Raw genomic sequence first — 57,671 nt, 5'->3', positions numbered from 1 at the left:
CCTACGACAGATTATAACACTGTTTTCTTCTATAGAGTTCATGTACAGCGGATAATCTGGTCTGATAAATTTAGCAAATCCGAAACTTTTGTTTTTCAAATAAAATACCCAATGTTGCTTTTCTCCATTTTTATCCATTAAATTAATAGGGGCATCCGGATTACGTAAATTGTAATCATTTACAAAGTGATAAAATAATCTACCGAAATCCATACGAATAGGAGCTTTAGCCCTAAATTCTGTTCTTACTTCCGAATCGGGTTCTTTATGAAACACAAAGGTAACTACCAGCATATCTCTATATTCACTATCCGGTGGATCAGGATATGCGTGTTCTTCGGGAAACAGCCAAGTTTTGTAAATTTTGGGAGGAATTGCTATGGATGCCTCAAAAGTTAAATAAATCACTGTAGGTATCATAAATACCAAGGAAGAAAACATCATGCTGTAAACATAGGTATTGCCTTTAACAATAGTATATACTAAGAGAAAAGGAATCAAAATATAAATGGTTACAATAAAACTGAAAAACATTTCAATCCATGGAGATTCTTTTTCAAATTTTTCAAAGTAGTTTCTATATACATAGCTATGTATAATACCTAATATAAAAAAGACTATCTGGTAAAAAATGAATATACTGAATATCTGATTATTGAAAACTTCTGAAGAACCAATAAAAATGGTTAGTGCTGTTACAAGTAATACAATTATTATGTATGTAATAAATTTTCCTTTATATTTTTGCTTAAATCCTTCTACTTTAGAGCTAAAAAAAACAGTGAGAATAATTGTAACTGCAAAAATAATTACTATTCCGACAATAATTGATGGATCTATTAAATCTTTAAAAAAGGTCTTGAATCTCATATTCTTGTTGTTATACCTAAAATTGATATTTCTTTTAAACTAAATGCTTCAGCTTCTGCATCCAGTAGTATAGTTGTCTTTACATCTACTTCCATAGGCAGGAAGTATTCATAAAATAGTTCAACAAATTTTTTTAATTTTCCCTGATGTATATATTCAAGAAAAGATGATTTTTTCAGTGGGCCTATCTTGAATTCGAGATATAATGAATAATCCATATACGCACTTCCTGAAATCATATTTAATCCTAATCTACAATCTCCCAGACTTATTTCCTGCTCAGAACTTGATTGCTCTTTATAGGTTTGTTCTGCTATATGAACCTGTTCTTCCAACAGATAACTTAAACAGTGCACTGTTAATTCTAAATTTCCAACTATCTGATGTGTATAGGGCAAAATACGTATTAGTTTGGAAACTAAAATCTCCGGTAAATCTTTATCAATTCCCCAAAATTCATAGAAAAAATCTAGCGGGCGAGATCCATTTAATTCTAAAAGGATATCTTTTTCCAGGTTTTCTCTTTCTATAGTTTTAAGGAAAAATTCATTTTCGAAAGGAAGAAAAAATTTTCGTGCATATTCTTCTTCTTTTTTATGAACTTTATACTCCTTGGTCATTTCGTCGACCGTTTTTTTCAACCGGTCTTCTCTTGGAGCATGAAAAAATCCTTCCGGAAGTGTATCGTAAATTCCGTCTCTTGATAAGTTTATTTTGACAAATTGTGTTGAATCGTAATTAAAATCTACTAATTCTGCATCTAGCACATCTTTTCTAAATGGCCTTTTAAACTGTCCTTTGTGATCAACTAAAAAGGTTTGATCTTCATGGTCAATTTTGTTCATTATTTCTGAAATAATTACCTCGGCCTTTAAATCATAATTTAAAGAGTTAATTCGATTCTTAATCTGCTCTAACTTTGTATTTATTTCAGTAATTTCCATATTCTATAATTACTTAGGTTCGGTCTCTTGATCTATAATAAGCCTACCTGCACTTACATATCTTAATTGATAGTAATTCTCATTAAAATCACCTATCATCAGCCCATTTTTTTTAGTACTATATAATATCCTGTTATTTCGTAGATAGATACCAATATCACCCACCGGCATATCTTTAGCATATCTGAAAAAGAGCAAATCTCCTTCTTTTAAAAATTTTCTACCTGTGAAAAGGCTGATTTCATTAGATTTGAAAATACCTAAGGGTGTTGTAGGCAATTTTCTTTTATATGTATATTGATATAAAGCACTTATAAATGCTGCTATATTCAAACTGTCTGCGGTAAACCCTACTTTTGCATATGGAGTGCCTATCCATTGATCTATAAAATCATAAAATTTATAGTTTTTCAATTCTTTTGGCTTTATTCCTAATACAATGGCATATTTTTCTTTAAGATATATTTCTCTGTCTGTCAACGTGTCTTCATCTACATCCAAAGTATCCAAGATGGGTAATGTACGGGTTTTAATATGAAATTTATTATCAATTTCTTGTTGACTATAGACTAATTTGTAAGGAACTTCCCTATAATATTTACTTTTACACGCTAATACTAGAAAAAGCATTATTATGAGTGCTGCTACGATATTTTTTTTCATTTTACAATTAATCTATAAGGATAAACATTCGATGAAACATGATCCAACTTATGCAATAAATTATCGCATAAATACTGCCATTCAAAATCTGAAACCTGATATTCGGCATTTACATTTTTTTCTAAAATAATGTCTATTGTTCTAACAAATCCTTTGTTAGTTGAAGAGTCTATTTTGGTTCCTTTTCTAATTTCAATTCCAGAAATTGTAAATTTAAAATGATTGAGACAAAAAGTCTTAATATCAGCAAATGTAACTACTCTTCCTCTTGTTAGTAAAGCTTCTCTATATGAAGTAATTTTTTCTCTTGTATTTAATCTAGACTTTCCTCCTACGGAAGTATTTATTAGCATAATTGAATTTTGAGAAAAATCACTGGTATTAACTCCATCTAATCGCGTTCCTACTTTTAAATCATTTGCATCTTCTCCACTGGTTACCCAATAAGATACTGTGAACATATCATTATCACTTTTTGTAGCAGCTGCTTTGGGTCTTATTATAACGTAAGGGAAACTGGATTTTGTAAATTTCCTCTCTTTTATATGCTGTTCTAATGTTGCAATTAGTTGATTAATTTCCCTTATAGTCCCTTTAATAAAATCTCCCCCAATTACCGTAAATGACGCACTTTCGTCTTTAAGCAGTTCAATGAGATATTGTATTAGCTCTGAAGCATTTCTTTCATCAAATCTAACAACCCCTGTGTGTCTCAGGGTAGCATCTCCGATATCAAGGTTTCCTTCTGAGAATTCTTTTATGTGATAATGGTATCCTCTGGAATCAGATATACTACCTAAATCAAGAAATATATCGTCTGTGGTTAAAGGAATATAATTGATAAAAGAATCTATCGACTGAGTCTGACTTAAAATCTGCTTGTTTATAACAGGAATAGAGTTTATATAAAACATGACATTTTCCAGTATATCATTGATAACAACTTCAGGAAATTGTACTTTAATCCACAACACATCAGTTAATTCATTTATTTTAGAATTATCTGAACCAAATGCTTCAAGTAATTCTTCCGGTATGCTAAAACTATTCTCATCAATAAGAATATCTTCTGTAAAATGAAAAAACTTATCAGCATAAAAGTTATTAACATCTGTATACAACTGATTGATTTTGTTATAGTTTTTATTAACTATAGCATCTATATCAATTGAATAATTTTCAACATTATATCCTTCTTTAAATGATATTTCTTTGTCTTTTATAAAAAATTTAGCTTGTTTTAAATAATTATAAAATATGTCTCTCTGTGATACGTTTCTGATATCTGTAAAAAACATTAGTTTATTTATACTCTCAATTTCCTGAGGGCACTTAAGTCCTAACCATAATGTACCTGGTTTTAAAAACTGATTGCTTTTTGATAACTGGTCTTTGTGAATTACTCTTTTTAATGAGTAAAAAGTATTTCCAAAAGCCATGTATTCCAAAGAAACCTCGGTTAGTGTAAAGGGTAAAGTTGTTCCAAAAAATATATCTTTAATGGTTGGCCTAAGTGGATCGTATATATTTTGTATTGTTTTTTTGCAAACAAACTGATGTTCCAGTGATATGGTAAAGTTATTTTCTACGGGTTTGAGATGCATAATTGATCGTGCGGGAATAATTCCTGAATTATTTTCGGGAGACATTATTTCCAAAAGCCTTTCAATTATTCTTGATCTTGAGTTGTTCAGCTCTGATGAAATCTTTTCAAGTTCTGAAGAACAAGCTTCAAGTAATAAAGCTACAATAGGATCGAAAGAAGTTTCCAGTTCACTGTCTGTATACCCCCATGTCTGGGCAGCTCTTCTGAGTATTCTATCTTTTATTCTTTCTTGTGTATCCATAGTATTAAATATAAGATAATGGTCCTACAAAAAAATGTCCATGAAATCTAAACGGACGATTGGTTTTTTTTACAGCTCCCAATATTTTCATTGATATCTTCTTTTTCATTCGTAATGCATTATTATGATTTAAAGATTGGTCTATTCCTACTGAAATTTCAACTTCGGATAACTCCAATCTGCTTTCATGCATTTTAATAGTTTCTTTTATATCTTTTTTAATTCTATCTCGTAATGTATTTGAATCAGATAATAAATCAAAATCCATTTCCCATATTTTACAGCCATACGTTTCATCAAATTTACATTCTCCGAAAGAAGAGGTGACCAGCAGGTTAATGTATCTTGCTATTGAACTTTCAAGATTAGTTTTTTCTATATCTTTTTTTTCAATAATGTCTTTAAAATTAATTGGCGTATTATAATATATCCCGTACATACTTCTATTTTTGGTTATTATAAGTATATGATTTTATTGACTTTACCTTTTTTATCCAACTCGTACTCTTTTATTTTTTCTGATCTTTTAATCAAGTGTATTTCTACTTTTGGTATAGTTTTTATAAATTTTTCTCTATAAGAAATATCTCCTATAAATTTTTGTCCTTCATTGTGATCTACTACATAAAAAAAATGTTCAGTATTGATATTTTCAATAGTTTCTTTAGGCAGATTTCCTGATACCAAAACTGCTGCATCTAAATTTCTTCTTAATGTATATAATAAATAGTTTTCTCTTTTAGTCCTGTATTTGGAAACTTCAAAAATCTCCATTGTTGATTTTAAAGGCTCAAAAGTAACAACAGGAAGGCTATAAACTGTTTTTTTAAACATATTTATTCCAAAAAATGTAAATCCTCCTACTTCTTTACTTTTCAATTCTTTCATTAAAAAGGAGTCTCTTGTTACCTCATAAAATGTTCTTTCTTCTGTTTTGTCATCAGTTACCATCATTTTATACGTAGGCAGTTTAATTTTGTCAAATTGATCATTATGTATATCCAATTCGACTTCATTGACTTTATCATCGGTTATAGTTATAGTAATTGTATGATTTGTCAATGCTGAATCAAATTCAGACATTTTTTCGCGTTCACCATTTCCTGCATACATGGGAGAACCGGCACTGTCTGTAATTGATAAGGATAAACCTAATTGAGGCAAGGGCATCTTAATTGAACTTAAATTTGTTATATTTTAAACATTGTAATTCATCTCTAAAGCGTTCTGAGTCTTCATCATTCATATGAAACTCATAGTCTTTTTCAAATGTGAAAATTTTGATACTTGTTATATTTCCTTGTTCTAATTTTTTTATGATTTTATTTTTAAGTGTACTTATAATAAAACCATCACAATTGGGTGAAAAATCATTTTTCAATCTATATCTAAATCCATTATCCATAATTAGCTCAACCACTTCGTCTTTTTTTATACAGGTATTAAATGTGAAAATTTTTATATACAAAAATGGTGTTGTACCTTTTCTTTTCCCCACCTGAAAAACTGCAAAGTTTTTCTTGCTTTTGTAATCCATTTTATAATATGGTTCTGTATAAACGTAAGGCTTTTTTCTTAAAAAATCTACTTTTCTGTTATTTAGAGTAAATAAAGCGTTACAATCTACTACTTTAGTTATTAAAGTATCCTGAGAAATTTTTTTCACATTTGATTCATTCTCTTTTTTGGAAACAGACTGACCAAAGACATAGCTAAAACTTAGAAATATAAATAATATAAAGAGTATGTTTTTATGCCTCATAACTCAATTTTTGATAAGGAAAGGAGAAAACCCTCCTTTCCTTTATTAAATTTTTAATTACTTTTGTTCGTATTCAGTCTCCCATTCATTTCCATCATCTCCTTTATGCCCATCCATTTTAATAAGGAAGTTTTTAGCCGGGAAGTATGGTTTCATATGAATATCTAAATATATTCTATCTTTTTGAACCGGATCTTGTTCGAATCTTCTAACTTCAAAATTTTCAATTAATTTATCCGGACCTGTAATTCCATCAAGAAAACTTACAATTTGTTTCATGATTTCCTGACGTGTTTTAGCTGTAAAGTTTTCGAAAGCTCTTCTGTTTAAGAAGTCCATCAATACTTTAGTTACATAATCGAATACACGAACTACTGAATAAGTTTGAAGTCCTAAATTATCTCCGTTGAAAAGTGTTTTTCCAGAGAAAGCCATAACTTTGCCATATTCATTAACCATAGGAATTAAACCTAAGTTCTCCAAACTTGCTATTTCACTTTTTAATAAGTCAAATTTAACTCCGTCTACTTCATTAATACCCCCAAATTTTTTACCCGCAGTAACCTGAGACATTAATGTTTTATATATTTTACCTGCTAATGCTGCGGATGGTGGTACATATAAATCATCTGTTTCTTCAATGATATCAAATTTACCTCTACCTACTAACCAGTTACATGTCATTAGTACATTGGAGCGATAAATTTCACCTCCAGTAAGGTATGCTTCATCAAACATCTCCATAACATCGTCCGGCTCATCTAAGTGTGCAAAGTCTGTAACTAACATTACTTTGTTCTCATGAGCTATCTTCGCCCATTTTTCAACTACTTTATTGGTACCTAAATATCCCGGAATTACTAAAAGTCCGTAGTTATTTTTTAAATCTAATCTATCGTAGTTATCTACTAATTCTCCATGAATTGAATCAATAAACCTAGTATTATCCAAATCAGTCAATTGATCTAGCTCAGCATTTACGATTGAAATGTTTTTGACTTTGTCTTGTTCTGTATTTTTATAGAATAAAGCTATAGTTCTGTAAGCTTTTTCTAATTCTTCAGTTTCTTTTACTGCCGTAGCAAGATTTTTCAATAAAGTTTTTTCTGCAACTTTACTTTTATCTTCACTTTGGGCAACCATATCCGTAAGGTTATTGTTGTTTTTCAACACATTTAACCATAATTCTAACGTTTTTTTAAGAGCATCTCTTTCAGATTGTTTGTTAGCGTCGCCTAAAAAAATCTGACGTCTTGCTTTACGATCAGGATTCATATTCTGAACGTTTTCAATAGATGCTTCTAATAAATCAAAACCACCAAATTTTGCTAGTTTATCAAGACCTTTCTGAATACTAACTTTTTTATTGGGTTCAGCTACTGCAACATCTCTGGTCTGGATTTGTGCTTTTACTTCTTCTTTAGCCATAATTATTTTTGATTTAATTCGTTAATTAATCCTTCAATTGTTTCCATTAAAGCGCCTTTAGCATCAGGATCTTCAAGTGCTGCTTTTAAAATTTTATTAGTTTTTAACTGTTTGATTATTTTCTGATACTGTTCTTTTTCAACTTGTAAATCTGTTAAAAATTTACTTTGAGCAGTGATACCTTTTATTCCAAAATCTCCTAAGTTTTTAAATTTTAACTCTTCAAATTTGGTAGCCCCATCAGCATCTTCAAAATTAACTTTAACTTCAGGTTTAAAATGTTCAAACACTTGTTCAATGGTAGATAACCCTTCTACAATTTCAGGTCTTACCGGAGTCTGACCTGTCAACTTCTGGGCTATTAAAGTTCGGTTCTGTGCAATCTCCAAGATTGCCTCATTTGCGTCTAGAGGCACTTCATTTCCTCCAATTCCAAAATTTGATAACATAGAATTTTCTATTTTAAATTAATATATTTTTTAATTGATGATCCATTTTAAATTATTATCATCTAAATCTACTTGTACCGTATCTCCTTCTTTTATTTCATTGGATATAATTTTTTTAGCCATAGGCCTCCTTAATTCGGAACGTATTATTCCCTTTAAAGGTCTGGCTCCGTATGTTGCATTAAAACCATTATCTACTAAGAATGATTTTGCAGATTCGGATATGGTTAAATTTATATTTATCCCTTTAACTAAATCTAATAGTTCTTTTTTCAAATGAATTTCAAAAATTCCCATTGCATTATCTTTACTTATAGGTCCAAAAGGAACTATCTCTGTTAAACGTCCTAAAAATTCTGGTCTGAAGTTATTGGACATAATTTCAAGTAATTGGTTGGAAGTGGGTAAACCATTCCCCTCATTTACTGATTTAACAATAAACTGAGACCCTATATTTGACGTAAATAATACTAAAGCATTGGAGAAATCTCCTTCTTTTCCTAATCTATCGTGCAATTTACCCTCATCCATAATTTGAAGAAAAACATCAAAAACAGAAGAATGGGCTTTCTCTATCTCATCGAATAAAACTATAGAATAGGGTTTCTGCCTGATTTTATTTACAAGCAATCCTCCTTCTTCATATCCTACATAGCCCGGAGGAGCTCCATATAATAATGCTGCGGAATGTTCTTCTTTAAATTCAGACATATCAAATCTGATGATTGCATGTTCATCCTGAAAAAGGAAGTCTGCCAGTGATTTGGCTAATTCTGTTTTCCCAGTTCCTGTTGGACCTAAAAAGAAGAATGATCCTATAGGTTGACCGGCTTTACTTAAACCCGATCTGGATTCTAATACTGCCTCGGTAATTACCTGGATTGCATAATCCTGACCAACCACTCTTTTCTTCAGTATCTCTTCCATATTCTGAAGCTTATCTTTCTCTTCTGAATGTAACTTACCTAAAGGTATTCCTGTTTTTTGAGCAACAACTGCTGCTAGATCAATAGGTTCTATATGTTCTTTTTTTGAAAGAGCTGCTTCGTTCAATTTTTCTAAAGTACTTTTAAGGTACATGAATAAATCTTCTTGTGAAAGATTTTCAATTTCTACCTGACTCTCTTTTTCCTGAATTAATAAGTATTGAGATTTCCTTTTTAAGTCTTCGTAATACCATTTTAAATCTTGTTTATGATCTCCTTCTTTTTCTTTTATGTGGTCCAATTTTGATTCTAAACCTTCTTTTTCTTTAAGAAATGATACTCCAGCAGTTTTAATTACAGACATAGTTCTGTCTAATAAATTTAATGCTGATTCAGGCAAACTTTTTTCTTTTAGATATCTTTTAGCCAGACGTATAGATTCTGTAATTGAGTCATCTGTTACTTTAATTTCGTGATGGGCAAGATAGGATACCAACGCTGATTTTATTATTCTAAATGCTTGTTCTTCATCTGGCTCTTCAACTTTCAGCACTTCAAACATGCCTGAAAGACCTTCGTCTTTTTCAATTTTTTTGGTATATTCGTCAACTGTAGTAGTTACTATAAGCGTTAATCCTCCGTTTCCGGAAAGTTCACTTTTTAGAATACTTGATATTCCTGCATTGTCACTATTTTTATCAAGGAGAACATGTATGCCGTCAATCACCAGAATAGCCTGGGGATATGTTTTTAATTCCTGAAGTATCTTTTTTAACCTATCTTCAATTTCTCCTTTGTAGGAAGCCCCGGCAATCAAAGTTCCTAAATCTAATTCATAAACTCTCGTTTTCTGAATTTTGTCTGGCACTTGTTTTTTGACTATTAAATTTACAAATCCGTCTATTAATACTGATTTTCCTACTCCCGGGTACCCCTGTAAGAGCACATTAGGTTTGGAAAACCGACAAATGATTTCAACAATTTCTTTAATTTCCTGTTCTCTGGCTACTATATTTTTAGGATTTTTACGAGCCTGTACTAATTTATCTTTACAATATTTGTATAAATATTTAACAGATACGGGAGGTTTACCATCTTTATCTGAATCATTTTCAGAAGGTAAAGCTGTTTCAACTTCTGTTAACAGCTCATCTCTAACCACAGGAAAACTTTTCATTTGATCGAAGCTAAATCCTACTCCCGGGGTTGCCAATGCAACAATTACACAGTATAAATCAACTTCTTCCCTGCCTAAAATATCTCTTATTTCATCTGCTTCGGCAGTAACTTTATCAATACTTTCATCTGGTTCGGGTTGAGTAGCTCTTCCAGCCTTTGGAGCATCGTCAATTCTGACTTCTGCCCATTCTTCAATGAAAAAAACATCTTTTTTCATAGCTTCCAATTCTTTCAATAAAGATAAATCTCTATGTAGAATTGCTTTTAACAAATGTGCCGCTCCATATTCAACATTTTTATTTTCGATGGCATATTTTTTTGCTATTTCCAAAGCCAGGTACAACTCCTCATGAAATACAGCTTCTTTCTGCATAATATATTAATATAGATAATTAGTTATTATTTTAATTAGTCATAAATCCAGATAAATCCTTTTTTTACTTTGTATTTAATTGTAAACCCTTCAATACAGTTTTTATTATTTCTGGTAAGTCTTAACGATTCTATTTTGATTTTCTTATTTTGAATGTTCTCACAGAATTCAGAAAAACGCATTATGGTTTTATTGTTTTTAATTACCGGAAATTCATAATTACCACAGGTATATTTAGAAAAATCCTCTTTGGTTTTACTTTGTTTAGCCACATCAAGTAAAAGTAATTGAAACTGATTTTCAGATATATCGGGAGCTTTATTTTCTTCAATCTCTCTAATTTTCTTCTGTACAGGCGTTTCCAGTGGTACCCCTGGTATATATCTCATGAATTCTTCCATAGGATCTTTTTGCGGTGTCCCCTTAGGTAGTGTAAAAAGTTCTGCTGCTTTTTCTACTGTATAAGCAGTGTCTTTAATTTTAGTATTTATGAGTTTTCTTGGTTTTACAAATATATCTTTACTTGATATATGAGTTACATCTCCATTGATAACAAAAGTAACTCTTTTTATTCCAGGAGTGCTATAACTATATACCGGAAATTCTGATGTATTATCCAATTGGCCTGTTTCTCCAAAACTCCATTCCCAAGAAAAAGCTTCCCCTCTGTATTTGTAATAAAACTCAATGTTCTGACCAACTTCAACTACTGTAGGAGCTATAATTTTAGGTATCTTTGTAGAATCTACCAACCTACCTAAATCTCTGATTTCTAAAATTCTTTGAAAAACACAACTCCCGTTAACCTCTAGAGTTATCGTATATACACCTGGCTTTTCATATTTATGCAATGGATCTTTTTCAAATCTTTTCTCAGTTTTATCACCAAAATCCCATTTCCAGCTTCTTGCATTAGGAGTTTGATCTTTAAATCCAATAATTTCACCTACCTGCTTTCTTTCAGCCTCTATTGTGAAGTAAACTTGTCTGCAATCGATATGTCTATAGTATTGAAAGAAAAAGAAAAAGAAAGCCATGAGTATCAATATTATAAAGACTAAAAGAACCCGAATATCAAGCTTGGAAAAAAATTTGCTCAAAGATCTCTTTCTGTTATAATTCATAGTATATATTAATAAGAAAGTTTTATTTTTTTTGCTAATTTACGTTTTTTTTTTACTTAACCAATAAGGGGCATTCTTTTTATAAAAAAAACGCAAACTTTAAAGGTTATTTTTGAATGAAATATCATAAAATAAAGAACATTACGATTCTTTTTAATAAAAAAGATTTTATTTAGATAGATTTCATATATTACACTTCATATCTATGAGTTTTATAAACAATATAATATTTTAATATCAATTTACTTGAAACAAAAGGGTTTTATAGCATATTTTTTCAACAATAAACACTTTCATATATTATTGATTTTATGATAAATACCCCTACATCTGGTATAAAAACATTAATTTACCATAATAAATTTAGTCAGCTGCAACAAAAAAAAGAGCTTTAAACGTAAAGCTCTTTTATATCTCTGAAAGTATGATTATGCAATAATTTTCATTGATTTAATTATTCCTAAATGCAAAGCCTCGTGGGCATTATTATAATCCAATGCGTCTTCAATAGTGAACAATGTCATTCCCATAGCCGTTTCATATTCTGCAAAATGTTCAAACTGATTTTCTCTGTAATCTGATTCTAATTGTTCTACAGTGGATATAAGTTTTCTTTTGACGTATTCAACCTGATCTTCTGTTACCACAAATTTTGGCTGAGTACCTTTTTTGTAATTTTCAAGCCAATCATTGGATATCAGTGGTTCTAAACCTGATAATTTATAATGTAGTGTCTGCTGTACTACCAGAGTATGCGCTACATTCCAAAAAATACTATTATGGAAACCATGCGGTATATTTTGCAACTGCTCCATGCTTAAATTATCTATCACATCAACTGTTGCTTCTCGGTAAATTTTCAGAATTTCAAACGACGTTTTCACATTTAAAAATTTAATCAAAATTACAAAAGTTTATTTTCTTTCGACTAATTGTTTGATAACTTTCGGCGATAATTGAGAAAAGTCATTAATTATAGTATCTGCTAACGACAAATCCTGATTGGTGAATTCTCCAGCTTTATAACCAATACAAAAAATATTTGCGGCATGAGCCGCTTTTACACCATTAATTGAATCTTCAATAATAATACAATTTTCTTTAGGCTGCCCGGAAAGCTCTACAGCTTTTAAAAATATTGCCGGGTTAGGTTTTGATTGTGGAAAATCTTCCCCATTTACAATATGACTGAAATAAGGAAACAGATTAAATCTTTCGAAAATCATTGTTTGAGTAATCCGTGCAGAAGAGGTTGCTAAAATTAGCTGAAAACCCGATGTATGTAAACTTTCAATTAAATTTCTCACCCCTGGTAATAGATCTAATTCATTATTTTCTGAGAACAATGAGGTAAAAATCTCTCTTTTTCGGGAAGTAAGTTCCTGAGGGCTTTTTTGTAATGAATGATTTTCTTTTAATTTTTCATATACATTACGGGTTGATAATCCTCTGTATGTATCATATTCTGTTTTTGTCATTGGAATTCCTAATTCTTCAAAATGCTTAAAAAAAGCCATTTCATGAAGAGGCTCGGTATCAACTATAACACCATCCATGTCAAAAATAACTGTATTTATCATATACTTTTTGTTTCAAGACTTTCAATTAATTGAGTAATAGCTTTTTTATTTCCAACAATCCATACAACATCATCAGCCTGAAATGTGCTCATTGATGTAGGATTAACAATCTTGCTATCATCCCTTTCTATTCCTACTACTAAACCATTTGTTAAACTTCGTAAATACTTTACCGTTTTATCTTGAAGAAAAGATTCTTCCGACACTGTAAATTTGGTAAGAGTCACTTCTTCTTGTTTAAAGGAGTTATCTTGCACTGGTATGGTTTCTTGTAATATTTGTTGCTCAAAGTTCTTCAATTGTTCATCAGTACCAATAATACCCAATTTATCAAAAGGAAAAACCTTATCTTCTTCCTTAGGAATTGAAATCATTACATCTCCTCTCTTAATATAAGCCAGATTAATTCCATATTTTTCCCGCCATGCTAATTCTGATAATTTTAAACCTGCATAGGCAGCATTAGGCATTACTTCGAAATCAGTCAGGTGAGTATCCCATAGGGAGAATTCATTTCTTTGTATAATGCTTTTCTTTTGTTTTTTTTCCTGTTCTCTGATATCTCTTTCATTTAAATTAAACATAAATCTTTTTATGATAAGCGAATAAAAAAGATTAAACTTAGTGGATAACAAATATAAACCTATAATAACTGACAAAGTGACTATTATAGATGTTATTAATCCTGAAAAGAAAAAATTAAGGATAAAACCAACTAAAAGAACCACGACAACAAATCTAGACAACTCTAACACCAACAATGGTCCTCTGGCAAAACGATTTTCGGTCCATATTGAACTAAATATCTCATTTGCAGGCTTCTTAACTAAAATAGCCCAAAGAAAAGGTCCACTCACTACAATTGTTAAAATAAAAGAACCTATATCAATCAAATCAGAGTTCCATCCTCTACTTTGAGCAAAGGGCAATATAAAGTAAACTCTTAAGTAAACAATAAAGAACAAAATGCCTATACTTACAATTCCATTAGTAAGTATCAACGATAAATATGCTTTAGTTAAAGTTTTCCATTTGTTCTCTTTTTGAATATCCTGAGAACCTGTAGAATACCTATCTATTACTTTCAACATTTTCTGCGGCATAAATCTATCAATGAGCTGATAAAAATAATCAGAATATTTAATCATATAAGGGGTAGTGAACGTCGTGATAGCAGAAACACCTACAGCTATAGGAAACAGAAAATCCCCGGTAACTTTGAGACTCATACCCAAAGAAGCCACTATAAAAGCAAACTCACCAATCTGAGCCATACTCATTCCTACCTGAACAGATTGTTTTAATGGTTGTCCAGATAAAATAGCACCTAAAGAAGTAAATATCAGTTTACCGAAAATAGTCAATAGTGTTACAATAAATATTTCCCAACGATATTCATACATTGAAGCTGGCTCAATCATCATTCCGATAGATACAAAAAAGACAGCCCCAAACAAATCTTTAACTGGTTTGAGCGAGTGTTCGATTTTTTCAGCAGAAGTAGTTTCAGCCAGAATCGAACCCATAACAAAAGCACCTAATTCTGCAGAAAAACCAATTTCCGTAGCTAGAACTACCATCCCCAAGCAAAGTCCTATTGATAAAATCAAAAGTGTTTCTTCATCTAAAATCTTCTTTACTCTACGTAATAAAGTAGGTATTAAGAATATACCAAAAATAAACCACAATGCAAGAAAGAAAATAAGTTTTAAAAACTGCATCAACATTTCAATTCCATCAAACTGACGACTTACAGCCATAGTGGAAAGCAGTACCATTAAAAGAATGACTACAATATCTTCAACAATAAGAATTCCAAATACGACACGAGCATAATTTTTCCTTTTTACCCCCAATTCATCAAAAGCTCTGAGAATAATAGTGGTTGAAGAACTTGCTAATAATCCACCTAAAAAGATACTATTCATCATATCCCATCCCATCCATTGACCAACAAAATACCCTAATACCATTATGGCTACTATTTCCACAATTGCAGTAATGGATGCAGCTCCCCCTACATTAATCAATTTTTTAAAACTAAATTCCAAACCAAGGCTGAATAATAAAAATATAACTCCTATGTCTGCCCAAATCTTTACACTTTCTTTATCCGCTACATTAGGTACAAAGGAAAAATGTGGTCCGACAAGAAACCCAGCAATGATATAACCTAATACCAAAGGCTGTTTGATTCTTTTAAAAATTAGTGTGGTTATGGCTCCCGCTCCTAGAATAAGCGCTAAATCGATAATAAGTTTAGGTAAATGATGCTCCATTAAGTATCTTAAAATTCAGTTATTTATTTAATTTGATTCCGGCTTTCTATCTATATAAAAATCAATAGAATTAACAGTTCTTGCAAGATAACATTTTTAACTCACGATTCCAAATTATTGTAATTTACAATCATAATAATTATATAACTTTGAAGAATTAACATAATACAAATGAAAGCATATATTATAGCCATCGGAGATGAACTTTTATCCGGTCGCACGCTCGACACTAATTCTCAATTTTTAACGTACGAACTTGATCTAATAGGTATATCAGTACTTAAAATTAATATTATATCTGATAACAATGAAGTAATAACTGAAGAGTTAACTAAAGCTTTCGAAACTGATGCAGATTTCATTTTTACTACCGGAGGACTTGGACCTACCAAAGATGATAAAACAAAACAAGCCATTTCAGATTTTTTCAACGACACTTTAGTGATGCACCAGCCTTCTTTAGATTTCATAAAAGAAATTTATTGTCGCAACGGACGAATTATGAATGATTTAACAAAAAACCAAGCACTTGTACCTTCTCAGTCGCAAGTAATTGTAAACAGGTATGGTACAGCTCCCGTACTTTGGACAACAAAAAATAATAAAGTTTTAGTTAACTTACCCGGAGTTCCTTATGAAACTCGTGCCATGGTAAAAGAGTTTATTATTCCTAAAATAAAAAATGAATATAAACTGGACTATATACTTCATCGGGCTGTAAATGTGATCAATTTTCCTGAAAGTGAGCTTGCTATTACTTTATCAAAATGGGAAGACAACTTACCTGATTTAATGTCTCTTTCATACTTACCCGGAGAATCTCGGATAGAACTGCGTTTAACATCACAGGGAAAAAATCGAGAAATTATTGAGAAACAACTAACGAATGAAATAAACAAACTACCAGCTATTCTGGGAAATAAACTTTTACTTTCCCAAAAAGAAGACATTCAACAGGTAATTATCTCTTATCTGATTAAAAATAATCTAAACCTATCAGTATCTGAGAGTATAACAGGTGGTATGATATCTGAAACAATTACTTCAGTTCCCGGAAGTTCTAAGTATTTTAAAGGAGGAATCATCAGTTATCAGACAGAAACAAAGGAGAATTTATTAAATATACCTACAAAGATAATTGAACAACATACCGTTGTAAGTGAAGAAGTGGCTAAAGAAATGGCATTACAAACATCACAAATATTCAAAAGCGATGTAGCAATTTCTACTACTGGTGTTGCCGGACCTGATACGGACAAATACAACAACCCCATAGGCTTAGCCTATATTGGATTATATTTTCAGGGCGAAATTATGGTTAACCGATATTCATATCCGAACCTGACACGACACGAAATGATAAAAAGAATAACAGCAAAAGCTTTTGAAATGCTTTATTTTAAAATTATTGCTCAATAAAATATTCTAATAATTCTTTTTTAAAAACAAAACAATGGTACAATTTTGGAGCATGATTATAAAAAGGTTAAAATCAAATTTATTATACCTATGAATTTAAAAAAAAGAAAATTAGGAGGCTCTGATCTTGAAGTTTATCCGTTTGCATTTGGAGGAAATGTTTTTGGATGGACAGCTGACGAAAATACTTCATTCGAATTACTTGAACAGTATACAGAACTAGGTTTCAATTTTATTGATACGGCAGATGTATATTCAGCCTGGGCTCCAGGAAACAAAGGAGGGGAATCTGAAACCATTTTGGGAAAATGGATACATCAAAAAAAGAATAGAGATCAACTGATTATATCTACCAAAGTAGGAGCAGAAATTAATGCTACTCATAAAGGTTTAAAAAAAGAATATATTCTGGCTGAAGTGGAAGAATCTTTAAAAAGGCTTCAAACGGATTACATTGATCTTTATTTCACTCATTTTGACGATACCAGTGTTGAGATAGAAGAAGTACTAGAAACTTATCAAAAACTCATTGAACAGGGAAAAGTACGTTTTATTGGAACTTCCAATATGTCTCCGGAAAGGATTGAAGCATCTATGCAAATTAGCAAACAAAATAATTTACCTTCTTATACAGTGCTTCAACCTGAATTTAATTTATACGACAGAAAAAATTATGAAAAAAATTATGAACCTATAGTTGAGAAATATGGTTTAGGAGTTATGTCATATTTTTCTCTTGCCAGCGGTTTTTTAACCGGAAAGTACAAATCAGAGGCAGATGCTGAAAAAAGTAAAAGAGGCTCTGATTTTATAAAAAAATATATAAATGACAGAGGCTTAAAAATAGTTAAAGCTTTAGAAGAAGTTGCGGCAAAAAATACTGCTACCTCTGCACAGGTTGCTTTAGCCTGGCTTATACAGCATCCAACTATCACAGCTCCTATAGCAAGTGCTTCTCAATTAGGTCAATTAGATATATTAAAATCTGTTGAACTGAATCTCTCAACCGATGATTTGTCCTATTTAAATAAAGCAAGTGAGTATTAATATATATTTCCATCATAGCAGATAAGCATTTTTTTATAAATGCTTATCTTTTTTAGTAAAAAGTGTTCTTTATTTTAGATTAAACAGAAAAATTCGTTTATAAAGATGTTCTGGTATCAGAAAAAACATTTTATTTTACTATTTTTGCAAAAAACAACAAAAATCTCACCTAGATCATATGGAATTATATTATTCATTTTCAATCCTTATTGTTTTAGCATCAATCTTTTCTTATATCAATGTTCGGTTTTTAAAATTCCCTTCAACGATCGGTATCATGGTTATTGCACTAGTAATGTCTATAGTACTGGTTCTTTTAGGACATTTAACCTCTAAACCACTTAACGACTTTGCTTCATTAATTAAAGAATTTGATTTTACAGAAATACTTATGGGAGCCATGCTAAATTTTCTTTTATTTGCAGGGGCTATTCATATAAATATGGCCGATCTTAAAGAACAAAGGGTACCTGTAATGATATATGCTACCCTAGGTGTCATCATTTCAACCATTGTTGTCGGTTTCGGTCTTTACTACATCGTAAATTATTTATTACCTGTTATCAATATACATTTTGAAATTCCTTTAATTTATTGCTTATTATTCGGAGCTTTAATATCTCCTACTGATCCTATTGCTGTTCTAAGTATTTTAAAACAGGCCAATACACCTAAAACACTGGAAACTAAAATTGCTGGAGAATCTCTTCTTAATGATGGTGTTGCAGTAGTATTATTCACTATATTAGCTCGATTGGCCGAAAATCCTGTTGTAGTTGCAACTGGACACATGGATCTTTCTTTCTCGCATATTTTCGAATTATTTATGAGGGAAGCTATTGGTGGATTTGTATTAGGAATTGCTCTGGGCTTTATAGCTGCTTATGCTATAAAAACTGCGCATGATTATAAAGTTTCTGTATTAATTACACTAGCTGTTGTTATGGGCGGCTACCTGGTTGCTCAGTCATTGCATACCTCCGCTCCTTTAGCCATGGTTGCTGCAGGTCTTATTATAGGTGAGTCTAAAAGAAAATTAGGTTCAACCAAAAAAAGCAATGTGGGTACCTTCTGGGAATTGTTGGATGAAATTATGAATGCTGTTTTATTCCTGTTTATGGGATTTGAAATTTTATTAATTGAAGATTTAAAAAATTACTGGGTATTAGGTATCATATGTATTTTAGTGGTCTTGATAGCTCGTTATGTTTCTATTAAAATTCCAACTATAATTATTCCTTTTAAAGAAAAATTTACCAAAGGCACAATAGCTATGTTGGTATGGGGAGGCCTTAGAGGAGGTGTTTCCATTGCATTAGCTCTTTCTGTTCCCGATAGTGATTATAAAGAAATTATTATTGCTGCTACCTATGTTGTGGTTGTGTTCTCAATTCTGGTACAAGGAATGACTGTGGGCAAACTGGCTAAAAAAATTAGTTAAACGAGCATTTGTTGTTTTAAATAATATTCAAAACTTATACTAGATAAATAATATTAAGTATAGCAACTTTTGTATATCATTATTGAGCATTAATGGTCCCCCTCTTACAACCTAAATTTTCTGTTGAAATATAATTGCCAAATAGTATATTTTTTTTATAATGATACATCAAAAACTATAAGCTAATCGTATAAATAGTACATAAAAAAAACTAATCTCAATATAGTATTTTTAATCATTTTATTATTTCTTGTTTTTGAGAAATTAAGTGTAAAAATAATTTTATAAACCATCTTCAGTTGCAGGATCAAAAAAATTAATGATACATAAGGTTTATTAACATTGAAAACTTTGGGTTGATATTTATCTCGCACTCATCAGTTTTATCTTATTTTTAAGTCATGGCATATTTATTGCAATAATTAAAGATAGGTAAAAGCATTTTACTATAATTAATTATTAAAAAACTTAAAAATTTATGGAAGGACTTGGATTTATATGGTCTGTAATTATTGGAGTTATAGCCGGGGCTTTAGCCGGCTGGATCATGAAAGGACGCGGCTTTGGATTCTTAGTAAACTTACTGGTAGGTTTAGTTGGTAGTATGCTGGGAGGATGGATATACAGTTTATTAGGAATACAATCTGATGGAAAATTCGGCATTTTAGTAATGTCTGTTTTAGGAGCTGTAGTTCTTTTATGGATAGTATCTATGCTAAGGCGTAAATAATTGTAATAAAATCAAAGTATACTAAATTTAAAAATAAAAAGTTATGAAAAAATTAATCTTAGGTGCCGCATTAGGAGTTGGAATAGGTTATTTAATAAGAAAAGTTCAGGAAGAAGGATGTTGGGATGATTTGAACAATGATTTTGACAAATATGCTTCAAAAGCGAAAAAAAACTTCAAAAATATTCTTGATTCCGGAAAAAATGAAGCTGATTATGTCAAAGATAGAGTTTCCGATACAGCAGATGAAATTAACCAGCGTTTAAAAGACAGATCATAATAGATAAGTTTAGAATTTATCATTTTAGATATTAATATTTACAGCTATTTAGAAAATAAATAGCTGTTTTTTTTATTTATTTAAAAGAGTATACTGATTTTATTAACTTTGTTTAAAGAAATACCCGGACAATGGATAGTAATTCTAAGGGAACACCCCTCGAACTTGGTACAGAAGATATAGGTAAACTTCTTAAAAAATATGCAATTCCGGCAATTATTGCCATGATAGCCTCTTCTTTATACAATATTACTGATAGCATATTTATTGGTCATGGAGTGGGTGCACTTGCTATATCCGGACTTGCAATTACTTTTCCTTTAATGAATCTTGCAGCAGCATTCGGTTCACTTGTGGGCGTAGGAGCTTCAACGCTTTTATCCGTCAGATTGGGACAAAAGGATTATACAACTGCAAATACCATTCTGGGTAACGTATTTATTATGAATTTGATTATTGGGATTTCATTTTCCTTATTAACACTCCCTTTTCTGGATTCAATACTCTTTTTTTTCGGAGCCAGTGATAAAACACTTCCTTATGCACACGATTTCATGGTAATCATTTTAATGGGAAATGTTATAACACACATGTATTTAGGACTTAACTCCATGCTTCGTTCATCGGGAAAACCTAAGCATTCCATGTATGCTACCATATTTACAGTTCTAATTAACCTTGTACTTAACCCGCTTTTTATATTTGGCTTCCAATGGGGTATCCGTGGAAGTGCTATTGCGACTATCACATCACAAATAATAGTATTAATCTGGCAAATTTATTTATTTAGTGATAAAAGCAATTTTATACATCTGCAGAAAGGAATTTTTAAATTAAAATCGAGAATCGTTAAAGATTCATTAGCAATCGGAATGTCTCCGTTTTTGATGAATGCAGCCTCCTGTATTATTGTAATAATTATTAATCAGGGTCTTTTAAAATATGGCGGTGACTTAGCTGTAGGTGCTTATGGGATAGTTAATCGAATAGCCTTTTTATTTGTAATGGTAGTTTTGGGACTAAATCAGGGAATGCAGCCTATTGCGGGTTATAATTATGGTGCTCGATCCTATTCAAGAGTTACTGCAGTACTCAAAAAAACCATTCTTTGGGCAACGCTTATTATGACTCTGGGATTCATTTTTGTACAGTTGGCTCCACACTGGGTAGCTTCAATATTTACGACAGATCAGGAACTTATAGATATTGCGTCCGTAGGATTGCGTATTGTTTTTCTTTGTTATCCTTTGGTAGGATTCCAGGTTGTAGTATCTACTTTTTTCCAAAGTATTGGGATGGCTAACAAAGCCATTTTCTTATCTTTAACCCGACAAGTCATATTTTTAATCCCTTGCCTGTTAATACTTCCCCGTTTTATGGGAATATCCGGAATATGGTACAGTTTACCTATTGCCGATTTTGTTGCAACCCTGATGGCTGCTGTATTACTTTATTTACAATTTAAACAATTCAAAAAACTCCCCTCATGAAAACAGATAACATGAACGAAAAATATATTATAACCATTGGTCGTCAGTTAGGAAGCGGAGGACGAGAAATAGGAAAAAAAATTGCCGAAGAATTAAGCATATCCTATTATGATAAAGAGCTTATATATCTTGCTTCCAAAGAAAGCGGGTTAAGCAGAGAATTTTTTGAAAAAGCTGATGAAAAAGCAAGTTTAAGCTTTTTTGATAACTTTTTCAACTTACAATACTCAAAAAATTATCTATGCGGCGAAACATTGTTTGAAATACAAAGTGATATTATTAAACGCTTATCTGAAAAAAGATCTTGTGTTTTCGTCGGGCGTTGTTCAGACTATATATTAAGAGAAAATAAACAACGAATTGATATTTTTATCACAGCGGATAAAGAAGATCGAATAAAAAGAACTGCTTTAAGGAAAAATATTGACGAAAAAGAAGCAGAACTTTTAAACAACAAGGTGGATAAAAAAAGAAAAGAATTTTATAATTTTTACAGTAATCGTGGCTGGGGAAGAGCCGGTTCTTATCATCTCTGTATCAATTCTTCAGTATTGGGAATAAATGACACTGCTCAATTTATTTCAGAATTTATACGTAGAAAACTACATAACAATCAAATATAAGAATCTCTGTTACACTTCTCCGTTTTAAAAATTTAAAACTCAACTTTTGACACAAAAAAATTAACTTAATAAAATTTAAGTATATTAATATTTTAATTATAAAAAAAATATTAAAAAGTATTTCAAATTAATACATTACAACTAATTTAGCTAATAAATAAAGCTTAAAATTGAATAATCCTTGTGTCCGTTTTTTACAAAAACTGTATATTTGACACGAAATAAATATTAGTAACATGAAATTACTTGAAGGAAAAACAGCGATTATAACAGGCGCTACCCGAGGTATAGGTAAAGGTATTGCACAAATATTTGCTCAACAAGGGGCCAATATAGCTTTTACATATGCATCATCAGCCTCTAAAGCAGAGGAACTGGAAAAAGAGCTTTCTTCACTGGTAAAAATTAAAGGATATCAATCCGATGCATCTGATTATGATGCAGCACAAAATTTGGTAGAGCAGGTTTTGACTGACTTTGGAACTTTAGATATTGTTGTAAATAATGCCGGAATAACTAAAGATAATCTTATACTTCGAATGACAAAAGAAGACTGGGAAGAAGTTATTCGGGTAAATCTTAATTCTGTATTTAACCTGACTAAGGCTGCAACTAAACCCATGATGAAACAAAAATCAGGTTCAATCATTAATATGAGTTCAGTAGTAGGTGTTAAAGGGAATGCAGGCCAGTCCAACTATGCAGCAAGTAAAGCAGGAATTATTGGTTTCTCAAAATCTATTGCTTTAGAATTAGGTTCCAGAAATATACGTTGCAATGTGGTTGCTCCCGGATTTATTGAAACAGAAATGACAGAGGTGCTTGATGAAAAGACAGTTCAGGAATGGAGAAATAACATTCCCCTTAAAAGAGGAGGTACGCCCGAAGACATTGCCAATGCTTGTCTTTATCTAGCCAGTGATTTATCCGGATATGTTACCGGACACGTTCTCAATGTCAATGGAGGAATGCTTACCTATTAAAAAATTACCTAACAAAATATAAAATACAAAGAGATTAACAAACAGTTTAATCTCTTTCTTATTTGAAAGCATGTATAGCAAAAAATTAGCCGTTCAGATTTTAGGAGAAATGCTTTATCGATATGGAATTACTGATATGGTAATTTCTCCGGGTTCACGAAATGCACCTTTAACCATTCATTTTTCGCAGCATTCCGAATATAAATGCTACAGTATAACAGATGAGCGTTCGGCGGCTTTTTTTGCTTTGGGTATGGCCCAGTCGAAAAGAAAACCTGTGGCTATTTGCTGTACCAGCGGCACAGCCTCTGCCAATTATTATCCGGCTATTATCGAAGCATTTTATCAAAATGTACCTTTGTTGGTTATTACTGCAGACAGACCCGAAAATTTTGTGGATATTTTTGACGGACAGACCATACGACAAAAAGATATTTATAAAAATCATATTTATGGTTCTTTTCAAATTTCTGAATCCGAAGAAGATCAGGATGTAACTGACAATTTCTTAACTATAAAAAAAGCGGTTCAGACAGCTATTTTACAATCAGGACCAGTCCATATCAATTTTCCATTCTCAGAACCTTTATACGAACAGACCGATAGTTTAGGTATCACCATTGAACAGTTGGCGCAGCCTGAAAAAAAATTTAATTCAGAAACCTGGCAGCCCCTTTTGTCCCAATGGAATCAATACGATAAAAAAATGGTATTGGTTGGTATGCAGCCACCGGATCCTTACTTCAGTAAACTTTTGGAAGAACTTGCAAAGCGCCAGGATACGATTATACTCACGGAAATAACTTCTAATCTGAATTCTCCGGAATTTTACCCTAATATAGACAGATACGTTTTCCCCTTTGGAGAAGAAAAAATGGATGAGTATAAACCCGATTTACTTCTCACCATAGGACAAAATGTTGTTTCTAAAAAAATAAAAGTTTTCTTACGAAATTCCAAGCTTAAAGCACACTGGCATCTGGATTCTTTCTGGCATCCGGACACCTACTTTTCTTTAACAGAAAAAATTGAAGATCAGCCCATTTCCTTTTTAACGGAACTTATCCAAGTTCCGCAAAAGACTTCCGATTATTCCAGCAAATGGAAAGAGATAAAAAGAATAAAAGAAAGAAAACACCAACGGTTTATAGAAAATCTTACTTATTCAGATTTACAGGCTGTACACACGATTAATAAATATTTGCCCGATTACTATAATCTACAGGTGTCTAACAGCTCAATGATTCGTTATACACAACTATTTAATTTTAATAAACAAAATAAAATTTTTTGTAACCGGGGAGCCAGCGGTATTGATGGTTCCACTTCTACTGCTGTAGGCTTTGCTGTTGCTGATAGTAATCCTACCGTACTGATTACCGGAGATGTTGGTTTCTTTTACGATTCTAATGCTTTATGGAACAAATATTTACCTTCAGACTTCAGGATCATTCTTTTAAATAACGGAGGAGGTGATATATTTAAAATAATTCCGGGACCGGATTCTACGGATGCTTTAGATGAATATTTTGTTACCCGACACCATCGTAAGGCTAAACTTCTGGCCGAAGAATATCAACTGGAATACAAAGAAGTTAGCAGCTCAGATGAACTTAGCAGCTACCTTGCTACCTTTTTTGAAAAATCCTCAAGTCCGAAATTACTTGAAATAAATACCAAACACTGTGATAATTCTACCCTATTAAGAAATTACTTTAACTTTTTAAACCCCTCATAAGCTATGAAAATAAACCTGTTTACTCCAATGTTGGAAGAACAAAATAAAATAGAGGAAGCATTTCGAGAATTCCCTACATTGTTTCATACTTATCATTGTACGAAAACCGGTATTGGAAGAGAAAAAATAGCAAAAGCGATGATGAGCAAACCGGATTCTGACCTGGACATACTCGTAGGTTTTACCGCTGTAACAGGAAATGAAAATACCATGCCCGAAGAACTAAAAAAGGGAATGCCGGTTGAAGTTACCGCTTCTTCTTTATATGGTTTTCAGGGAGAACTTTTTGAAAACGGTAAACTGAGGCTTACCACCTCAAAAACCCATCTACCCTGCCTTTCTTCTCTTACTTCCGACAGGTTTATAACAACTACGGATATTCCGGTAGGAACATTAATTAACATGGAAGATTATACTTTTATGTACCTGAAAAGACCTCAGGATTTTATTATACGGGTTATTTCAGATTTTTTACCTCATGAATCGCCTATTGATTTTTTTGAATTAATAAAGGATATCTCCTTTACGCCTATCATTCAACTACTGGAAGAACTGCGATAATCAGACTGTTTTATGGGTATTTTTTTTATATATTTTATAATGAAGATTTAAAAAATTTATGCCAAAAAATTTAAAATTATGATCCGTGCGGAGAATATCTTCTTCATCAACATAGACTCTAATCCATTCATGGAGGGCTTTAACAAACTTAGCCCAATGATTACCTTTATTATCAGTAACGTAGAAATAAAAACCGTTTTCTCCAAATTTTTTACCATCACTACTTAAAAGTAGTGAACCGTCTTCAAGAATTTTCTTCGTCATAATAACCGAAGCATTTCCATTAGGTAACGGAAAAACAACCTTAAGCAAATTTCTTTGAAAGTGAGGCATCCATGTGGTCGTATAAATACCCGAATATATAACATCTCCCGTACTTTTTATTTTTCTATACCAAATAGTCCAAACAGTATGTTCGCCTTTTTTAAGTTTTATAATTTTACTTTTCAAACCTTTAGACATTACTAAAGAACTTACAGGAATATTAAGCTGTTGTAACCTTTTACTGAATATAACGGTTAACAAATATCCCAACGGCTTGAAAACACCTTTCCATTCACTCCAGACTTCAAAATCATACTCTGATGTATTTTCATAGAATTTCTTTACCTTCAGATTTAATTTTTTCTTTTCATCTAAAGATAAATCAAAACGATCCCAATCATCAAGCAATCCTGAATTCTTTTCATTAACTATAACTTTAAGTTGATCCTGTTCTGCCATTCTTTTCAAATACTGATCACTAATAACATTCTCCTCTCCCAAAGGTCCTATTATCCAACTGTGTTTATCCGGATCTATTTTTTTACCTGTGCATCTTACCCATAATTGAGTTAATTTATCCTGTAACATTTATTTTAAGTTTTAACTATTATTTGCAATAGTATTAAAAATTTTTTACCCAAAAACGGATATAATTTTAAGTTCCAGCAAATTCTTTAATTTTCATGGAGCGTTATTTGTGTTATGCATTGATAATTAAAAAATTAGTTTTTATACCTACAAAAACTATTTATTATTCATATCACTTTATCTGATACAAGAATAAAAAAAACTATTTTTGCTATATGAAATTATTGAGTTATAATGTAAACGGCTTGCGTGCAGCCATAAATAAAGATTTTTTAGGATGGCTGAAATCTGCTAATCCAGATATTCTTTGCCTGCAGGAAGTAAAAGCAACCCCGGAACAGTTTGACACTACAGTTTTTAAAGATTTAGGATATTATAGCTATTGGTTTCCTGCCGAAAAAAAAGGATACAGCGGGGTTGCTATTTTATCTAAAGAAAAACCCCTGTCAGTAAAATATGGATGTGACCAGCAGGAATTTGATTCCGAAGGCAGAGTTATTCAAGCTAATTTTAAAGAATTTTCCGTACTTAGCGTTTACGTTCCCTCGGCCACCAACATGGGGCGCTTAGGATTTAAAATGGACTTTTGTGAGTATTTTCTTACGTATATACAAAAAGTTGAAAAAGAATTTTCTAATCTCATTATAAATGGTGATTTTAATATCTGTCATTACGCTATTGATATAAATGATCCGGTACGTAATGCTAAAGTATCCGGATTTCTACCTGAGGAACGCGAATGGCTCGACCGTTTTTTCAGTACATGTAAACTTACCGATTGCTTACGGTTTTTTAATCAGGAACCCTTCCAGTATTCCTGGTGGACCTACCGGGTTAAAACAGCCAGACAAAATAACAAAGGCTGGAGAATAGATTATAATCTGGTTACCGAGCCATTAAAATCATCCTTAAAACGAGCTTACATACTTACCCAGGCCGTACATTCGGATCATGCTCCGGTCGGGATTGACTTTGATTTACAAAAAATAGACTAATACATATATGAAAAGAACAGGAATACTACTTACCTTAGCTCTTATATCCGCCTCTTGCGTACCTCAATCCAAATATAAAGAACTGGAACAAAAATATTATGCCGCCCTACAGGGCGAAACAAAAAACCAGCTTACGATTGAGGAAAAAGAAATTGCATTAAAAAACCTGGGAGATCAATTTAAATCTCTTCAGGAACAGCAAAATGCGTTGACTCGCAAAAAGGCGGAGCTGGATGCAGAATATAATCAGCTTCAAGGAGAATATGACTCGAAAATCAAAGATCTGGAAAACCTAAAATTAAAAAATGAGAAGCTCTCCCAGGAAGCTTTACAAGAGAGAAAAAAAATACAAGGAGAACTGGAACAAACCCAGGGGCAGCTTCAGGAAAAAATACGAAGGATCAATGAACTCGAAGGCTTAATCTCTCAACAAAAAGAAGGAGTATCTACTTTAAAAAACAAACTCCAGAATGCATTAAAAAGATACGAAGGAAAAGGAATAACCGTGGAAGAAAAAGAAGGTTATATTTATGTTTCTATGGATAATAAACTTTTATTTCCTTCCGCCAGCTGGAACGTTGAATCTGAAGGTGTACGTGCTTTACAGGAAATATCCTCCGTACTTTCCTCAGATCCGGATTTGAATATTATTATTCAGGGGCATACGGATTCAGATCGCTATGCCGGTAATGGAAATATAAAAGATAACTGGGATCTTTCCGTTATGAGGGCTACTTCTATAACTAAAATACTACAGTCCGAAGGGGTTCCTCCCACCCAAATGACCGCCTCAGGAAGAGGTGAATATCTTCCTATTGCAGACAATTCAACCTCTACAGGTAAAGCCATGAACCGAAGAGTGGATATTATTATTGCCCCGAACCTGAGAGAAATTACCCAATTATTGAACGAACTATAAACCCACCTATAATGAAAAAAACCGTATTAAACCAAAACCATGTTAATTTAGGCGCAAAAATGGTTGATTTTGCCGGATTTGAAATGCCGGTTCAGTACTCGGGAATTACTCTTGAGCATTTTGCTGTCCGGGAGAAAGCAGGACTATTTGATGTATCTCACATGGGAGAATTCTCTATCAAAGGAGAAAATGCTTTACCCTTGTTGCAAAAAATCACGTCCAATGATGTTTCACAGCTTATTGACGGTGGTATTCAATATTCAACACTTTTAAATGAAAATGGAGGAGTGGTTGATGATCTTCTTGTCTATAAAATAAAAGATCATGACTATTTTTTAGTGGTGAATGCCTCTAATATTGAGAAAGACTGGAATTGGATTTCACAAAATAATACAGATGGGGCCGTAATGCAGAATCTAAGCGATGATATAAGCTTATTGGCTTTACAAGGTCCTAAAGCTCAGCAAATTTTACAGAAACTAACCCGTGTACGCCTGGCAGATATCAGCTATTATCATTTTACCCGCGGAACGGTGGCCGGCATTGATGAGGTATGCATATCCAATACCGGATATACCGGAGCCGGAGGATTTGAGCTTTATGTTCCCAATTCCCAAGCGGTACACTTATGGGAAAAACTTTTGGAAGCTGGTAAAGATGAAGGTTTAATTCCTTGTGGACTGGCCTCCCGTGACACTCTCAGACTTGAAAAAGGATTTTGCCTATACGGCAATGAACTTTCCGATGACACCACCCCGATTGAAGCAGGCCTGGGATGGATTACCAAAACCGGAAAAGGAGATTTTTTAGGAAAAGAAAAAATTCTTAATCAGAAGAATAACGGAGTTTCCAGAAAGCTAGTTGGTTTTGAGTTGTTGGATCGAGGTATTCCCAGACATGGGTATCAGGTATTTAACAGTGAAGGTTCTTGTATAGGCGAGGTTACTTCCGGAACGATGTCACCTATAAAAAAATCCGGTATCGGTATTGCGTACGTAAAACCGGAATATGCCCGTGCAGGTTCGGAAATTTTTATTGGAATCAGAGATAAAAAATTAAAAGCACAAACGGTTAAAATGCCTTTTGTTTAATTTTAAAATACATATGTTTTCTCCGGAACACGAATACATTCTATTATTTTCTGTTTTCCGGAGAAGATTTTCAAACTATGAGAGTTATAATACAACGCGTAAGCGAAGCATCAGTAAAAGTTGATAATGAAATAAAAGGCTGTATCGAGCAAGGTTTACTAATCCTGTTAGGCATTGAAGATTCTGATACGCAGGAAGATATAATCTGGTTGACGCAGAAAATCAGTAATCTGAGAATTTTTAATGATGAGTATGGAGTTATGAATCTGTCTGTTCAGGACGTAAAGGGACAACTCTTGCTTATCAGTCAATTCACCCTGTTTGCTTCCACTAAAAAAGGCAACCGTCCCAGTTACATACGTGCTTCAGGTCCTGATTTTGCTAATTCTATGTATGAACAATTTAAAGCAAAATTAGAAGAAATCCTAAACCAGTCCGTAGAATGTGGCGTTTTTGGAGCAGATATGAAAGTACATTTACTAAATGACGGTCCGGTGACCCTTTTCATAGATTCACATCAACGGGAATAAGTTTTCGTTAATTTTTATTCAGTGCTCTTATTAAATAGGGTAACTGTCTGATTTTAATTCTCTAAAATGTATAAAGAAAAAGCTCCTGATATTCAGGAGCTTTTTCTTTATATATATTTTTCTATAATTAATCTATCTGTATATGTTCAGATAGTTTTTTATATGTTCCGTCAACTAATTTATCTCTAACCGCTTCAAAAGCAGCTAAAGTTTCGTCAATATCCTGATCTGAATGAGAAGCTGTAGGAATTAAACGTAATAAAATCATTCCTTTAGGAATTACAGGGTATACTACTACACTGGTAAAAATCCCATAAAATTCTCGTAAATCTTTAATAAGGAAGGTGGCCTCCATAGGATCTCCCTGTAAATATACCGGAGTTACACAAGTATTCGTATTTCCTATATTGAATCCTCTTTCTTTTAATCCGGATTGCAGTTTATTTACATTGTGCCATAGTTTTGCTTTAAGCTCTGGTTTATTTTTTAATAATTCCAGTCTTTTTAAAGCTCCTAGTACCATAGGCATAGGTAATGATTTAGCAAAAATTTGTGAACGAAGGTTATATTTAAGATATTTAATGATTTCTTTATCACCTGCTACAAAAGCTCCGATTCCGGCCATAGACTTCGCAAAGGTAGAAAAGTATATATCAATACCGTCCTGACAACCTTGCTCTTCTCCTGCACCGGCACCTGTTTTACCTAAGGTTCCGAATCCATGAGCATCATCAACTAATAAACGGAAATTATATTTCTTTTTAAGTTCAATGATTTCTTTTAATTTCCCTTGTTCTCCACGCATACCAAAGACTCCTTCGGTAATAACCAAAACACCTCCTCCACTTTCGGAAGCATTTTTTTCTGCTCTTTGAAGGTTTTTTTCAAGGCTTGCAATATCGTTATGCTGATAGGTAAATCTTTTACCGAAATGAAGACGTACTCCGTCTACTATACAGGCATGGCTATCAACATCATACACAATCACATCATTTTTAGAAACCATGGTATCAATAATGGAAAGCATTCCCTGATATCCGAAATTCAACAAATAAGCGGCTTCTTTATTAACAAACTCAGCTAATTGTCTTTCTAGTTCGGCATGCTGAGGAGTTTGTCCCGACATAGCCCGTGCTCCCATAGGATAAGCCATACCGTAATCTTTAGCTCCTTCGGCATCTGTTTTTCTAACTTCAGGATGGTTAGCCAATCCTAGATAGTCATTGATGCTCCAAACGATCATTTCTTTCCCTTTGAATTTCATTCTCGGGCTAATTTCGCCTTCTAAAACTGGGAAAATATATTCTCCTTCCGCATATTCCGCATATTTTTCCAGCGGTCCCGGATGGTTTTTTATTCTATCAAAAATATCCATTGATTAAAATGTATTTGTTATACTTTTTCTACCGTAGCGTGAGATTCCAGACCGTTTAAACGGCTAGTTACGAATCCCTGGGCCTTCATCCAGTCATCACTAAAAACTTTAGTCATATAACGGGATCCATGGTCAGGAAATATTAATACTACTACGGAGTTTTCATCGAAACTATCGGCAATCTGACGGGCTGCTGTTAAGCTGGCTCCACTGGTATAACCGACCATCATAGCTTCTTTAAGAGCAAGCTCACGGGTAGCGTAAGCACTAGGCTCGTCAGAAACTTTCACATATTCATCGATAACGGAAAAATCTAATGCTTCGGGAATCAGGTTTTTACCTAAACCTTCTATCTGATACGGTCGAATTTCATTAGGATCCAGCTCTCCTGTTTCAAAATATTTTTTCAGCACTGAGCCTACGGCATCTACGCCGATAATCTTAATATCAGGATTTTTTTCTTTTAAAAACTGAGCGGCACCGCTAAGCGTTCCTCCTGTTCCGGTACATCCTATCAGGTGAGTAATTCTTCCCTGAGTCTGATCCCAAATTTCGGGTCCGGTAGTTAAATAATGTGATTCTGTATTTTCTTTATTAAAGTACTGATTAATATAAATGGAATTCGGTGTTTCTGCTGCAATGCGTTTGGCAACCTCATAATATGATCTGGGATCATCGGCAGGTACATTCGCAGGGCAAAGATACACTTTGGCACCCATTGCTTTTAAAAAAGAAATCTTTTCAGGTTTGGTCTTATCACTAACGGCTAAAATACATTTATATCCTTTGACAATGCTAACCATGGCAATTGAAAAGCCTGTATTACCGGAAGTGGTTTCCACAATTGTGGCTCCGGGTTGTAACAGTCCTTGTTTTTCAGCATTCTCAATAATATGAAGTGCAATTCTGTCTTTAGTTGAATGTCCGGGATTATAGCATTCGAGTTTTGCAAAAAACTCACCCTTCATCCCTTCTGTTACTTTATTCAAGCGAACTAACGGCGTATTGTTAATTAACTCAAGAACATTATTGTAAGTTCCAGCCATTCTATTCAATTCTTTTATTAATTTTTATAATTAATTTTAAGGGGCAAATTTATGATTTTTTTTTGTTACAAAAAATTTAACTGTATGAAATTTGACATAAATGCCCTGTTCTTAAATTTTTTCGAAATAATTTTAAACATTTAGTATAAAATTAAATAAGTTCCTCATATATATAGGTTAAAATCTGCTTATCTGTTTCTGTTAACTCCGCTCCTCTCCTCATCATAGCTCGCTCAGCAACTTCGAAAGCTTTGTTTATCTGAAACAAGGGACTTTCCGATTTTCCACCCCATGAAAAAGATTTAATAAGATGCGGAGGAAAACCTGCAACAAATATATTGGCAGAAACACCTACTACGGTACCGGTATTAAACTGTGTGCTTATAGCCGCTTTGGAATGATCTCCCATAATTAGCCCAGCAAACTGCAATCCAGTTTTAATAAATCCCTGTTTCGTGTAATTCCAGCATTTTACTTCCGCATAATTATTTTTCATATTGGAAGAATTGGTATCTGCCCCAAGATTGCACCATTCACCCAATACGGAATTACCCAAAAAACCTTCATGCCCTTTGTTGGAGTACCCGGTAATAACAACATTGTTTACCTCTCCTCCAATTTTGGAATAAGGTCCTATAGTTGTCCCACCATACACTTTAGAGCCCATATGAATTTTAGCTCCTTCACACATAACCAGAGAACCTCTAATCATGGAACCTTCCATAATTTCAGCATTTTTACCTAAGTAAATCTCGCCTTCTCGGGTGTTTAAAATTACATGCTCTGCGAGCACTCCTTCTTCAACAAAAATCCGTGTAGGATCTCCAATAATTTTAACAGTATCGGATAACTGAAGGGAATTTCTTCCCTGAGTAATCAGTGAAAAATCATAGGATATTGCCTGCCTGTTATAACTAAACAAATCCCAGGGATACTGTATATGAAAACTCCCGGGGCTTATCTCAACTTTCCTGCCAAAATTTCCGGATATAAAGTCTTCATAGGAAAGATTTGATGCAATCAATTCACCTTCAGAGAAAAGTGATTCTCCTTTTTGCAGATTTTTTATTGAAAGTATAAGCTCCAAATTTGGAAAGTAAGCCGGATTTATAAACCAATTGTTATCTTCTATACAAACCGGATATTTTGCGGATAGATATTTTCGGGTCAAAAAGGAAACTTTTTCAGTCTGAAGTATTTTTTTCCATCGTTCTGTAAAGGTTAAGATTCCCATTCTGAGTTCTGCCACCGGACGGGTAAAGGTCAGAGGTAGTAAATCAGAATATTCATTTCCATCAAACAGGATAATATTCATTATACTAATATTTCTATTACTTGTTCAAAGATAAAAAATAAGTTACGAAACGCATTAGTATTTATCTATAAAAGTGATTAATTACTCATTTTGATAGATGGATACAAGGTTTTTAGTTATCTTTGAATAGATAATAATATCAAACGTTAATGGAAATAGCGATAATAGCCCACGATGGACGAAAAGCTGATATGGTGGCTTTTTTAATGTCTCACTTAAAGGTTTTAAAACAGCATAATGTTAATTTAATTGCAACAGGTACCACGGGTTCTTTTGTTGAAGAAGCGGGACTAGAAGTTAAAAAGTTTAAGTCCGGACCTTTAGGGGGAGATGCACAAATTGCCGCCCGTGTAGTGGACGGTCTAACCGATTTAGTGATCTTTTTCAGAGATCCGCTGGGTAAACATCCTCATGAACCTGATGTCAATATGCTGCTTCGGTTATGTGATTTACATAATGTTCCTTTAGCTACTAATAAAGCGACTGCAGAAATAGTCATCAATTCTTTACAATTTATAGGATCTAAAAGCAAAGACAAAAAAATATAGCCAGTTGTATGATTGCTATTAAATATATGGGATTATTAGCCTGAGATACCGAGCCTGTAAATAAAACTTAGTAAAAAATAGCGTTTTAAAACCTGACTCTGTATATCTGAAACCTGATTTCCGTTAATTACGCGCATAATATTGTTTCTTTTATTAAGAATATCGTAAAGCTGTAGTCTTAATTCACCTTTTCCTCCTTTTAAAAATGATTTTGAAATAGCCATATTCCAAAGTATTTTTTCTTTTTGAACATTGGATGAATATCCATGGTCGTAAAGATAGCTAATATAGTTTTGAAACTGTATGTCAAATGGAAGATCCCATTGTACGAGATTGGTAATTCCCCAGGAAGTAATTTTAAGGTTTGAAACTGACGACAGATTATTTTCTGTTCTTTTATTTTGATAAAAACCGGTAAGATTTAATAATAAGTCTCCGGGATTATAATCTATGGATATAGATGAATTAACACTATAGTCATCTGTAATGTTTTTTTGGTCATTCATAAATGCCAATTGTCTCTGATAGGAACTTCCCAAGCTGAATTCAAGTGTAAGGTCCGTTTGTTTTACAGGGAAATTATAGCTGCCATTCAGGTTTCCTCCCCAATTACCATTCACATTTTTGTATGTACTCGCCGTATTACCTAATTTGTCTATAAAAGTATAACTTACTATCTGATTGGAAATATAGTTCAGATTCCCGATAATAGAGAAAAATCTTCCGGAATTTAGATTTGTTTTTTGATATACAAAATCAAAATTATTGGATGATGTAGCTTTGAGATCGGGATTTCCATAATTTTTGTTTGTTGGACTAATAGTTGTGGTATCTTTAGTTATCTGTTCAAATCCGGGCTGGGTAACATTGCCGAAATAGTTGAATTTAAAAACTTTGTTTTTTTTAGGATTATATTGGAATCTTCCAAAGGTGGAATAGTTAATTATTTTCTGATTCATTTTCTGAATCGTATAGCTACCTATGTGTATTTTTTTTCCAGATTCTGTAGGTTCTGCATTAACTCCAAGAGCATATTCAAATTTATCATATACTGTCTGAAAATTAAGCTGAATGTTTTGTTTGTTGAAATAGGATTCTGATTCTCTTGTATAAACAGAATCAAGTCTGGCATATATTCCTTCATCATTTTTGTTTAATGCCTTATAATTTCTTTCTACATCCATTCTTTGAAAAGCATAGGAAGCCATAAAGATACTTTTTTTTCCGATAGGTTCTGTATAAGAGATTGTTGCATTATATCCTGATGTCTGATTTTTGGAAACAAGCTGTTGATCCATTTCTACTTCTGAGCTATCAGCATCATAAAAAGTTTGTGATTTTTGATTTCCATCTTCTTTTTCGTGATTATAATCACCGTCTAATGAAAGACTTAAAGTCCTGCCTTTTTCGTTAAGCTTCCATCCAAGTGTAAGAGAACCTCTAAGTTCATTGGCTATTCCTGATATTTTAGATTCCGAATTTTCTCGGGTAGTGTTATTTAAATTAGAGAAAGTCTGACTTTCAAACAAAGTCTTTGCTTCTTTTTCCTGATGATTTCCGGATAAGCGCATAAACAATGTTAAATTTGATTTTGATTCCGAACTAAGATTAATTCCAAAAGAAGTATTTTTTTGCTCTTGTTTATCCAGGGAGAAGTTATGCGAAGTTCTTTCTTCGTCTGATAAGAAATACCGGGTATTTTCGGTACTGGTCAACCGGTTTATTTCTTCATTATAAAGAAGATTGCTTTCAACTTTTAATTTATTTTTATTTTCATAAGTCCCATTTAATCCTATAGTCCGTTCGGAAATAATTCCTTCTCCATTATCAGAGTAAGACTCAATATCATCTAAACTTCCATTAGTATTATTTGCATCGCCTAACAAAGAAATTTGTGTGGTTTTTCCTAAATAGTTAAGCAGGGTTTTATAATTATAATGCTTATCACTTCCATATCCTGCTGAAACATTTCCAAAAAGATTGTTCTTATACTCTTCTTTCACATTAAGATTAAGAACCTGATTTCCGTCACCTTCTTTTATTCCTGTTATTTTAGATAAGTCTGAAGATTCTTTATAAAGCTCTATACTTTTCACCATATCAGAAGGTAAATTGGTCAACGCTAAATGGATGTCATTATCAAAAAACTGTCTTCCATCAATTAATATCTTATGTACCGGTTTGCCGTTAGCTTTAATATTACCGTTTTTATCTATGGTGAGCCCCGGCACTTTTCTTAAAAGTTCCTGAAGAAGAGAGCCTTTCCTTACTTTATATTGAGATGCGTCATACTGAATGGTATCTCCTTTCATTATAATCTTAGATTTTTTTGCTGTTATTATAATGTTTCCTATGAGAACTGACGAATCGTTTTCTGAGTCATAGTTTTCTTCTTTTTGACTTTTGTTTGAGGTGAGATAAGCTATAAATAAGTTATTTGCATTAAATTTAATTACTTTCAATTTCCCATTAAATTCTTTGTAATTGTCTAACTTAACTTTAATTAAATAATCTCCTTTTTTTAAATTAAAACTAAATAATCCTGTACTATCCGTATTGGTTTCTTTAATAAAATCTCCTGAATAATTATATACACGGATATTCGCTGTTTTACGTACCGGAAGCACAGTTTCTTTATCTAAAAGTTGCCCGTTGATTATAATTAAGGAATCTGAACCGGTTTTAGAAACCGGTACCTGAATTTCCTGTAAATTTTTTGCAAAGACAAACTGCTCTGTTAGTAAAAATAAAAACAACAGAAAAGTAAACTTTTTTATAACATCTGATTTAACCAATTATTTATGAGAATATTAGAAATTAACTACTAAAAAATAATGTGACTTAGATTTCTGATATAACAATATCTCTGCTTATATATTATCTGTACTGCGTATAATGACAGAAACCTGAGGAATCGAACTTCAGATGAATTTTTTGTTTTAATTTCTTTAATTCTACTTCGTATCCGTTCTGACTTGATGCAATTTCAGTTAGTTCCCAACCGGTGAATTGTGAAGTTATTAAATTACTGACTTCTCCGGGAAAATAGGTTAGTAATTGAACAGGTACTGATTCTTTGGATGATTTAATTTTTTTTATAGTGTTGTTTTTATGTGCTATTTCTACATTAAGACCATTAAATGTTGACAATTTTAAAATAGAAGCTCCTTTTGATATACGTTTCAAATTAACCACTCCACCTAAATGCTCTCCTACAAGAATTTGCACATACATAGGAATTTTAGCTGATTTAACAGATATTTCAGGGTTTTCTACTGCTTTTAAAGCCTGATCTTTTACATTTTCAGCAAATGTAACTGTAGATAAAACTAAAGCGACTATAGAATAAATGAACTTTTTCATATATGTATTGCAATTCATAGGTTTATAAACAAATGTAACGATAATAATTAATCAAAAAAGAATCTTTAACGATAAAATTGATTTTAATTTGTAATACAATTGCTTATTTACTTGTTCTTAAACACATGTAAGATAAAAAATTTATATTATTCTATAGTTTTTGTATTTAAAACCGTTTAATTTTTTTAAACCATGAGACTTTTCACCGACTGCAATCCTTTGGTGGCAGGCTCCTGAATAAATGTAACTTCTCTACCTAAAGGTGAGTCGAACGAGTTCGGATCAATTACATATATGGGGGCTGAAGCAGGAACGTAATCTAATAAGGATGCAGCAGGATATACCTGAAGTGACGTGCCTATAACCATAAAAATATCTGCCGTTTGAGCAATTTGTATTGCTTCTTCCATTTTAGGTACGGCTTCGCCAAACCAAACTATATCCGGACGAAGCTGTCCGCCATCTTCTGCCAACTGGCCTAATTGAATTTCTTCGAGCGTTTCATATACCAGCGATTCATTGGTTTCACTTCTTACCTTATTAAGTTCGCCGTGAAGATGAAGTATGTTAGTGGAACCAGCTCGTTCATGAAAATTGTCTACATTTTGAGTAATGATATAAACATTATATTCAGATTCCAGTTCTTTTAACAGATAATGTGCCTGATTGGGTTGATGATCTTTAAGTTCGGATCTTCTCATATTATAGAAATCTAATACGAGTTTAGGATTTTTAAACCATCCTTTTATAGAGGCTACTTCTGATATATCATATTTTTCCCATAGACCTCCGGAATCTCTAAATGTACTTAAACCACTTTCCGCACTAATACCCGCTCCGGTTAAAACAACCAGTTTCTTTTTCATATTTGTTTTTTAATTTAAAATTACAAAATCTAAACTGACCAAAAAATTTAAGCTATATGATTCTTGTCGGTTTATGGCTTTTTTAACTCTTTATAAGTATTTATACCACAATTGAGGAATTGTTTAAAGTCTTCTTTATCCATATAACCTGCTACCGGCTCATTCAGTATTTTGCTATCCGGTGTTACCAACACATAAAAAGGCTGAGAATTAGAGCTGAAATTTTCTCGCTGAAATGTAGACCATTTATTCCCTATGGTTCGTATTTTTCTTTTCCTACCCTCTTTAAGCTGTATTGTTTGTTGTTCATTTTCAGGTAAATATTCGGAATCATCAACATATAAGGAAGCGATAACTACTTTATCATTCAATAGTTGCCATACATCCGGCTCGCTCCAAACGAATTCTTCCATTTTACGACAATTTTCACAGCCATAACCTGTAAAGTCTATTAATACGGGCTTATTTTCTTTTTTGGCAATTTCAATTGCTTCGTAATAATCATGAATAATTCGTAAACCTAAGACTCCTTTATCTTGTTTGTTTTTATAAATACTAACGTTCAAAGGAGGTGTAATACCGCTTAATAATTTTAAATTAGGCTTTTCTGAAGGAAAAACACCGGGTATCATGTATAGGGCTACAACAGCAAAAATAAGAGCAAAAATTTTACGCCCTGTTCCTATTTTTATTTTTTTACTGTCGTGAGGAAAACGTATCACTCCTAACAAATATAATACAATTGCAATTGCTATAATGATCCAAAGGGCTATAAAAATTTCTCTTTTAAGAAGAAACGTTTTAGCTACTAAATCCGCTTTAGAAAGAAATTTTAATGCCAATGCCAGCTCCATAAATCCTAAGACAACTTTGATAGTGTTCATCCATCCTCCGGATTTTGGCATGTTATGCAAAAACTGAGGAAATAAAGCAAATCCTCCAAAAACCATTGCCCATGCCAATCCACAACCTCCAAAAGCCAACGTTAACTGAGTCGGATTTTGTATAGCATTTGCCAAAATACTTCCTAATACCGGTCCTGTACAGGAAAAGGAAACTATAACTAGCGTTAAAGCCATGAAAAACAAACCGATAAATCCTCCAGACTCTGATGCTTTATCAGATTTATTAGCCATCCAGCTAGGGAGTGTAATATCGTAGTACCCAAAAAAACTAAAGGCAAAGATTATAAATATGATAAAGAATATCAAATTTAGCCATACATTGGTAGATATCTGGTTAAAAATGTCCGGATTTATACCACTTATTAAGTGAAACGGAAGTGTGAAAAGCAAGAAGATTAAAAGAATAAAGAAAGCATAAAGCAAAGCATCTTTTCTTCCCTGATTTTTACTTTTCGCTTGTTTGGTAAAATAAGAAATGGTAAGTGGAATCATTGGATATACACAAGGAGTCAATAGAGCAATAAGTCCTCCGATAAATCCAAAAATAAATATCCATCCATTGCTTTCATCCTGAATTATTTTTTCTCCACATTCTTTATTTATTGGATTTTTTCTATCTAAACTGGGTATTAGTATTTGATTTTTAGATATAATAGTATTTTCTTTTTCTAACTTTGAACCGTTATTTGAGGTAAGTAAGGAATCTTTTGTTAACTTTTTCTCAGATAATTCCAAAGCAGGGTTCTCATTATTTTCTTCTTTTTGCTCTTCGGTATTTCTTTTCTGAGGAGAAACTTCTAATGAGAAGGACTCTCCATCGGGTGCTAAACAAACTTTATCATTACATATCTGAAATTCTACATCTGCTTCAAAATGAACCGGCTTATCTCCGAGAACCTCGAATTTCTGATGATATTCTACTTTATTAGAATAGTATACTAAGGTACCCTCAAAAACCTCTGAATATTCTTCAATTTTTTTTCCTACTTCTTTAGTTGAACCTATCAGCTTTATATTATTACTTTTTGGGTAGGTTAGTGCAGTCGGAATAGCATTTTCAACCTTGGTTTCTTTTGAATAAACATGCCAGCCCGGTTCAAGAGTTGCTGTAAATATAGCTTCGTATAGATTATCCTTTACAGGTATTATTTCTGCCTTCCATTTTACAGGAGTTTTTATTTGCGAGTGTGCAAATGCTGTAATAAGCACCAATAGCCAAAATAGTTTCTTCATATCAGGTTCTGTTCATTACAAATATTCGATTCAAAATTACTATTTTTTAGTTATTACCAACTCAGCTTTTTAGAAATATTCTTATAACTTCATAATCATAAATTATACATATACAAATAAAAATTTAAACATAATCTTTAAATCCGTATATAAAAATTATCAGATATCTCAAAATTAATTTTTGATTGTAAAAAGACAGCTAATCAATTAAAATACTGTTATTTTATTAAGTATTATATTTGTAAAATATTAATAAAATATCTTAAATGATAAAAGATTTATGGAAATTCGTTTCCAATATTGGTGTTGATTTAGAAACAGATCCTTTGAGTAAATGGTCCGTTAAATTACTCAATCAGTTTACTATTATAGTGTTCTTTGTATTTTTCTTTCATTCTTTACATAATTTTTTTTACATAAAAGATATACATTCAGGCGATATATTATTAACTCTTTCATTGTTTCTTTTATTAACTTTTTTTTATCCCCAACTGCGTCGTATAAAGTTTTTAGTAGGTATAGTATTTATCATTTTGGCAACCATTATTTTTTTTTACGAATCATATTCAGGTACGGAATCTGGAATTACTTTTTATTATTTTTCACTATTACTGGCTATCCCCTTTATATTTGATTTTGAAAAAGACAAGATATTGATATTCGGAATTATTATTGTAATAATGATATATATACCTATTAATATTGTAACTAATTATTCGCTATTTACCAATCATTCACTAACACTTGAAGTAAAACGAAATACTTTTCTTGTTTCGCTTTCTATAAGTTTTATGATAGCAATTATTGATCTAATATTTATAATTAAAAAAAATATTGCTATTTATAAATTATACAGCATTTCTATTGAAAATGAATTTATTCTTCAAAAACAAAAACAACAAATAGCCTTTCTACGAAGTGATGAAAAAAATAATACATTTAGAGATCAAGAGTTAACGCAGCTGGCAGTTACTAAGGATCCTTCATTTTTTTCAATATTTACAAAGGTTTATCCTTCATTTTGCCATATACTTTTAGACAGTGCTCCTAATCTGACATTATCTGAACTTGAACTTTGTGCGTATATTAAATTAAATTTTTCGACTAAGGAAATTGCCCAGTATGCCTCTTTATCTGTTCGTGCAGTAGAAGGCAGAAAATTCCGAATCAGGAAAAAATTAAATATGAAGTCTGAAAAGGAATTGGTAAGCTGGATGATGGACATAGATTTTTTTGAAATTCCATATACGGTAAAAAAACTCCCCCTTTAAAGCTTATTAATTATTAAATTAAAATTACATTAAATATCTTTTAATAATATATTACCTTCTTTTTCCTTAATCATTTTTTTGACTTCCACAGTTTTATCCCACAAACTCCTCAATTCTCCGTGAATGTCCAGCTTAAAATTTTCCGAGCCATACCTATCTATCTTTGTAAAAAAATAACCAATCGTAATTTTATTGATGTCTATGGAAGGGATGTAAGCTAAAACTAGTGAATCATCTGTCGGAGTTTCTATAATAATACCAACTTGTAATAAATAAAACAAGGAATCACTGGTTAATTGTGTCGGAATTTTATACTTTTCCGACAATTCATCAGCTGTATAAGGTTTTTCGCCTTTTTCAAAACGTTTAACAATAAGAGTAGCAATAAGTAATAGCACAAAATCTTTATAACGACGACTTATATTTGTTATTTCTTTTTCAAAACTAAACTTGTTAACATTTTGATATGCAAAGGATAACTGAACACCAAATAGACAGATAAACCAACTAAGCTGAAGCCACAATAATAGTAAAGGTAGTGCTGCAAAACTACCATAAATGGCATTATATTTTGATATCCAAATCTGACCGGAAATATATAGCATCTGAAATACCTGAAAACAGGTTCCGCTGAAAGTACCGGCAAGCAAAGCTGCACTAAACCTGACTTTCGTATTAGGCATGTACAGGTAAAGCAATGTAAATAAAATAATGGTAATTACGTAAGGTGCAATTTTAATAATTGTACTAACTACTGAGCCTATAATGTTTATATCTATAGTTGATGATAATAAAATAGATAAACCTGCATTACATATAAGGAAAACAGGAAATATTATAATTAATGCCAGATAATCAGTGAATTGTCTAAAAATAGTACGTCCTTTTTTTATTCTCCATATGGTATTAAAATTATCTTCAATGCTGGATAGAAGCATAATAACGGTATAAAGAAGAACAACTACACCAATACCTAAAAATATTCCACCCTGAGCATATTCAATTGATTTATCAATAAATTGCATAGCTTTAGCCAATACTTCTTCCTGACCTGCAAAATATTGAAATAGCTGACTTTTAACAATATTCTGAAATCCAAATCCTCTAGCAATAGCGAATAGTACAGCTAATAAGGGAATAATGGATAATAAAGAGCTATATGTAAGCGCTCCTGCTCTTGTATTGAGCTGTGAGCCGTTTATATTTCTAAATGTTAACAAAAATGCTTTAATTACATTAAACAGACCTATTTTCCTTACAGTACTATCATTCTCTGTAATCCGCCAGATATCATAGGTAAGAAAATTGAGTAGTTTGCGTATTTTTGCCCTTATTCTAGCAAGCATTTATTTATTTTTTAGTTATAATAAAACAAATTTACTATTTGTTTTTGAATTATTTATTGTTGTCAATTAAAGTCTCTGTTTAAAAAAATAAAAGTCTACTTTTTAACAGCTGATAAACTGATAAGAATAACTGCTGCCAGCTCATTCGAATTTAAACTACCTTCAACAGTAAATAATATATGGCTTGCTAATCTTGAATTTCCGTCATATATTTTATTCCCCTCTTTAGATGCCAAAAGGCTGTTATCCGTATCGTATATTCTGTTTCTTTCTATTAGTATAACCAAGTCTTTTCTATAAATGGATTTCTTTTTGTACACTCTGTAATCATTCCTGATAGTAAATAAAATATCTCTGTCGGTGCCATAATTTTTATAATATATTTTATCCTCTTTTATATTGCATATAATTATACCTTTTAAACTTCCGGCAAAGATTTTTCCATTCATAATTGTAAAAAGTAAATCTTTATCTGAAGAAGAATCACCTTTATATATTTTTGTCTGGGCATAACTAAATGCAATAAAAAAGAAAGTAGTCAGTAACAGAATATATCGGAATATTTTCATGTTTAAAAATTAAATTAATTAAATACGTTTTTCCAACTCAATTTTAGACACCTTCATTTGAAACAAAGCTCATGCCCAAATATTTTGTTGTTGTCGTAGTAACTTTAAACCTATTATCGAGCCTGTAATTAATAAGCCATATAATTTTACCATCAGCATTACATAAAACCAATACTTTAGTTTTATTAAAAACTGAAATTTTCAGATCTTTAAGATATTTGCTTATTTTTTTTTTTCCATTTCCATTTATAGGGTAAAAGTAATCACCTTCTTGCCAATTACGGATATATATAGGTAATTTAACTTTCTCCCAATCTATCATTTCATTATACATACCATTATCTGGTGATACTTCTAATGACAACTTTAAAGGTAAAGGAAATGAATCTTGTAATGGAATTTTATCAATAACTTCGAAAACTTTAGGCTGATCAATAATAATAGGCTCTATGATTAAATGTTTCCTGTCAATCCATATTTTATGAGTCTTTGATTGAAAAGTACTTCCTGTAGAAGCTTTTAAAATATTATTCACATCATTTTCATCTGTAAATCCAAATTCTGAAAAAATAAGATAAACTAAAATAAAGTCTGACTTTTTAAATTGTTCCCTGTCAAATAGTTTGATTCCATGATTATTATTAATTAAAGCTTCTTCTGCCAATTCCCTGGATTTTTTTATAATAAATTGATGGGAAGAATCAATAATCTGCATACTTTTTTTAATTTGCGGCAAAAATGCCTGATTCATATTTTGTAATTCAGGAATAATAATGTGTCTGATTTTATTTCGTAAATAATCTAATTCTTGATTTGTATGATCCTCTCTCCACAAAATTTTTTTATTCAAGGCATACGATATTATTTCTTTCTGCGTACAGTTTAGTAAGGGTCTGAGAACTCTCCCCGCCAAATAATTCATACCGCTTAACCCTTTCAAACCAGAGCCTCTTAATAAATTTATGAAAAATGTTTCTGCCTGATCATTTAAATGATGAGCTGTTACTATATAATCAAAGGATTGATTCTTACATAATTCAAAAAAGTAATCGTATCGAAGTTTTCTAGCTGTCATCTCGACTGATTCCCTGTTTTTCTTTTCGGACAAAGTATCAAAGCGACGAACAAATAATTCTATTCCTTTTTGATCGCAATAATTTCTCACAAGATTTTCATCTTCAAGGGAATCTTCACCTCTAAGCTGGAAATTACAATGAACCACGCTATAATTCAAATCAGAACTGACAAATAAATCTAACAAAACCATACTATCTGCTCCCCCACTTACAGCAAGCAAATATTTTTTGTTTTTATTCAGTGAATCTAATGCTTTGTGAATCGTTTCCAATCTTTATTTTATTTATTCTTGAGTTATAATTAGGAAAATAATAGTATTGAAAATTATATTTAATATTTAATCCTAAATACAAAACTAAGCAAATCTATCAACCTTTGCTTTTATCAAATTTAGACAAAGATATCTTAATTTAGTGTTAATACCTGTGTACTTTTATTCCAGAGTGTTTATTTTTGTATGATGAAAGCAAGTTTCAACTGTTATGAATTAGTATTTAAAAATCCTGCTGGCACATCCAGAGGTACTTTAAAAACCAAACTTACTTATTTTTTAAAAATTAAAAGTCCTGACTTTGAGTATATAGGTGAGTGTGGCTTTTTCAAAGGCTTAAGTGCAGACAATGAATACGAATATGAAAACAAACTTCGCTGGGTATGTGAAAACATAGAGCTTGGTAAAGATTTCTTGATTGAATCATGTCTTGAATTCCCATCTATACAATTTGGTATTGAACAGGTTTTTTGCCAGCTGGAGAATAAAAAAGCAAACTTATACTTCACTTCTGATTTTACTAAAGGTACTCATGGTATTCCTATTAACGGATTAATATGGATGGGTAGTCTGGAATTTATGAAAAAACAAATCCGTGAAAAATTAAATACTAATTTTCACTGTATCAAGCTTAAAATCGGGGTTGACTGGAACGGAGAACATGAAATACTTAAGAGTCTTCGAAATGAATTCTCATCCAGTCAATTAGAATTACGAGTTGATGCAAACGGAGGATTTACTCACGAAGAAGCTAAAATAGTTTTGGAACAGTTAGCTAAATTAAATATTCACTCTATAGAACAACCGATACGTGCCGGACAAATTGAAAAGATGGCTGATTTATGTAAAAATACTCCTGTGCCTATAGCTCTTGATGAAGAGCTTATTGGCAAATTCTATAGCAATGAGAAAATACAGCTTATTCAACAAATCCAGCCTCAATATATTATATTAAAACCGTCTCTCATAGGCGGATGGCAAGGTTCTCAAGAATGGATTAACATTGCAAAGGAGAACAATTCCGGATGGTGGATAACCTCTGCATTAGAATCTAACATTGGTCTGAACGCTATTGCGCAGTGGACTGCTGTTTTAAATACCAATATGCCTCAAGGGCTGGGCACAGGTGGATTATTTACCAATAATTTTACTTCAAATCTTGAAGTTAGAGGAGAGAAATTATTTTATAATCCCTGATATTTACTTTTTTGAATCAACGCTCCCTTATTAATTCTAAAAAAATTATCACAAAAACAATAAAGTTCTTATTTATATTTTTTTAACAAAAAACTTTTAACTTTAAATAATTAAATTGTAAATTAATAAAATAAATTTAGAATAAATATTTACATATTTAAATAACTGAAATAAAAAATTCAAAATTGCATTGTGACATGTTTTTATTAGATTTTTCAAAACCAATAAATATCCTTGAATTGCCTCAGGAAAAAGAATGGCAAAAAAACATCATTTCTTTTTTAAAAGACTGGTACAATAACTCAGAGACAATGGTAACTCAAACATCCGGTTCTACAGGAATACCTAAAGATATAGTATTGACGAAATCGGCTATGACAGAGAGTGCATCACTTACCGGGAAATATTTGAATTTATCTTCAGGGGATACTGCACTTCTTTGCATGCCTTCCTTATATATTGCCGGTAAAATGATGCTGGTTCGTTCTATAGTCTGGAATTTAAAATTATATTGTATTGAGCCGAGTTCATATCCCTTGAAAAATACTGATAAAAAGTTTACTTTTTCGGCCATGACTCCTATGCAGGTAGAGAAATCTTTAGAAAAAATTGAAAATATAGATAAATTGATCGTGGGAGGAGCTCAAATTCCTTCTTCGTTATTATCTAAACTTAAGTTCTTAAATACAGATGTTTATGAATCTTTTGGAATGACTGAAACTATTTCTCATATTGCATTGAAAAAGGTTTCGGGTAACTCCCCCTGCACCTCTTTCCAACTTCTCCCTAACACAAAAATCCGCGTGGACAGACGAGGCTGTTTATGTATTCAACCCTCTTTTCTCTCCGAAGAAATTATCACCAATGATTTAGTTTCAATTATTTCTGATCGGGAATTCGAATGGCAAGGAAGAATTGATAATATTATAAATTCAGGAGGAATAAAAATATTTCCTGAAAAGGTTGAAAAACAATTGAAATCAATAATCAATCGAGAATTTATAATCTCGTCCCGTGAAGATGCAGTATTAGGTAAAAAAGTAATTTTAATTGTTGAGGGTGATATTATTCCGGAACTTAAAGAAATGGTATCTCAGTTTACTTTCGATTCTAAATATGAAAAGCCTAAAGAAATTATTTACGTTAATCAATTTGAAAGAACTAAAACCGGAAAAATTATACGAAATAAAATTTTCTAAACTTTCTCAGCAATCACTTGAATAAAAAATAAAATTTAATATTTATTTTTTTGTAAAAAATTTAGTATTATTCTTTTTTTTTCATATCTTTATAACCAATTACATAGTTAATTAATAATAATTTATCTAATTATTTAATTAAACTACTAGGTTCATTTAAAAAACAAGCTTATGAAAAAACACAAATTAAATTTAAAAAAACTAAGTTCAATTCTTTTAGTTACCCTTACTGGAATCATGATATCTGCAAGTGCTGTATCTTATGCTAAAAATAGAACTATAAATTTAACAAGCCTTTTAAAAAAGAATATCCATCCAATAGATTCTGTCACAACAGCCTCAGTAGATTATAAAATTAATTACTTAAATAACACTCATTCAGAAATACAAATACTGTCTGATAATTCTCAATTTACTACTAATAATTTACCAAAGAGTTTTATCAGTCGTGTAAATTTAGATGACATAACTCCTCATCAGGCTTTGCAATATTTAAAAGACGGTAATTTTCGTTTCGTAAATAATTATAAAGTAAACAGAAATCTGATTCAGCAGGTAGAAGAAACACAAGCTGGTCAAAACCCTTTTGCTGTAACCGTAAGCTGCATGGATAGCAGAACTTCCGTTGAACATATTTTCGACCAGGGAATCGGAGATATTTTCAGTATCAGAAATGCCGGAAATGTGATAAATAATGATGTATTAGGTTCGTTGGAATATGCTTGTAAAGTTGTTGGTTCCAAACTGATTTTAGTCTTAGGGCATTCGCATTGCGGAGCTATAAAAGGAGCATGTAAACATTATGAATTGGGGCACCTAACCGGTTTGTTACATAAAATTCATCCGGCAATGAATAAAGTAGATAAAAACATTTTGGACAATGATAATCACCATGATGACTACGTTAATAAAGTAGGACATGAAAATGTAATTCATAGTATTGATGAAATTTTACGTAGAAGCCCTATACTTAAAGATCTTGTAGATCAGGGCAAAATAGGAATTACCGGCGGTTTTTATGATGTAAAAACAGGAAAAGTTGAATTTTTTGATGAAATCGTTTATAATTCTCCTAAATAAAAAAAATACATAAATTCTTTTTTCAGATACTAAATTTCAGTTACAATAAATATTTTTTATAGCATTTGGTTTCTCAAATAACTATTAATATATATATTTGTATACCTGTTAATACGAAAACAACTTAAAAAATAGTTACGCTTAAGATATGGTCTAATTTTTGCCGTAATATATTTTCCTGTTTTCTAAAATATTTAAAACTGAAATTTAGTAGTAAACATATCGTTACTTTAATACTGGCTTTTGTACTTACCTTTAATATTGGCAATAGTATAAATGCAATTATGTTTGTTAAAACAGATATGTTATCATATTGCGAAAAAAAAAGTGATAAACAAGCTTCAAAAAAAGATTCGCCGGTAAGTAAGAAAAACTCATCTAATAATCCTTTAAATGAAGAGGAGCATGACGATCAGAAGAAAATTTCTTACCATAGCCAGATACGTTCAGAGCGTCTTAGCTTTAATTTGTCTGAATCTCATAATCTTTTTCTTCAATTAAGTAAATATCAAATTTACCGGGAAATACCATCCCCTCCTCCCAATTTTAATTATTTTTCTTAAAACTATCTATTATGTACACTTTTTTATCTTATTAATAATTAATAGGATGCATCGCCTTGTGATCTGTTTTTAAGAAAAATAATTATTAATGAAATACATAAAAAATGTCTTCTAAACCTAATTTAAAAAATGATATAATAGCAGGAGTAGTTGTATCACTGGTAGCCATTCCTCTTTGTTTAGGTATAGCTCTTTCTTCAGGAATGCCACCATTTGCCGGTATGATTTCAGGTATACTGGGAGGAATTGTAATTGGTTGTATCAGCCGTTCTCAATTAAGTGTCAGCGGCCCTGCTGCCGGATTAATAACCATTGTAGCTACAGGGATTACTGATATTGGTATTAACGGAGTATTGTTAGCCGTATTTTTGGCCGGGTTATTCCAGATTGGGCTTTCTTTATTAAAAGCAGGAGGTATTGCCTATTATTTTCCTTCCAGTGTAATAGAAGGAATGCTTGCGGCAATCGGAATAACCATCATATTGAAAAACATTCCGACTCTTCTGGGTTTTCCTGAAGCTTTATCCGATGAAGAAACAGGATTCCAGTTTTACCAGAGGATTCTTTCAGATGTCTCTGAACATGTTAACGAAATAGCTTTAGGTACAGGAATTGTGGCCTTAATCTGTATGGTACTTTGGGATAAATATAAACCTAAAATTTTAAAAACAATTCCCGGAGCTTTAATAGCTGTAATTGTAGGTCTTGTAAGTTATTTCATATTCCAGAAAACCAATACTTCTTTTGAAGGAAGCGAACTGGTTCAGCTTCCGGTTGTAGAAAGTTTTAATTCTTTTACCCAATTATTTTTATTTCCTAATTTTGGTTTAATAGCAAATCCTAAAATCTGGGTACTGGCATTGACAATAGGTATGGTTGCATCCATTGAAACTTTATTAACTATAGAAGCTACAGATAAAATTGATCCATTAAGACGGGTGACTCCTACTAACAGAGAGCTTTTTGCTCAGGGAATCGGTAATTCATTAAGCGGATTAATAGGGGGGCTTCCAATCACTTCAGTAATTGTCAGATCAAAAGCAGGTTTGGTTGCCGGTGGACGAACGAAAACGACCACTATTGTACATGGAATTATTCTTTTATTAGGAGTATTATTTATAGCTAAATTTTTAAATATGATTCCTTTGGCTTCACTGGCTGCGATTTTAGTTGTTACCGGTTACAAATTATGTAATCCTGCCTTATTCAAACACGTTTTCAGCTTAAGTAAACACCAGTGGATTCCTTTTGTAATCACTGTATTGGCTATTTTACTTACAGATTTGCTTAAAGGTGTTGGAATAGGAATGCTGGTAGCTGTCTATTTTATTTTAAGAGGAAACATGAAATCGTGTTATACTATGTATATAACTCATGTTGATAACCAAAAATATATTCACCTTATCTTATCAGAGGAAATATCGTTTTTAAAAAAATCAACCATAATTAAAACTTTATCCCGGATTAAAAATAATTCCAACATAATTATTGATGCTGAAAAAACAGTTTATATAGATTTTGACGTTTTAGAATTGATACGTGAATTTAAGGCAGAAACTGCACCTCGTAAAAACATTAATTTAAAACTTATTAACTTTAAAGATGTTTACGAAATTCCTAACAATGGTGATGGTGTAAACTTAAGTGTTGCCAACACCCGTTCAGTAAAACTAGAAAATAAAAATATAGACAATTTAGATACAATCAAATAATATAAATTTAAACTACCTTTATAAAACAATAAATATATGAAAGCACATACAAAAGAAAATTTAATCTCTATAGATCCTCATCAAGCATTACAATATTTAAAAGACGGCAACTACCGTTTTGTCAACAATCTTAAAGTTAACCGTAATTTAATGCAGCAGGTAGAAGAAACCAATGAGGAACAGCACCCGTTTGCAGTTATAGTAAGCTGTATGGATAGCCGTACTTCTACTGAACACATATTTGACCAGGGAATTGGAGATATTTTCAGTATCAGAAATGCAGGAAATGTTGTTAATACAGACGTTCTGGGCTCATTGGAATATGCATGTAAGGTTGTAGGTTCCAAGCTTATTCTGGTTTTGGGGCATTCTCATTGCGGTGCTATCAACGGAGCCTGTAAACATTATGAATTGGGACACTTAACCGGCTTGTTACATAAAATTCATCCGGCTATGGAAAAAGTAGGAATTGATAATCCAGATGATGATAAAGAACATGAAGACTATGTTAACAAAGTTGCGCATGAAAACGTTATTCACAGTATTGATGAAATATTAGAGAAAAGCTCAATACTAAAAGAACTGGTTGATCAGGGTAAAATAGGTATTACCGGTGGTTTTTATAATGTAAAAACAGGTGAGGTTGAATTTTTCGATGAAATTATATATAACTCCCCAGAATAATATATTTAATAAAAAAACCGAGCAGTAAGCTCGGTTTTTTTATATTTATAATTCTCCAATATCTTTTCTACAATAATTATAATCAAAGTGGATTTTAGTAATATTATCATATGCCTGTTCCCGGGCTTTTTCCTGGGTATCACCTATACCGACAATATTAAGCACCCTTCCTCCCGAAGTATATAGCTGCTCATCTTTTAAATAAGCTCCAGCTACAAAATAGGGACAAGTTACCTGATCAAGGCCTTTAATAGGGAAATCGGTCTCGTAATTCAACGGATATCCTCCTGATGCTAAAACTACGCATACCGTATGCTGCTTTTTCCAGTTTAAAGTGATTTCATTTCCTGTAAGGGCATTATGTAAAACATCTAAAAAATTGTTTTGCATCAATGGAAGAGTAGCTTGCGTTTCAGGATCTCCCATTCGCATGTTATATTCCAATAAATAAACTCCCGTATTGGTTATCATTAATCCGAAAAATATAATACCGGCGAAAGTAAGATTTTCAGCCAACAATCCTTTAAGCGTAGGTTCTAAAATATCTTTACGGAAAGCCTCTTCAAGTTCTTCTGTAAAATATGGATTTGGCGTTACAACTCCCATACCTCCCGTGTTTAGACCTGTCTCACCTTCACCTATCTTTTTATGATCTTTTGCTGATATGAATGGATAAATATCTTTACCATTGAAAACAGACAAAATTGAAGTTTCAAATCCTTCTAAAAATTCTTCAATGACTACATGATTTCCTGCTTCTCCAAAAATTTTATTGTTAAGCATTTCATCTAAAGCTTTTTCTGCTTCAAACTTATCATAACATATAACCACTCCTTTTCCGGCTGCTAAACCATCTGCTTTAACAACTAACGGATAGGTTTGATTTTTGGCATATTCATTGGCTTCCGTATAATTATTAAACGTTTTATATTTAGCGGTTTTAACACCGTATTTAAGCATAAAGTTTTTTGCAAACTCTTTACTACCTTCTAGTAATGCCGCTTTTTTATTAGGTCCGAAAACAGAAAGTTTCCTCTCCTGAAATGTATCTACAACACCTTTCATCAACCAATCTTCAGGCCCTACAAAAGTTAAATCAATTTGTTCCTTTTCAGCAAAATCAGCTAAATCTTCAACTGTTTTCAAAGACAAATTTGTACCAATCTGAGCAGTTCCTCCATTTCCGTTATTAAAATAAAGTTCAACTTCCGGGTTATCTTGTCTTATTTTCCAACCGATGGCATGTTCTCTACCTCCGTTTCCAATAATCAATACTTTCATAAATTTTATTTAGTTTAATTTTTAGTTTACTCTGCTTTACAAAGATAAAATTAAAATATGTATTACTTTAAAATTAAATTTGATTATCTACAGAACTTTATAATTATTCTGACTGGTTGAAATAAAAAAGGCTATGCACTAAAAACTGCATAGCCTGAATTTATCAATTTCTATTTTTATTACATTATTTTAAACATCCATCGAGTACCCACGATAATCATATTTTGATTAATACCCTCCATAGCTTTGAAATCACCATTGTAATTTGTTCTGGTATAAGCATAAACTGCATGGAATCTTAAATCTTTTAATAATGGATTTGTAAACGGATAATATTCTACTCCCGCCTGTACTCCACCAGTCATATAGTTACTGGAAGTAAGTTGATCTCTTCTTTTATTCCATGTTCCTTTCACTAAGGATTTAATTTTACCAAAATCATATCGTAAGTTTAAAGAAGCAGACTGGTCTCTAACTGGTCTATATCCTTCAACAGTAGGCACTACAGAGCTAAAATTCATATTTCTATCTCCCATGTACCAATCCATTTCAGCCATAAATTTATTTACAGTAACTTTAGTACCCAAGGTAAGCCAGCTGTAGTATTTACTTGAATCGTGTTGAAATGCACCGTATCCAAAACGAGTTTTAATTAAATCATTAAATAAGTTTCCTTCCCATACAAATAATCCGGCTAAAGATTTATTCTTATATTTTTCAGTTGAAAACTGAGGCGCGTCAGAGTTAACAACCTGCAAATTAAATACTTGTTTCCCCGTTTTATAAGCTACATTTAAACCGGTTTTAAAAGCATCTAAATCATCATAACACGTAGTTGTTAAATACACATCAGAAGGTAGATAATCAAATTCGAATGTACCAAACTGAACCACTTGTTTACCGATTCTAAATGTCCAGTTTTTACCTGCATCCAATTCTATGTAAGCTAAATCTGTTGCTCCTGATAAATTATCTCTTTCCAACGGATTTTGCGGTTTGTTCAATCTGTGTCTTACACGGTATCTTACTCCGGGAGCAATTTCTCCGGTGAACCAAATTTTAAGGGTTTGCCCTCTGAAACCACTTTCCTGTGTTTCATGTTCATTAAATTTTGCCTGATAATCGAAACGGGTATCCAATCTTATTTCCAATAACTCTTTATTTTTCAATAAATAGTCAACCACAGTTTTTAAACCGGATTCGCTGTTTGTATCGGCAACACGAACTGAATCAGGCTGCTGAGCTAATAAACCGGAAATACAGGAAACAGTTATTAATAATGATAAAATTTTCTTCATAGTAAATTGTTTATAATTAATATAATGATTAAATTTTTTTAATATTCTGTAAACATTCTTTGAATTTCTCTATAATCTGTTGTTTTTGTTAATGCAAGCATTAGCAGAATTCTGGATCTTTGAGGCGTAAGATACCAAGAAGCAGAGAAATTATGAGCATCGTCGTCAATTTCATCCCACTGACAGGTTGGACCCGCCGGTAATCTTGAAGATCTGACAACAGGAATTCCTTTTTTTACAGATTGTGATAAGGCATTTAAAACTTCTCCGGACATATTTCCATTTCCTACTCCTGCATATACTAAGCCTTTGGCTCCAGCATTTAGCGCTGCATCAACAAATACTTTATCGGTGTTTACATATCCCAGAATAATATCAACTCTTGGTAACTTGTCTAATTTAGTTACATCAAACTCGGTATCGATAGTATTTTTTTTCTTAGAGGTTCTTGTATAAATAGGTTTTCCATTATACATGATCCCTAAAGGTCCAAAATTAGGGTTATCAAAGCTTCCGACACTTAACGTATTCGTCTTTGAGATATCATCAGCCCCTATAATTTTATCATCCATTACAACCATTACACCTTTTGCAATAGATTCAGGTGAAGCTGCACAAGCAACGGCATTGAACAAATTTCTTGGTCCATCCGCACTTAAAGCTGTTGATGGACGCATAGCACCTACCAAGACTATAGGTTTGCTGGTTTTTGCTGTAAGATTAAGAAAATAGGCTGTTTCGTCCTGGGTATCTGTACCGTGAGTAATTACAAACCCATTAATGTTAGGATCTTTTGACAATTCATTGATCCTTTTAACTAATTTTAACCAAACCTGAAAGTTCATATCCTGACTTCCTATATTAGCTATTTGTTCACTTTTAATATTTGCAACAGTTGCTAAATCCGGTACTGCATCTAAAAGCTGCTCAACAGATATACTTCCGGCTTTATATGCAGATGTTGTGGACGATTTACCTGTTCCGGCAATAGTACCACCAGTAGCTAATACATAAATAGTAGGTTTTACCTGTGCTCCTATTGTTATAAAAACAATGAGCATACAGAGGCTTAAAATGCTTTTGATTTTTTTTGTGTTCATAGTCCTGCTGTTTAAATTATTGTTTAATATTTACTTTTTATAATTAACTGTTAAAAAAACCAGTGATCATCACTCTCGTTCATTTTCTGAGTCTCCATTACAAAAATTTTAATTCATCCAATCAACGTAATTAAAATAATAAGCACAATCATTTTTAAAATCAGTCAGCAAAATATCCTTTTTAATCCAGTAAACCTGCTCAACAATAATCTAAATAAAAACAAAAGTACATCATTTTATTTTAATCTATCACTATTTACTTTTTATATAATTCACCCGGCGAGTTTTTTCTGTTAGTACTTAACAGATTATTTTCTCTGTTTAAAAGGCACAAATTTATGTATTATTAATTAAAAACAAATAAATTTTTAGTTATTACTATTATTTTATTCTTTTTACTATGAAAATATCCATTGTAAAAAAGTATTTTATTTTACAATGGATATAAATAAATTAATGTATTTTAATTATTGAATTTATGAGGACCGAGCATATTTTCCGGGTTGAGAATTTCATCCAGTTTGTCTTTGGACAGAAGATTGTATTCTAACACCAGATCATAAACACTTTTATGTTTTTCTAAAGCTTCTTTTGCTATTTTAGTACTGTTTTTATATCCTATGTAAGGGTTTAAAGCAGTTACAATTCCGATACTATTTAAAACCATGTCTTTACAGTGCTGTTCATTAGCAGTAATTCCATCCACACAATTCGTACGTAAACAGTCCAGCGCGTTTATCAATATGTGTACAGATTCCATTAGGCTATAAGCGATAACCGGCTCCATCACGTTTAGCTGTAATTGACCTGCTTCAGCAGCCATGGTTACGGTTAAATCATTGCCGATAATTTTGAAACAGGTTTGATTCATCGCTTCCGGTATCACGGGGTTTACTTTTCCTGGCATAATGGAAGAACCCGGTTGCATAGCAGGTAAATTTATTTCATTTAAACCACAACGGGGTCCGGATGAAAGCAATCTTAAATCGTTACAGATTTTAGACAGCTTAATAGCAACTCTTTTTAATGCTGAAGAGTAGATTACGTAGGAACCGGTATCCGGAGTTGCCTCCACAAGGTTTTTTGCAGAAACAAATGGATGTCCAGTAATTTTAGCCAGATTTTCTGCACAAAGTTTGGCATATCCGGGAATAGCATTTAATCCGGTACCAATAGCAGTAGCTCCCATATTTATTTCAAGAAATAAATTTGAGTTCTGCGTTAATCTGTCCACATCTTCGCTTAATGTTTCAGCAAATGCTTCAAATTCCTGTCCTAAAGTCATAGGTACAGCATCTTGTAGCTGCGTCCTACCCATTTTTAGCACTTGCATAAAACTTTCTCCTTTTTTCCTGAAAGAAACAATCAACTGATTTAAATGATCTATCAATATCTTATTGGAATTAATAGCCGCTAATTTTATAGAAGTAGGATAAGCATCATTAGTTGACTGAGAAAGGTTTACATGATCATGCGGAGAACAAAACTGATATTCACCTTTTTTGTGTCCCATAATCTCTAACGCAATATTGGCAACTACTTCGTTAATATTCATATTGGTTGATGTTCCTGCTCCTCCCTGAATTACATCACTAGGAAATTCCTGATCATAGTTCCCCTGAATTACGCGCTTACAAGCCTCAATTATTGCATCTTTAATATTTTCATCCAAAATACCCAGTTCATAATTTGTTTCTGCTGCCGCCCATTTTACATAAGCTAACGCTTTGATTAATTCGGGATATTGTGATAATTTGATGCCGGTTATATGAAAATTGTTTACCGCTCTCTGTGTCTGAACTCCGTAGTAAGCTTCTTCTGGAACCTGTAGATCTCCAATTAAATCATTTTCTGTTCTGTACATATCGTTATATTTAAGATTATATTTTAGTTATGTTAAAAAATTAAGTAGGCAAGAGCAAATCCTATGGACACTGCAACAATAGTTGCAATAAATCCCGGGATTTGAAAGGAATGATTAACAATATATTTACCAATCCGGGTAGTTCCTGTACGGTCAAAATTTATGGCAGCAACAATGGTTGGATAATTAGGAATAAAAAAGTAGCCGTTTACCGCAGGAAACATGGCTATCAGACTATTAGCAGGGATGCCCAGCGACACACCCAGCGGCATTAAAGCCCGAACGGTCGCCGCCTGACTAAACAACATGATAGACATTAAAAATAAAGCCACAGCAAACGTCCAGGGGTAATCAGTCACCATGTCCGTCAGAAGACCTTTGAAAA

At 32.1% G+C, this 57,671-nt stretch carries 52 protein-coding genes (2 of these 52 running past the window's edge); 22 read left to right on the top strand and 30 right to left on the bottom strand.

Annotated features, from left to right (window positions below):
- The 14 genes from EOV51_RS07750 to EOV51_RS07685 all read right to left on the bottom strand — a co-directional run.
- Positions 1-870, bottom strand: partial view of a TssN family type VI secretion system protein gene (locus EOV51_RS07750; protein ID WP_128151543.1) — the 5' portion only. The gene continues 108 nt to the left of window position 1, outside the view; 870 of the gene's 978 nt are visible here — the first part of the coding sequence; the start codon lies at positions 868-870; its stop codon lies off the left edge, out of view.
- The gene (locus EOV51_RS07745; RefSeq protein ID WP_128151541.1) at positions 867-1,814 is read right to left on the bottom strand and encodes a type VI secretion system baseplate subunit TssG; all 948 of its coding nucleotides are present in this window, start codon (positions 1,812-1,814) and stop codon (positions 867-869) included. Before EOV51_RS07745 ends, EOV51_RS07750 begins: the two co-directional genes overlap by 4 nt.
- A gap of 9 nt (positions 1,815-1,823) precedes the next feature.
- Complete coding sequence (locus EOV51_RS07740) at positions 1,824-2,477, bottom strand: C40 family peptidase (protein ID WP_128151539.1); 654 nt, start codon at positions 2,475-2,477, stop codon at positions 1,824-1,826.
- Positions 2,474-4,324: a type VI secretion system baseplate subunit TssF gene (locus EOV51_RS07735; protein ID WP_128151537.1), complete on the bottom strand. Its 1,851-nt coding sequence runs from the start codon at positions 4,322-4,324 to the stop codon at positions 2,474-2,476. The genes EOV51_RS07740 and EOV51_RS07735 overlap by 4 nt, the downstream gene beginning before the upstream one ends.
- Positions 4,325-4,328: 4 nt before the next feature.
- On the bottom strand, positions 4,329-4,763 hold the full coding sequence (locus tag EOV51_RS07730; RefSeq protein WP_128151535.1) for a GPW/gp25 family protein: 435 nt from the start codon (positions 4,761-4,763) through the stop codon (positions 4,329-4,331).
- A gap of 17 nt (positions 4,764-4,780) precedes the next feature.
- The gene (locus EOV51_RS07725) at positions 4,781-5,494 is read right to left on the bottom strand and encodes a hypothetical protein (RefSeq protein ID WP_128151533.1); all 714 of its coding nucleotides are present in this window, start codon (positions 5,492-5,494) and stop codon (positions 4,781-4,783) included.
- Between the two features lies 1 nt (position 5,495).
- Positions 5,496-6,086 carry a hypothetical protein gene (locus EOV51_RS07720; protein WP_128151531.1) on the bottom strand — a complete coding sequence of 197 codons (591 nt, stop codon included), beginning with the start codon at positions 6,084-6,086 and terminating at the stop codon, positions 5,496-5,498.
- A gap of 57 nt (positions 6,087-6,143) precedes the next feature.
- Positions 6,144-7,514, bottom strand: coding sequence for a DUF5458 family protein (locus tag EOV51_RS07715; RefSeq protein WP_164875264.1), 1,371 nt, complete (start codon positions 7,512-7,514; stop codon positions 6,144-6,146).
- A 2-nt stretch (positions 7,515-7,516) separates the two neighbouring features.
- The gene (locus tag EOV51_RS07710; RefSeq protein WP_128151529.1) at positions 7,517-7,963 is read right to left on the bottom strand and encodes a hypothetical protein; all 447 of its coding nucleotides are present in this window, start codon (positions 7,961-7,963) and stop codon (positions 7,517-7,519) included.
- Positions 7,964-7,993: 30 nt separating this feature from the next.
- A complete protein-coding gene (locus EOV51_RS07705) occupies positions 7,994-10,441 on the bottom strand; it encodes an ATP-dependent Clp protease ATP-binding subunit (RefSeq protein ID WP_228427598.1) in 2,448 nt (815 codons plus the stop codon).
- Between the two features lie 35 nt (positions 10,442-10,476).
- Positions 10,477-11,565, bottom strand: coding sequence for a PKD domain-containing protein (locus EOV51_RS07700; RefSeq protein ID WP_128151525.1), 1,089 nt, complete (start codon positions 11,563-11,565; stop codon positions 10,477-10,479).
- Between the two features lie 428 nt (positions 11,566-11,993).
- A complete protein-coding gene (locus tag EOV51_RS07695) occupies positions 11,994-12,449 on the bottom strand; it encodes a DinB family protein (RefSeq protein ID WP_128151523.1) in 456 nt (151 codons plus the stop codon).
- 30 nt (positions 12,450-12,479) lie between these two features.
- Positions 12,480-13,145: an HAD family hydrolase gene (locus EOV51_RS07690; protein ID WP_128151521.1), complete on the bottom strand. Its 666-nt coding sequence runs from the start codon at positions 13,143-13,145 to the stop codon at positions 12,480-12,482.
- Positions 13,142-15,424, bottom strand: a complete 2,283-nt coding sequence (locus EOV51_RS07685; RefSeq protein ID WP_128151519.1) for a cation:proton antiporter domain-containing protein — start codon at positions 15,422-15,424, stop codon at positions 13,142-13,144. The genes EOV51_RS07690 and EOV51_RS07685 overlap by 4 nt, the downstream gene beginning before the upstream one ends.
- A 171-nt stretch (positions 15,425-15,595) precedes the next feature.
- On the opposite strand from EOV51_RS07685, the gene EOV51_RS07680 reads away from it, so the two are divergent.
- The 10 genes from EOV51_RS07680 to EOV51_RS07635 all read left to right on the top strand — a co-directional run bounded on the left by EOV51_RS07680 (position 15,596) and on the right by EOV51_RS07635 (position 25,736).
- Positions 15,596-16,843, top strand: coding sequence for a CinA family nicotinamide mononucleotide deamidase-related protein (locus tag EOV51_RS07680; protein ID WP_128151517.1), 1,248 nt, complete (start codon positions 15,596-15,598; stop codon positions 16,841-16,843).
- 90 nt (positions 16,844-16,933) lie between these two features.
- The gene (locus tag EOV51_RS07675; RefSeq protein ID WP_128151515.1) at positions 16,934-17,890 is read left to right on the top strand and encodes an aldo/keto reductase; all 957 of its coding nucleotides are present in this window, start codon (positions 16,934-16,936) and stop codon (positions 17,888-17,890) included.
- 178 nt (positions 17,891-18,068) lie between these two features.
- On the top strand, positions 18,069-19,331 hold the full coding sequence (locus EOV51_RS07670) for a cation:proton antiporter (RefSeq protein WP_128151513.1): 1,263 nt from the start codon (positions 18,069-18,071) through the stop codon (positions 19,329-19,331).
- A gap of 478 nt (positions 19,332-19,809) precedes the next feature.
- Complete coding sequence (locus EOV51_RS07665) at positions 19,810-20,061, top strand: GlsB/YeaQ/YmgE family stress response membrane protein (protein WP_128151511.1); 252 nt, start codon at positions 19,810-19,812, stop codon at positions 20,059-20,061.
- A gap of 43 nt (positions 20,062-20,104) precedes the next feature.
- The gene (locus EOV51_RS07660; protein WP_128151509.1) at positions 20,105-20,341 is read left to right on the top strand and encodes a YtxH domain-containing protein; all 237 of its coding nucleotides are present in this window, start codon (positions 20,105-20,107) and stop codon (positions 20,339-20,341) included.
- A 131-nt stretch (positions 20,342-20,472) separates the two neighbouring features.
- Positions 20,473-21,831 (top strand): MATE family efflux transporter, encoded by a 1,359-nt coding sequence (locus EOV51_RS07655; RefSeq protein ID WP_128151507.1) that lies wholly within the window; start codon positions 20,473-20,475, stop codon positions 21,829-21,831.
- The gene (locus EOV51_RS07650; RefSeq protein ID WP_228427597.1) at positions 21,828-22,454 is read left to right on the top strand and encodes a cytidylate kinase-like family protein; all 627 of its coding nucleotides are present in this window, start codon (positions 21,828-21,830) and stop codon (positions 22,452-22,454) included. The genes EOV51_RS07655 and EOV51_RS07650 overlap by 4 nt, the downstream gene beginning before the upstream one ends.
- Positions 22,455-22,690: 236 nt before the next feature.
- Positions 22,691-23,437 carry a 3-oxoacyl-[acyl-carrier-protein] reductase gene (gene fabG / locus EOV51_RS07645; RefSeq protein ID WP_128151505.1) on the top strand — a complete coding sequence of 249 codons (747 nt, stop codon included), beginning with the start codon at positions 22,691-22,693 and terminating at the stop codon, positions 23,435-23,437.
- 70 nt (positions 23,438-23,507) lie between these two features.
- On the top strand, positions 23,508-25,175 hold the full coding sequence (gene menD / locus EOV51_RS07640) for a 2-succinyl-5-enolpyruvyl-6-hydroxy-3-cyclohexene-1-carboxylic-acid synthase (RefSeq protein WP_128151502.1): 1,668 nt from the start codon (positions 23,508-23,510) through the stop codon (positions 25,173-25,175).
- A 3-nt stretch (positions 25,176-25,178) separates the two neighbouring features.
- The gene (locus tag EOV51_RS07635; protein ID WP_128151500.1) at positions 25,179-25,736 is read left to right on the top strand and encodes a hypothetical protein; all 558 of its coding nucleotides are present in this window, start codon (positions 25,179-25,181) and stop codon (positions 25,734-25,736) included.
- Here EOV51_RS07635 and EOV51_RS07630 read toward each other — a convergent pair whose 3' ends face one another.
- A complete protein-coding gene (locus tag EOV51_RS07630; protein ID WP_128151499.1) occupies positions 25,737-26,588 on the bottom strand; it encodes a hypothetical protein in 852 nt (283 codons plus the stop codon).
- Positions 26,589-26,803: 215 nt separating this feature from the next.
- Between EOV51_RS07630 and EOV51_RS07625 the strand changes: the two genes are divergently transcribed.
- The 4 genes from EOV51_RS07625 (at position 26,804) to dtd (ending at position 30,123) form a co-directional block, all read left to right on the top strand.
- Complete coding sequence (locus tag EOV51_RS07625; protein WP_128151497.1) at positions 26,804-27,583, top strand: exodeoxyribonuclease III; 780 nt, start codon at positions 26,804-26,806, stop codon at positions 27,581-27,583.
- A gap of 7 nt (positions 27,584-27,590) precedes the next feature.
- Positions 27,591-28,502, top strand: coding sequence for an OmpA family protein (locus EOV51_RS07620; RefSeq protein WP_128151495.1), 912 nt, complete (start codon positions 27,591-27,593; stop codon positions 28,500-28,502).
- Between the two features lie 11 nt (positions 28,503-28,513).
- Positions 28,514-29,593 carry a glycine cleavage system aminomethyltransferase GcvT gene (gene gcvT, locus EOV51_RS07615; protein ID WP_128151493.1) on the top strand — a complete coding sequence of 360 codons (1,080 nt, stop codon included), beginning with the start codon at positions 28,514-28,516 and terminating at the stop codon, positions 29,591-29,593.
- A gap of 77 nt (positions 29,594-29,670) precedes the next feature.
- Positions 29,671-30,123 (top strand): D-aminoacyl-tRNA deacylase, encoded by a 453-nt coding sequence (dtd, locus tag EOV51_RS07610; RefSeq protein WP_128151491.1) that lies wholly within the window; start codon positions 29,671-29,673, stop codon positions 30,121-30,123.
- A 127-nt stretch (positions 30,124-30,250) separates the two neighbouring features.
- Here the strand turns inward: dtd and EOV51_RS07605 are convergent, their stop codons facing one another.
- The 3 genes from EOV51_RS07605 to EOV51_RS07595 form a co-directional block, all read right to left on the bottom strand.
- The gene (locus tag EOV51_RS07605; protein ID WP_128151489.1) at positions 30,251-31,498 is read right to left on the bottom strand and encodes an aminotransferase class I/II-fold pyridoxal phosphate-dependent enzyme; all 1,248 of its coding nucleotides are present in this window, start codon (positions 31,496-31,498) and stop codon (positions 30,251-30,253) included.
- 17 nt (positions 31,499-31,515) lie between these two features.
- Positions 31,516-32,544 carry a PLP-dependent cysteine synthase family protein gene (locus EOV51_RS07600; RefSeq protein WP_128151487.1) on the bottom strand — a complete coding sequence of 343 codons (1,029 nt, stop codon included), beginning with the start codon at positions 32,542-32,544 and terminating at the stop codon, positions 31,516-31,518.
- A 151-nt stretch (positions 32,545-32,695) separates the two neighbouring features.
- The gene (locus EOV51_RS07595; RefSeq protein WP_128151485.1) at positions 32,696-33,859 is read right to left on the bottom strand and encodes a GlmU family protein; all 1,164 of its coding nucleotides are present in this window, start codon (positions 33,857-33,859) and stop codon (positions 32,696-32,698) included.
- 149 nt (positions 33,860-34,008) lie between these two features.
- Here EOV51_RS07595 and EOV51_RS07590 point away from each other — a divergent pair, with 149 nt between their 5' ends.
- Positions 34,009-34,407 (top strand): methylglyoxal synthase, encoded by a 399-nt coding sequence (locus EOV51_RS07590; protein WP_128151483.1) that lies wholly within the window; start codon positions 34,009-34,011, stop codon positions 34,405-34,407.
- Positions 34,408-34,442: 35 nt separating this feature from the next.
- Here EOV51_RS07590 and EOV51_RS07585 read toward each other — a convergent pair whose 3' ends face one another.
- The 4 genes from EOV51_RS07585 to EOV51_RS07570 all read right to left on the bottom strand — a co-directional run bounded on the left by EOV51_RS07585 (position 34,443) and on the right by EOV51_RS07570 (position 40,774).
- Positions 34,443-37,163: a TonB-dependent receptor gene (locus EOV51_RS07585; RefSeq protein ID WP_128151481.1), complete on the bottom strand. Its 2,721-nt coding sequence runs from the start codon at positions 37,161-37,163 to the stop codon at positions 34,443-34,445.
- A gap of 121 nt (positions 37,164-37,284) precedes the next feature.
- Positions 37,285-37,770, bottom strand: coding sequence for a hypothetical protein (locus tag EOV51_RS07580; RefSeq protein WP_128151479.1), 486 nt, complete (start codon positions 37,768-37,770; stop codon positions 37,285-37,287).
- A gap of 185 nt (positions 37,771-37,955) precedes the next feature.
- Complete coding sequence (locus EOV51_RS07575; RefSeq protein WP_128151477.1) at positions 37,956-38,636, bottom strand: SIR2 family NAD-dependent protein deacylase; 681 nt, start codon at positions 38,634-38,636, stop codon at positions 37,956-37,958.
- 71 nt (positions 38,637-38,707) lie between these two features.
- Positions 38,708-40,774 carry a protein-disulfide reductase DsbD family protein gene (locus EOV51_RS07570; RefSeq protein ID WP_128151475.1) on the bottom strand — a complete coding sequence of 689 codons (2,067 nt, stop codon included), beginning with the start codon at positions 40,772-40,774 and terminating at the stop codon, positions 38,708-38,710.
- 266 nt (positions 40,775-41,040) lie between these two features.
- On the opposite strand from EOV51_RS07570, the gene EOV51_RS07565 reads away from it, so the two are divergent.
- A complete protein-coding gene (locus tag EOV51_RS07565) occupies positions 41,041-42,045 on the top strand; it encodes a helix-turn-helix transcriptional regulator (RefSeq protein WP_128151473.1) in 1,005 nt (334 codons plus the stop codon).
- A 29-nt stretch (positions 42,046-42,074) separates the two neighbouring features.
- Here the strand turns inward: EOV51_RS07565 and EOV51_RS07560 are convergent, their stop codons facing one another.
- The 3 genes from EOV51_RS07560 to tilS form a co-directional block, all read right to left on the bottom strand.
- Positions 42,075-43,391 carry a YihY/virulence factor BrkB family protein gene (locus EOV51_RS07560; protein WP_128151471.1) on the bottom strand — a complete coding sequence of 439 codons (1,317 nt, stop codon included), beginning with the start codon at positions 43,389-43,391 and terminating at the stop codon, positions 42,075-42,077.
- Between the two features lie 95 nt (positions 43,392-43,486).
- Complete coding sequence (locus EOV51_RS07555) at positions 43,487-43,960, bottom strand: hypothetical protein (RefSeq protein ID WP_128151469.1); 474 nt, start codon at positions 43,958-43,960, stop codon at positions 43,487-43,489.
- A 43-nt stretch (positions 43,961-44,003) separates the two neighbouring features.
- Positions 44,004-45,308, bottom strand: a complete 1,305-nt coding sequence (tilS, locus tag EOV51_RS07550; RefSeq protein ID WP_128151467.1) for a tRNA lysidine(34) synthetase TilS — start codon at positions 45,306-45,308, stop codon at positions 44,004-44,006.
- Positions 45,309-45,497: 189 nt separating this feature from the next.
- On the opposite strand from tilS, the gene EOV51_RS07545 reads away from it, so the two are divergent.
- From EOV51_RS07545 to EOV51_RS07520, 6 genes are all read left to right on the top strand, one after another.
- The gene (locus EOV51_RS07545; RefSeq protein WP_128153318.1) at positions 45,498-46,505 is read left to right on the top strand and encodes an o-succinylbenzoate synthase; all 1,008 of its coding nucleotides are present in this window, start codon (positions 45,498-45,500) and stop codon (positions 46,503-46,505) included.
- A 197-nt stretch (positions 46,506-46,702) separates the two neighbouring features.
- Complete coding sequence (locus tag EOV51_RS07540) at positions 46,703-47,704, top strand: AMP-binding protein (protein ID WP_128151465.1); 1,002 nt, start codon at positions 46,703-46,705, stop codon at positions 47,702-47,704.
- Positions 47,705-47,875: 171 nt separating this feature from the next.
- Entirely contained in the window at positions 47,876-48,784 is a 909-nt protein-coding gene (locus tag EOV51_RS07535) for a carbonic anhydrase (protein ID WP_317126956.1), read from the top strand.
- 284 nt (positions 48,785-49,068) lie between these two features.
- Entirely contained in the window at positions 49,069-49,347 is a 279-nt protein-coding gene (locus EOV51_RS07530) for a hypothetical protein (RefSeq protein ID WP_128151463.1), read from the top strand.
- Positions 49,348-49,451: 104 nt separating this feature from the next.
- On the top strand, positions 49,452-51,059 hold the full coding sequence (locus EOV51_RS07525; RefSeq protein ID WP_128151461.1) for a SulP family inorganic anion transporter: 1,608 nt from the start codon (positions 49,452-49,454) through the stop codon (positions 51,057-51,059).
- Between the two features lie 36 nt (positions 51,060-51,095).
- The gene (locus tag EOV51_RS07520) at positions 51,096-51,743 is read left to right on the top strand and encodes a carbonic anhydrase family protein (protein WP_128151459.1); all 648 of its coding nucleotides are present in this window, start codon (positions 51,096-51,098) and stop codon (positions 51,741-51,743) included.
- 45 nt (positions 51,744-51,788) lie between these two features.
- Here EOV51_RS07520 and purD read toward each other — a convergent pair whose 3' ends face one another.
- The 5 genes from purD to EOV51_RS07495 form a co-directional block, all read right to left on the bottom strand.
- Positions 51,789-53,024 carry a phosphoribosylamine--glycine ligase gene (purD, locus tag EOV51_RS07515; protein WP_128151457.1) on the bottom strand — a complete coding sequence of 412 codons (1,236 nt, stop codon included), beginning with the start codon at positions 53,022-53,024 and terminating at the stop codon, positions 51,789-51,791.
- Between the two features lie 179 nt (positions 53,025-53,203).
- Positions 53,204-54,322, bottom strand: coding sequence for a porin (locus tag EOV51_RS07510; protein ID WP_128151455.1), 1,119 nt, complete (start codon positions 54,320-54,322; stop codon positions 53,204-53,206).
- Between the two features lie 38 nt (positions 54,323-54,360).
- Positions 54,361-55,422: a type II asparaginase gene (locus EOV51_RS07505; protein ID WP_128151452.1), complete on the bottom strand. Its 1,062-nt coding sequence runs from the start codon at positions 55,420-55,422 to the stop codon at positions 54,361-54,363.
- Between the two features lie 463 nt (positions 55,423-55,885).
- Positions 55,886-57,286, bottom strand: coding sequence for an aspartate ammonia-lyase (gene aspA, locus EOV51_RS07500; RefSeq protein ID WP_128151450.1), 1,401 nt, complete (start codon positions 57,284-57,286; stop codon positions 55,886-55,888).
- Positions 57,287-57,318: 32 nt separating this feature from the next.
- Positions 57,319-57,671: the 3' portion of an anaerobic C4-dicarboxylate transporter family protein gene (locus tag EOV51_RS07495; RefSeq protein WP_128151449.1), read on the bottom strand. The gene runs 1,030 nt beyond the window's last position; 353 of the gene's 1,383 nt are visible here — the last part of the coding sequence; the start codon falls outside the window, past its right edge; its stop codon occupies positions 57,319-57,321.

Origin of the sequence: Apibacter raozihei (assembly GCF_004014855.1) — a bacterium.
GTDB classification, from domain to species: domain Bacteria; phylum Bacteroidota; class Bacteroidia; order Flavobacteriales; family Weeksellaceae; genus Apibacter; species Apibacter raozihei.
The sequence above is the reverse complement of the archived record's forward strand: the minus strand, read 5'-3'. Positions and strand labels throughout refer to the sequence as shown.

Bases quoted from the DNA above. Each gene is read 5' to 3' on its own strand.
- EOV51_RS07745 (WP_128151541.1), bottom strand. From the start codon at position 1,814: ATGGAAATTACTGAAATAAATACAAAGTTAGAGCAGATTAAGAATCGA.
- EOV51_RS07740 (WP_128151539.1), bottom strand. From the start codon at position 2,477: ATGAAAAAAAATATCGTAGCAGCACTCATAATAATGCTTTTTCTAGTA.
- EOV51_RS07735 (WP_128151537.1), bottom strand. From the start codon at position 4,324: ATGGATACACAAGAAAGAATAAAAGATAGAATACTCAGAAGAGCTGCC.
- EOV51_RS07730 (WP_128151535.1), bottom strand. From the start codon at position 4,763: ATGTACGGGATATATTATAATACGCCAATTAATTTTAAAGACATTATT.
- EOV51_RS07725 (WP_128151533.1), bottom strand. From the start codon at position 5,494: ATGCCCTTGCCTCAATTAGGTTTATCCTTATCAATTACAGACAGTGCC.
- EOV51_RS07720 (WP_128151531.1), bottom strand. From the start codon at position 6,086: ATGAGGCATAAAAACATACTCTTTATATTATTTATATTTCTAAGTTTT.
- EOV51_RS07715 (WP_164875264.1), bottom strand. From the start codon at position 7,514: ATGGCTAAAGAAGAAGTAAAAGCACAAATCCAGACCAGAGATGTTGCA.
- EOV51_RS07710 (WP_128151529.1), bottom strand. From the start codon at position 7,963: ATGTTATCAAATTTTGGAATTGGAGGAAATGAAGTGCCTCTAGACGCA.
- EOV51_RS07705 (WP_228427598.1), bottom strand. From the start codon at position 10,441: ATGCAGAAAGAAGCTGTATTTCATGAGGAGTTGTACCTGGCTTTGGAA.
- EOV51_RS07700 (WP_128151525.1), bottom strand. From the start codon at position 11,565: ATGAATTATAACAGAAAGAGATCTTTGAGCAAATTTTTTTCCAAGCTT.
- EOV51_RS07690 (WP_128151521.1), bottom strand. From the start codon at position 13,145: ATGATAAATACAGTTATTTTTGACATGGATGGTGTTATAGTTGATACC.
- EOV51_RS07685 (WP_128151519.1), bottom strand. From the start codon at position 15,424: ATGGAGCATCATTTACCTAAACTTATTATCGATTTAGCGCTTATTCTA.
- EOV51_RS07680 (WP_128151517.1), top strand. From the start codon at position 15,596: ATGAAAGCATATATTATAGCCATCGGAGATGAACTTTTATCCGGTCGC.
- EOV51_RS07675 (WP_128151515.1), top strand. From the start codon at position 16,934: ATGAATTTAAAAAAAAGAAAATTAGGAGGCTCTGATCTTGAAGTTTAT.
- EOV51_RS07670 (WP_128151513.1), top strand. From the start codon at position 18,069: ATGGAATTATATTATTCATTTTCAATCCTTATTGTTTTAGCATCAATC.
- EOV51_RS07665 (WP_128151511.1), top strand. From the start codon at position 19,810: ATGGAAGGACTTGGATTTATATGGTCTGTAATTATTGGAGTTATAGCC.
- EOV51_RS07660 (WP_128151509.1), top strand. From the start codon at position 20,105: ATGAAAAAATTAATCTTAGGTGCCGCATTAGGAGTTGGAATAGGTTAT.
- EOV51_RS07655 (WP_128151507.1), top strand. From the start codon at position 20,473: ATGGATAGTAATTCTAAGGGAACACCCCTCGAACTTGGTACAGAAGAT.
- EOV51_RS07650 (WP_228427597.1), top strand. From the start codon at position 21,828: ATGAAAACAGATAACATGAACGAAAAATATATTATAACCATTGGTCGT.
- fabG (WP_128151505.1), top strand. From the start codon at position 22,691: ATGAAATTACTTGAAGGAAAAACAGCGATTATAACAGGCGCTACCCGA.
- menD (WP_128151502.1), top strand. From the start codon at position 23,508: ATGTATAGCAAAAAATTAGCCGTTCAGATTTTAGGAGAAATGCTTTAT.
- EOV51_RS07635 (WP_128151500.1), top strand. From the start codon at position 25,179: ATGAAAATAAACCTGTTTACTCCAATGTTGGAAGAACAAAATAAAATA.
- EOV51_RS07630 (WP_128151499.1), bottom strand. From the start codon at position 26,588: ATGTTACAGGATAAATTAACTCAATTATGGGTAAGATGCACAGGTAAA.
- EOV51_RS07625 (WP_128151497.1), top strand. From the start codon at position 26,804: ATGAAATTATTGAGTTATAATGTAAACGGCTTGCGTGCAGCCATAAAT.
- EOV51_RS07620 (WP_128151495.1), top strand. From the start codon at position 27,591: ATGAAAAGAACAGGAATACTACTTACCTTAGCTCTTATATCCGCCTCT.
- gcvT (WP_128151493.1), top strand. From the start codon at position 28,514: ATGAAAAAAACCGTATTAAACCAAAACCATGTTAATTTAGGCGCAAAA.
- dtd (WP_128151491.1), top strand. From the start codon at position 29,671: ATGAGAGTTATAATACAACGCGTAAGCGAAGCATCAGTAAAAGTTGAT.
- EOV51_RS07605 (WP_128151489.1), bottom strand. From the start codon at position 31,498: ATGGATATTTTTGATAGAATAAAAAACCATCCGGGACCGCTGGAAAAA.
- EOV51_RS07600 (WP_128151487.1), bottom strand. From the start codon at position 32,544: ATGGCTGGAACTTACAATAATGTTCTTGAGTTAATTAACAATACGCCG.
- EOV51_RS07595 (WP_128151485.1), bottom strand. From the start codon at position 33,859: ATGAATATTATCCTGTTTGATGGAAATGAATATTCTGATTTACTACCT.
- EOV51_RS07590 (WP_128151483.1), top strand. From the start codon at position 34,009: ATGGAAATAGCGATAATAGCCCACGATGGACGAAAAGCTGATATGGTG.
- EOV51_RS07580 (WP_128151479.1), bottom strand. From the start codon at position 37,770: ATGAAAAAGTTCATTTATTCTATAGTCGCTTTAGTTTTATCTACAGTT.
- EOV51_RS07575 (WP_128151477.1), bottom strand. From the start codon at position 38,636: ATGAAAAAGAAACTGGTTGTTTTAACCGGAGCGGGTATTAGTGCGGAA.
- EOV51_RS07570 (WP_128151475.1), bottom strand. From the start codon at position 40,774: ATGAAGAAACTATTTTGGCTATTGGTGCTTATTACAGCATTTGCACAC.
- EOV51_RS07565 (WP_128151473.1), top strand. From the start codon at position 41,041: ATGATAAAAGATTTATGGAAATTCGTTTCCAATATTGGTGTTGATTTA.
- EOV51_RS07560 (WP_128151471.1), bottom strand. From the start codon at position 43,391: ATGCTTGCTAGAATAAGGGCAAAAATACGCAAACTACTCAATTTTCTT.
- EOV51_RS07555 (WP_128151469.1), bottom strand. From the start codon at position 43,960: ATGAAAATATTCCGATATATTCTGTTACTGACTACTTTCTTTTTTATT.
- EOV51_RS07545 (WP_128153318.1), top strand. From the start codon at position 45,498: ATGAAAGCAAGTTTCAACTGTTATGAATTAGTATTTAAAAATCCTGCT.
- EOV51_RS07540 (WP_128151465.1), top strand. From the start codon at position 46,703: ATGTTTTTATTAGATTTTTCAAAACCAATAAATATCCTTGAATTGCCT.
- EOV51_RS07535 (WP_317126956.1), top strand. From the start codon at position 47,876: ATGAAAAAACACAAATTAAATTTAAAAAAACTAAGTTCAATTCTTTTA.
- EOV51_RS07530 (WP_128151463.1), top strand. From the start codon at position 49,069: ATGTTTGTTAAAACAGATATGTTATCATATTGCGAAAAAAAAAGTGAT.
- EOV51_RS07525 (WP_128151461.1), top strand. From the start codon at position 49,452: ATGTCTTCTAAACCTAATTTAAAAAATGATATAATAGCAGGAGTAGTT.
- EOV51_RS07520 (WP_128151459.1), top strand. From the start codon at position 51,096: ATGAAAGCACATACAAAAGAAAATTTAATCTCTATAGATCCTCATCAA.
- purD (WP_128151457.1), bottom strand. From the start codon at position 53,024: ATGAAAGTATTGATTATTGGAAACGGAGGTAGAGAACATGCCATCGGT.
- EOV51_RS07510 (WP_128151455.1), bottom strand. From the start codon at position 54,322: ATGAAGAAAATTTTATCATTATTAATAACTGTTTCCTGTATTTCCGGT.
- EOV51_RS07505 (WP_128151452.1), bottom strand. From the start codon at position 55,422: ATGAACACAAAAAAAATCAAAAGCATTTTAAGCCTCTGTATGCTCATT.
- aspA (WP_128151450.1), bottom strand. From the start codon at position 57,286: ATGTACAGAACAGAAAATGATTTAATTGGAGATCTACAGGTTCCAGAA.